This window comes from Halapricum desulfuricans, from assembly GCF_017094465.1.
Classification (GTDB): Archaea; Halobacteriota; Halobacteria; order Halobacteriales; family Haloarculaceae; genus Halapricum.
Window position 1 is genome coordinate 615976 of record NZ_CP064791.1, and the last position, 54998, is coordinate 670973.

Annotated in this window: 60 protein-coding genes, 1 tRNA gene and 1 pseudogene (2 of these 62 only partly in view); 33 read left to right on the forward strand and 29 right to left on the reverse strand. The window is 63.7% G+C overall.

What is annotated here, in order from left to right; translation table 11 throughout:
* The 3 genes from HSEST_RS03170 to HSEST_RS03180 all read left to right on the forward strand — a co-directional run.
* On the forward strand, positions 1–1511 hold the 3' portion of the coding sequence (locus HSEST_RS03170) for a hypothetical protein (protein ID WP_229122123.1). 46 nt of this gene lie to the left of the window's left edge; the window shows 1511 of its 1557 coding nt (coding positions 47–1557); its start codon lies beyond the left edge, outside the window; its stop codon occupies positions 1509–1511.
* A complete protein-coding gene (locus HSEST_RS03175; protein ID WP_229122124.1) occupies positions 1508–2122 on the forward strand; it encodes a hypothetical protein in 615 nt (204 codons plus the stop codon). The genes HSEST_RS03170 and HSEST_RS03175 overlap by 4 nt, the downstream gene beginning before the upstream one ends.
* 115 nt (positions 2123–2237) lie before the next feature.
* Positions 2238–2732 carry a DUF7321 family protein gene (locus HSEST_RS03180; protein ID WP_229122125.1) on the forward strand — a complete coding sequence of 165 codons (495 nt, stop codon included), beginning with the start codon at positions 2238–2240 and terminating at the stop codon, positions 2730–2732.
* Positions 2733–2758: 26 nt separating this feature from the next.
* Here HSEST_RS03180 and HSEST_RS03185 read toward each other — a convergent pair whose 3' ends face one another.
* Genes HSEST_RS03185 through HSEST_RS03205 form a run of 5 tightly spaced genes read right to left on the reverse strand, consistent with a single transcriptional unit; the run spans position 2759 to position 7037 of the window.
* Entirely contained in the window at positions 2759–2923 is a 165-nt protein-coding gene (locus HSEST_RS03185; RefSeq protein WP_229122126.1) for a hypothetical protein, read from the reverse strand.
* On the reverse strand, positions 2920–3411 hold the full coding sequence (locus tag HSEST_RS03190; protein WP_229122127.1) for a hydrogenase maturation protease: 492 nt from the start codon (positions 3409–3411) through the stop codon (positions 2920–2922). Before HSEST_RS03190 ends, HSEST_RS03185 begins: the two co-directional genes overlap by 4 nt.
* Positions 3404–4378, reverse strand: coding sequence for a cytochrome b/b6 domain-containing protein (locus HSEST_RS03195; RefSeq protein ID WP_229122128.1), 975 nt, complete (start codon positions 4376–4378; stop codon positions 3404–3406). The genes HSEST_RS03190 and HSEST_RS03195 overlap by 8 nt, the downstream gene beginning before the upstream one ends.
* Entirely contained in the window at positions 4362–5897 is a 1536-nt protein-coding gene (locus tag HSEST_RS03200) for a nickel-dependent hydrogenase large subunit (RefSeq protein ID WP_229122129.1), read from the reverse strand. The genes HSEST_RS03195 and HSEST_RS03200 overlap by 17 nt, the downstream gene beginning before the upstream one ends.
* Before the next feature lie 6 nt (positions 5898–5903).
* Entirely contained in the window at positions 5904–7037 is a 1134-nt protein-coding gene (locus HSEST_RS03205) for a hydrogenase small subunit (RefSeq protein ID WP_229122130.1), read from the reverse strand.
* Positions 7038–7684: 647 nt separating this feature from the next.
* Here HSEST_RS03205 and HSEST_RS03210 point away from each other — a divergent pair.
* The 4 genes from HSEST_RS03210 to glmS all read left to right on the forward strand — a co-directional run bounded on the left by HSEST_RS03210 (position 7685) and on the right by glmS (position 14203).
* Positions 7685–10438: a DUF7282 domain-containing protein gene (locus tag HSEST_RS03210; RefSeq protein ID WP_229122131.1), complete on the forward strand. Its 2754-nt coding sequence runs from the start codon at positions 7685–7687 to the stop codon at positions 10436–10438.
* Between the two features lie 442 nt (positions 10439–10880).
* A tRNA-Asp gene (locus HSEST_RS03215) sits at positions 10881–10953 on the forward strand.
* Positions 10954–11222: 269 nt separating this feature from the next.
* Entirely contained in the window at positions 11223–12413 is a 1191-nt protein-coding gene (gene glmU, locus HSEST_RS03220; RefSeq protein WP_229122132.1) for a bifunctional sugar-1-phosphate nucleotidylyltransferase/acetyltransferase, read from the forward strand.
* Positions 12413–14203 carry a glutamine--fructose-6-phosphate transaminase (isomerizing) gene (gene glmS / locus HSEST_RS03225; protein ID WP_229122133.1) on the forward strand — a complete coding sequence of 597 codons (1791 nt, stop codon included), beginning with the start codon at positions 12413–12415 and terminating at the stop codon, positions 14201–14203. The genes glmU and glmS overlap by 1 nt, the downstream gene beginning before the upstream one ends.
* Positions 14204–14541: 338 nt before the next feature.
* Here the strand turns inward: glmS and HSEST_RS03230 are convergent, their stop codons facing one another.
* From HSEST_RS03230 to HSEST_RS03240, 3 genes are all read right to left on the reverse strand, one after another.
* Complete coding sequence (locus tag HSEST_RS03230) at positions 14542–14937, reverse strand: TRAM domain-containing protein (protein WP_229122134.1); 396 nt, start codon at positions 14935–14937, stop codon at positions 14542–14544.
* A gap of 61 nt (positions 14938–14998) precedes the next feature.
* On the reverse strand, positions 14999–15673 hold the full coding sequence (locus HSEST_RS03235; RefSeq protein WP_229122135.1) for a YkgJ family cysteine cluster protein: 675 nt from the start codon (positions 15671–15673) through the stop codon (positions 14999–15001).
* Positions 15674–15728: 55 nt separating this feature from the next.
* The gene (locus HSEST_RS03240) at positions 15729–16007 is read right to left on the reverse strand and encodes a MarR family transcriptional regulator (RefSeq protein WP_229122136.1); all 279 of its coding nucleotides are present in this window, start codon (positions 16005–16007) and stop codon (positions 15729–15731) included.
* Positions 16008–16276: 269 nt separating this feature from the next.
* On the opposite strand from HSEST_RS03240, the gene HSEST_RS03245 reads away from it, so the two are divergent.
* The gene (locus tag HSEST_RS03245) at positions 16277–16981 is read left to right on the forward strand and encodes a class I SAM-dependent methyltransferase (RefSeq protein WP_229122137.1); all 705 of its coding nucleotides are present in this window, start codon (positions 16277–16279) and stop codon (positions 16979–16981) included.
* 92 nt (positions 16982–17073) lie between these two features.
* A complete protein-coding gene (locus HSEST_RS03250; RefSeq protein ID WP_229122138.1) occupies positions 17074–18642 on the forward strand; it encodes a hypothetical protein in 1569 nt (522 codons plus the stop codon).
* A gap of 23 nt (positions 18643–18665) precedes the next feature.
* Here HSEST_RS03250 and HSEST_RS03255 read toward each other — a convergent pair whose 3' ends face one another.
* The 3 genes from HSEST_RS03255 to HSEST_RS03265 all read right to left on the reverse strand — a co-directional run bounded on the left by HSEST_RS03255 (position 18666) and on the right by HSEST_RS03265 (position 21516).
* Complete coding sequence (locus tag HSEST_RS03255) at positions 18666–20081, reverse strand: ATP-binding protein (protein ID WP_229122139.1); 1416 nt, start codon at positions 20079–20081, stop codon at positions 18666–18668.
* Positions 20082–20234: 153 nt separating this feature from the next.
* Positions 20235–21131 (reverse strand): Vms1/Ankzf1 family peptidyl-tRNA hydrolase, encoded by an 897-nt coding sequence (locus HSEST_RS03260; RefSeq protein ID WP_229122140.1) that lies wholly within the window; start codon positions 21129–21131, stop codon positions 20235–20237.
* A 25-nt stretch (positions 21132–21156) separates the two neighbouring features.
* Positions 21157–21516: a DUF5802 family protein gene (locus HSEST_RS03265; protein WP_229122141.1), complete on the reverse strand. Its 360-nt coding sequence runs from the start codon at positions 21514–21516 to the stop codon at positions 21157–21159.
* A 204-nt stretch (positions 21517–21720) separates the two neighbouring features.
* Here HSEST_RS03265 and HSEST_RS03270 point away from each other — a divergent pair, with 204 nt between their 5' ends.
* Both HSEST_RS03270 and HSEST_RS03275 read left to right on the forward strand, forming a co-directional pair.
* A complete protein-coding gene (locus tag HSEST_RS03270; protein WP_229122142.1) occupies positions 21721–22569 on the forward strand; it encodes a hypothetical protein in 849 nt (282 codons plus the stop codon).
* A gap of 75 nt (positions 22570–22644) precedes the next feature.
* Complete coding sequence (locus tag HSEST_RS03275; RefSeq protein WP_229122143.1) at positions 22645–23295, forward strand: ArsR/SmtB family transcription factor; 651 nt, start codon at positions 22645–22647, stop codon at positions 23293–23295.
* Positions 23296–23297: 2 nt separating this feature from the next.
* Here HSEST_RS03275 and HSEST_RS03280 read toward each other — a convergent pair whose 3' ends face one another.
* Complete coding sequence (locus HSEST_RS03280) at positions 23298–23798, reverse strand: hypothetical protein (RefSeq protein ID WP_229122144.1); 501 nt, start codon at positions 23796–23798, stop codon at positions 23298–23300.
* 104 nt (positions 23799–23902) lie between these two features.
* Between HSEST_RS03280 and gatD the strand changes: the two genes are divergently transcribed.
* A complete protein-coding gene (gene gatD, locus HSEST_RS03285) occupies positions 23903–25147 on the forward strand; it encodes a Glu-tRNA(Gln) amidotransferase subunit GatD (protein WP_229122145.1) in 1245 nt (414 codons plus the stop codon).
* Between the two features lie 42 nt (positions 25148–25189).
* Here the strand turns inward: gatD and hpt are convergent, their stop codons facing one another.
* Positions 25190–25759 carry a hypoxanthine/guanine phosphoribosyltransferase gene (gene hpt / locus HSEST_RS03290; protein ID WP_229122146.1) on the reverse strand — a complete coding sequence of 190 codons (570 nt, stop codon included), beginning with the start codon at positions 25757–25759 and terminating at the stop codon, positions 25190–25192.
* A 327-nt stretch (positions 25760–26086) separates the two neighbouring features.
* On the opposite strand from hpt, the gene HSEST_RS03295 reads away from it, so the two are divergent.
* Together HSEST_RS03295 and HSEST_RS03300 are read left to right on the forward strand one after the other, a co-directional pair.
* Positions 26087–26506: a hypothetical protein gene (locus HSEST_RS03295; RefSeq protein WP_229122147.1), complete on the forward strand. Its 420-nt coding sequence runs from the start codon at positions 26087–26089 to the stop codon at positions 26504–26506.
* A 207-nt stretch (positions 26507–26713) separates the two neighbouring features.
* On the forward strand, positions 26714–27280 hold the full coding sequence (locus HSEST_RS03300) for a hypothetical protein (protein WP_229122148.1): 567 nt from the start codon (positions 26714–26716) through the stop codon (positions 27278–27280).
* Here the strand turns inward: HSEST_RS03300 and HSEST_RS03305 are convergent.
* The 5 genes from HSEST_RS03305 to HSEST_RS03325 are packed head-to-tail and all read right to left on the reverse strand — an operon-like array spanning position 27266 to position 30517.
* Complete coding sequence (locus HSEST_RS03305) at positions 27266–27400, reverse strand: twitching motility protein PilT (protein ID WP_229122149.1); 135 nt, start codon at positions 27398–27400, stop codon at positions 27266–27268. The genes HSEST_RS03300 and HSEST_RS03305 overlap by 15 nt on opposite strands.
* Complete coding sequence (locus tag HSEST_RS03310) at positions 27397–27621, reverse strand: antitoxin VapB family protein (protein WP_229122150.1); 225 nt, start codon at positions 27619–27621, stop codon at positions 27397–27399. The genes HSEST_RS03305 and HSEST_RS03310 overlap by 4 nt, the downstream gene beginning before the upstream one ends.
* A gap of 58 nt (positions 27622–27679) precedes the next feature.
* Positions 27680–28702, reverse strand: a complete 1023-nt coding sequence (locus HSEST_RS03315) for an amidohydrolase family protein (protein ID WP_229122151.1) — start codon at positions 28700–28702, stop codon at positions 27680–27682.
* 31 nt (positions 28703–28733) lie between these two features.
* Positions 28734–29957 carry an HD domain-containing protein gene (locus HSEST_RS03320; RefSeq protein WP_229122152.1) on the reverse strand — a complete coding sequence of 408 codons (1224 nt, stop codon included), beginning with the start codon at positions 29955–29957 and terminating at the stop codon, positions 28734–28736.
* Positions 29958–29998: 41 nt separating this feature from the next.
* Positions 29999–30517: a protein-tyrosine phosphatase family protein gene (locus tag HSEST_RS03325; RefSeq protein ID WP_229122153.1), complete on the reverse strand. Its 519-nt coding sequence runs from the start codon at positions 30515–30517 to the stop codon at positions 29999–30001.
* An 82-nt stretch (positions 30518–30599) separates the two neighbouring features.
* Between HSEST_RS03325 and cofD the strand changes: the two genes are divergently transcribed.
* From cofD to HSEST_RS03345, 4 genes are all read left to right on the forward strand, one after another.
* On the forward strand, positions 30600–31598 hold the full coding sequence (cofD, locus tag HSEST_RS03330; RefSeq protein WP_229122154.1) for a 2-phospho-L-lactate transferase: 999 nt from the start codon (positions 30600–30602) through the stop codon (positions 31596–31598).
* Complete coding sequence (locus HSEST_RS03335) at positions 31595–32434, forward strand: triphosphoribosyl-dephospho-CoA synthase (RefSeq protein WP_229122155.1); 840 nt, start codon at positions 31595–31597, stop codon at positions 32432–32434. Before cofD ends, HSEST_RS03335 begins: the two co-directional genes overlap by 4 nt.
* A complete protein-coding gene (locus tag HSEST_RS03340; RefSeq protein WP_229122156.1) occupies positions 32431–33015 on the forward strand; it encodes a DUF447 domain-containing protein in 585 nt (194 codons plus the stop codon). The genes HSEST_RS03335 and HSEST_RS03340 overlap by 4 nt, the downstream gene beginning before the upstream one ends.
* 73 nt (positions 33016–33088) lie before the next feature.
* On the forward strand, positions 33089–33280 hold the full coding sequence (locus tag HSEST_RS03345) for a 30S ribosomal protein S17e (protein WP_229122157.1): 192 nt from the start codon (positions 33089–33091) through the stop codon (positions 33278–33280).
* 29 nt (positions 33281–33309) lie between these two features.
* Here HSEST_RS03345 and HSEST_RS03350 read toward each other — a convergent pair whose 3' ends face one another.
* From HSEST_RS03350 to HSEST_RS03385, 8 genes are all read right to left on the reverse strand, one after another.
* Positions 33310–33993, reverse strand: a complete 684-nt coding sequence (locus tag HSEST_RS03350) for an ABC transporter ATP-binding protein (RefSeq protein WP_229122158.1) — start codon at positions 33991–33993, stop codon at positions 33310–33312.
* A gap of 2 nt (positions 33994–33995) precedes the next feature.
* The gene (locus HSEST_RS03355) at positions 33996–35063 is read right to left on the reverse strand and encodes an ABC transporter permease (RefSeq protein WP_229122159.1); all 1068 of its coding nucleotides are present in this window, start codon (positions 35061–35063) and stop codon (positions 33996–33998) included.
* Between the two features lie 70 nt (positions 35064–35133).
* Entirely contained in the window at positions 35134–35466 is a 333-nt protein-coding gene (locus tag HSEST_RS03360) for a rhodanese-like domain-containing protein (protein WP_229122160.1), read from the reverse strand.
* A 71-nt stretch (positions 35467–35537) separates the two neighbouring features.
* Positions 35538–36077, reverse strand: a complete 540-nt coding sequence (locus HSEST_RS03365) for an NUDIX hydrolase (protein WP_229122161.1) — start codon at positions 36075–36077, stop codon at positions 35538–35540.
* A complete protein-coding gene (locus HSEST_RS03370) occupies positions 36074–36505 on the reverse strand; it encodes a hypothetical protein (protein ID WP_229122162.1) in 432 nt (143 codons plus the stop codon). Before HSEST_RS03370 ends, HSEST_RS03365 begins: the two co-directional genes overlap by 4 nt.
* A gap of 1 nt (position 36506) precedes the next feature.
* Entirely contained in the window at positions 36507–36932 is a 426-nt protein-coding gene (locus HSEST_RS03375; protein WP_229122163.1) for a DUF5809 family protein, read from the reverse strand.
* A 24-nt stretch (positions 36933–36956) separates the two neighbouring features.
* The gene (locus HSEST_RS03380; RefSeq protein WP_229122164.1) at positions 36957–37331 is read right to left on the reverse strand and encodes a DUF5810 domain-containing protein; all 375 of its coding nucleotides are present in this window, start codon (positions 37329–37331) and stop codon (positions 36957–36959) included.
* Between the two features lie 114 nt (positions 37332–37445).
* Positions 37446–38732, reverse strand: a complete 1287-nt coding sequence (locus tag HSEST_RS03385) for a tRNA pseudouridine(54/55) synthase Pus10 (protein ID WP_229122165.1) — start codon at positions 38730–38732, stop codon at positions 37446–37448.
* Positions 38733–38972: 240 nt separating this feature from the next.
* On the opposite strand from HSEST_RS03385, the gene HSEST_RS03390 reads away from it, so the two are divergent.
* The 12 genes from HSEST_RS03390 (at position 38973) to HSEST_RS03445 (ending at position 51109) form a co-directional block, all read left to right on the forward strand.
* On the forward strand, positions 38973–39986 hold the full coding sequence (locus HSEST_RS03390) for an ABC transporter substrate-binding protein (RefSeq protein WP_229122166.1): 1014 nt from the start codon (positions 38973–38975) through the stop codon (positions 39984–39986).
* A gap of 2 nt (positions 39987–39988) precedes the next feature.
* Complete coding sequence (locus HSEST_RS03395) at positions 39989–40792, forward strand: ABC transporter permease (RefSeq protein WP_229122167.1); 804 nt, start codon at positions 39989–39991, stop codon at positions 40790–40792.
* The gene (locus HSEST_RS03400) at positions 40783–41541 is read left to right on the forward strand and encodes an ABC transporter ATP-binding protein (RefSeq protein ID WP_229122168.1); all 759 of its coding nucleotides are present in this window, start codon (positions 40783–40785) and stop codon (positions 41539–41541) included. Before HSEST_RS03395 ends, HSEST_RS03400 begins: the two co-directional genes overlap by 10 nt.
* A gap of 188 nt (positions 41542–41729) precedes the next feature.
* A complete protein-coding gene (locus HSEST_RS03405; protein WP_229122169.1) occupies positions 41730–42419 on the forward strand; it encodes a nucleotidyltransferase domain-containing protein in 690 nt (229 codons plus the stop codon).
* Positions 42412–42900: a hypothetical protein gene (locus HSEST_RS03410; protein ID WP_229122170.1), complete on the forward strand. Its 489-nt coding sequence runs from the start codon at positions 42412–42414 to the stop codon at positions 42898–42900. The genes HSEST_RS03405 and HSEST_RS03410 overlap by 8 nt, the downstream gene beginning before the upstream one ends.
* A gap of 170 nt (positions 42901–43070) precedes the next feature.
* Positions 43071–43628 (forward strand): hypothetical protein, encoded by a 558-nt coding sequence (locus HSEST_RS03415; protein ID WP_229122171.1) that lies wholly within the window; start codon positions 43071–43073, stop codon positions 43626–43628.
* A gap of 80 nt (positions 43629–43708) precedes the next feature.
* Complete coding sequence (locus HSEST_RS03420) at positions 43709–44119, forward strand: NifB/NifX family molybdenum-iron cluster-binding protein (protein ID WP_229122172.1); 411 nt, start codon at positions 43709–43711, stop codon at positions 44117–44119.
* The gene (locus HSEST_RS03425) at positions 44116–44898 is read left to right on the forward strand and encodes an MBL fold metallo-hydrolase (RefSeq protein WP_229122173.1); all 783 of its coding nucleotides are present in this window, start codon (positions 44116–44118) and stop codon (positions 44896–44898) included. Before HSEST_RS03420 ends, HSEST_RS03425 begins: the two co-directional genes overlap by 4 nt.
* A gap of 66 nt (positions 44899–44964) precedes the next feature.
* Entirely contained in the window at positions 44965–45297 is a 333-nt protein-coding gene (locus tag HSEST_RS03430; protein ID WP_229122174.1) for a FaeA/PapI family transcriptional regulator, read from the forward strand.
* Between the two features lie 16 nt (positions 45298–45313).
* Positions 45314–45766, forward strand: a complete 453-nt coding sequence (locus tag HSEST_RS03435) for a metal-dependent transcriptional regulator (RefSeq protein ID WP_229122175.1) — start codon at positions 45314–45316, stop codon at positions 45764–45766.
* 567 nt (positions 45767–46333) lie between these two features.
* Positions 46334–48052, forward strand: coding sequence for an L-lactate permease (locus HSEST_RS03440; protein ID WP_229122176.1), 1719 nt, complete (start codon positions 46334–46336; stop codon positions 48050–48052).
* Between the two features lie 27 nt (positions 48053–48079).
* Entirely contained in the window at positions 48080–51109 is a 3030-nt protein-coding gene (locus tag HSEST_RS03445; RefSeq protein ID WP_229122177.1) for an FAD-binding and (Fe-S)-binding domain-containing protein, read from the forward strand.
* 33 nt (positions 51110–51142) lie between these two features.
* On the opposite strand, the pseudogene HSEST_RS14640 reads toward HSEST_RS03445, so the two are convergent.
* Both HSEST_RS14640 and HSEST_RS03450 read right to left on the reverse strand, forming a co-directional pair.
* Positions 51143–51800 (reverse strand): annotated as a pseudogene (locus HSEST_RS14640) (hypothetical protein); the annotation flags it as partial.
* Positions 51801–51850: 50 nt separating this feature from the next.
* Positions 51851–52255 carry a helix-turn-helix domain-containing protein gene (locus tag HSEST_RS03450; RefSeq protein ID WP_229122178.1) on the reverse strand — a complete coding sequence of 135 codons (405 nt, stop codon included), beginning with the start codon at positions 52253–52255 and terminating at the stop codon, positions 51851–51853.
* 105 nt (positions 52256–52360) lie between these two features.
* Here HSEST_RS03450 and HSEST_RS03455 point away from each other — a divergent pair, with 105 nt between their 5' ends.
* From HSEST_RS03455 to HSEST_RS03465, 3 genes are all read left to right on the forward strand, one after another.
* Positions 52361–52696, forward strand: coding sequence for an ArsR/SmtB family transcription factor (locus HSEST_RS03455; protein ID WP_229122179.1), 336 nt, complete (start codon positions 52361–52363; stop codon positions 52694–52696).
* A gap of 101 nt (positions 52697–52797) precedes the next feature.
* Positions 52798–53550 carry a hypothetical protein gene (locus tag HSEST_RS03460; protein ID WP_229122180.1) on the forward strand — a complete coding sequence of 251 codons (753 nt, stop codon included), beginning with the start codon at positions 52798–52800 and terminating at the stop codon, positions 53548–53550.
* 50 nt (positions 53551–53600) lie between these two features.
* A complete protein-coding gene (locus tag HSEST_RS03465; protein WP_229122181.1) occupies positions 53601–54422 on the forward strand; it encodes an MBL fold metallo-hydrolase in 822 nt (273 codons plus the stop codon).
* Positions 54423–54461: 39 nt separating this feature from the next.
* Here HSEST_RS03465 and HSEST_RS03470 read toward each other — a convergent pair whose 3' ends face one another.
* Positions 54462–54998 carry the 3' portion of a DUF5787 family protein gene (locus tag HSEST_RS03470; protein ID WP_229122182.1) on the reverse strand. The gene runs 432 nt beyond the window's last position, so the window shows 537 of its 969 coding nt (coding positions 433–969); the start codon falls outside the window, past its right edge; it ends in the stop codon at positions 54462–54464.

Consider the following 54998-nt stretch of genomic DNA (forward strand, 5'->3'; position numbering starts at 1 on the left):
AGCGCGACCGTGTCAATCCACCTGTCAGTCTGCTAGAACGGTTGACGTCAGCGAACGGCGACAGGTCGCTGGCACTGGCGTCGGGGTATCCCCAGACGGACCTGTTCGTTGCGCTGAGCCGCCTCCCTCCGCTGTCTCAGGGGGACGAGGCCCATCAGGATAACGTCACGACCCAGCGGTTCAGCGTCGAGGGGTTGCCGGAAAACGGAACCGTGCAGCTCGAAGGGGACTGGAGTGCGACGGAGATCGATCAGGCCCTCCAGGACGACGAGATCGCATACGTCGAGCACGAATACGACATCGTCGACTTCCCCAGCGATCAGCTTCCCGTCGTCATCAGAGCGGATCTGCACCGCGATGCTCGGAAGTACATCGAAAACAAACTGAGCGTCAAGGACGTGACGATCAACAGAGACATCGAGGAACTCGCACGAAGATTCGAGGGGCAGGGTGTGTTGTCGATCGAGATCGAATTCCCGAGCGACGCGCCCGAGGCCGAACGTGCAGGGGGTGCGGGACAGCTCACGATCAATAACTTCCGCCTCGATATGGACTCGACGTTCAACGACATCTCGTTTCTGGCCGACCAGAAGGAAGCGGCCGACTACACGTACAATCCCGAAAAGAAGCGCGTCGAGTGGCGTGGCCGCTCGATCACCAAAGGCGATACGCTCCGGTACGACGTCCTCGGCCCGGTCAAGGAACTGCTGGGCCTCGGCGACGTTTCGGCGACGTTCCGGGGCCAGATCGAGAACCACACGCTCACTGGAACGATGATTCGTGGACTCTACGATCGGACCGGCACGCCGTTCTGGACCCCCGACAGCAGCACGAACGGCAATCTCAGTGTCTCCCACCAGGTGCGGATCCGTGGCAAGCTCCAGGTCGATCCTGCGGCGCTCGCCGGGGACACTCGCGAAGTCACTACCGGCAAGGTGACGGTGAACGATCGCCCCTCGGAGGCGTTCGACCGGGTCGAAACCGTCTGTCGCCGGGAGGCGATGACGATCCTGAGCATCGACCCGCCGGCACATCCGGAACCGGCGCCGAACAGAGACGGCGTCTTCCAGATCACCGGCTCGGAAAACGAGAAGGGAGACGACCAGCCCGGGCAGCTGGAGGTGAAACGCGAATACGGGGACGAAGGTGTAGTCTACGCCGAAATCGAAGTGACGGGGGAGTTCACGTCGATGACCGAACAGTCCGAAGTCTCCTCGTTCGACGAGTCGAAAGACCGCCTGGTGCGATCCGACGAGGGTGGCCTCGAAACTCGCGGTAAATCGGACGTCGAAGTACGGGCACGCTCGGCCTCGTCGGAGCTCAATAGCGATCTCATCAGTAAGATCAAAGAGGGCCTGACTGGCGTCGGCGGCGGCCGACGCACCCGCCCGAACGAACCTGCGTTCGAGGAACAGGCAAACAAAACGGCGGACGCTCCGGAACTCGACTCCGAACCCGCGGAGCGGCTTGAGGACAGCAGTGAATCTTTCGATGGGGGTGACGACCGATGAGCGATCGCGTCAAGAAAACGTCCCGGCACCTGACCTGCGAACACGACGGTGATCCGGCCACGGCTGTCTGTGGTGAATGTGGAAAACCACTCTGTGAGGACCACGAGCGGACGCTCACCGATCCGCTGTTCAGCCAGTACAAAAACGATTACACGCACCTACTGCTGGGCATTGTTGGCTTCGTCGTCGTTCCCGCCGTTCTCCTTGGCGTGGTCGACGCCTCGCTGTTCGCCGATGTCGAACGACAGCTGTTCGATCAGACGATCGGTCTCCATACCGGCTTGCTCCTCACTGGGGTCCTAACCGGATTCGGCGGGCTACTGGCCACGTGGTTCCAGAGCGGCGATCAGAAGACGTCGGCCCGGGTCCTCACCCGCAATCCGCCCGAACGGGCGCTGTGCGAGGAGTGCTACCAGAGTACGAGCCTCCGCCGACTGCTCTCGGTCGCGCTGGTCGGGCTCGGTGCGCTGTTGATCCTCGCCGGTCCGATCCTGGTTGTACAGGCCGGAAACGGGGGCCTTCTCGCACTCAGCGGGCTCGGTGCCATCGTGTACTACCTCCGCCACGACGCTGTCCTATACACCCTTGGTCCGTCGAACTCCGATACGTAGCTCCCTGTGATCGCGCGTCCGCCACGTACCGACTTGGGCAGCCAGCCCGGTCTGTCGTTCCTCTGATCGGATGTCCTTCGGGTACTCTTTAACGATCCCGTCCGTACGACCGGTAATGCTCGGGCTGGCCGACGGGACGGTGGCGACGCTGGTCGTCGTCGCGGTGACGATAAGCTTCCCCTGCTTTCTGTACGGGGCCTGGATCGTGATCGAGAACGATCCCGTCACCTGGAGCGTGCTCGTCCGCCATCTCTCCATCGTGTTCACCGGGCTCGCGCTGACGACGATCCCGATGGTCGTGTGGATGCTCCCGAACCTCCTCGAGCAATTCTACGGGTTCAGCGTCCTGCACGCCGTCGTCGGTTTGCACGCGTACGCGTTTCTCGCGTTCGCGCTGACGGGTATCGTTCGGATCTTCCGCGCGAAGTGGGAGCACGACCTCTATCACGATTACGACGAAGACCTCCTGCTCTCGGAGATCGGTGGCGATCGGATGGATCACTGGCGCTCCCGGCTGCGGATCGGCGTCGCCGGCTACGTCACCCTGTGGATCGTCGCCTACCTCAGCGGCCTCGCCCAGTACGTCACCAAGTACGGATTCCCGCCGTAACCCCCGACGGCGAACGGGGACTGAGATCACCGATCGTCGTCGGCTTCGTTCCCGAACGTCCAGGGGTCGTTCGAGAGCAGCCGCTCGGGTCTGAGCACGCCCCGGACGTGATGGCCATCCGACTCGTGGTCGTCGATCTCTTCTCGGTCGATCTCGGTCTCGCAGTCCGTGCAGTACCAGCGGGTGTTCATAACTCGACCTCCGATCGGGTACGCGCCGCGATCGTTTCACGGACGAGATCGATCACCTCGGGGATCCGCTCAGCCACGGTATCGCTCAACTCGGTACCTGGTTCGGTATCGGCCGGCTGGACGCCGATCACGAGCAACTCCTCCGGCAGGTCGTAGGGATCTTTTCCGGCCTGTAACGCGTCCGAGAACGAGAAGTCGTGCATCAGCACGTCGGGCGGTGAGCCGTCGAACGATCCCTCGCGGTAGCGATACCGGTGGATTGCTCCGGGAGACGCATCCTCGACCGCGACCGCGTCGACGACGATCGCGTAGTCGGCCCCGCTCATCGCCTCCAGCGCGAAAAACGCCGTCGTGCCGGCGTGAGTCGCGACGACGCCATCCGGGAGCCCCTCGTCACGAAGCTCCTCGATGACGTGCTCGCCGACGCCGTCGTCACCCATGATCGGATTGCCGACCCCGACGACGGCGACGTGCGAGTGCTCACTCATCGGTTCGCTCACCACCGCGTACCGAGTCGCGGTCGCCAGGGGACGCTCCCCCGGCCTTTCGTTCGGCCGTTGGCCCGCCGTCCGCGGCCGCCGGGCTCGGTCCGCCGTCGGACGACTGCTCGTCTGCTGGCTCCTCACGTTCGCTGTGGACGATGTACGCGTTCACGTCACCGAATACCATCGACCTGAGCACGTCCCAGTTGCTCGGCAGGACCGCGAAGTAGATGTGAAACATGACCATCACTGCGGTAATAAAGGCCAGCAGCAGGTGGATCTGCTTGAGCGTCTCCAGTGCCAGCCAGCCCGACATGAATCCGAGCGCGTCGATCCACCAGGTCGACTCGGTCGCCATCTCCCGATACATACCGAAGCCAGTAAGCGCGAGAATTCCGATGAAGATGGCGATCCACCAGAAGAAGGTCTTCTGCATCGGGTGGTGAGCGATCCAGTCGCCCTCGTCCTCGTCGTAGGCCCGGCGCGCGTCGTGGTAGTACGGCATGTACTTTTTGAGACCGACGAACGCCTCGGCGATATCGAAGCTGACCTGAATATCCGCCATCTCCAGCAGCTGGTGGTGTTTGTCGACCAACACGTAATAGTAGGGAAAGACGACGAACGTGATCGCCACGATCAGAATCCCGGTCCACATGTGGATCCCGAACGCGACGTAGTAGCCGCCCCAGATGCCCGATTCGAGCAAGAAGTAGTTGCCCGTCCAGATCGCCAGCCCGGTCCACAGTAACAGGAAAAACAGGATCGCCTGGATCCAGTGGCTCAGGCGGTTCCCTATCGAATGACGCTCGACCGACTGGCGCTCGGCCGTCTCAAGCTGTGCGACCCTGTCGTCGGTCTCGATGATGTCGGACCTGGCTGTCCGCCAGAGCTGTCGGCCCCTGTCGAGCAGACTCGAGGCGCCGTCGGAGCCGTCCGCCGGCGACTCGCCTCCGCCGTCAGTCGCTTCCGACATCGGTCATCCCCCCCGGCGACGCCGGTTTGAGTTCGGTTTCGTAGGACCCCTCCGGGCTGTCGACGTGGACCGAACAGGCCAGGCACGGGTCGAACGAGCGGATCGTCCGCATCACGTTGATCGGGTTCTCGATGTCCGCGACCTCGTCGCCGACGATGGCTCCCTCGATGATCGATGGGTTGCCCTCGCCGTCCCGCGGCCCGATGTTCCACAGCGTCGGCGTGATGATCTGGTAGCGTTCGATCTCCCCGTCCTCGACGTCCACGTAGTGAGAGAGCGTCCCCCGGGACGGTTCCCAGAGACCGACCCCCTTCCCGGTGTAATTGTCCGGGAAGTCGGCCATCAATGGCTCGTTCGGGTCGAACGCGTCCAGCAGATCGAGTACCCGGTCGCGGACGATCAGTACCTCCTGTGCGCGGGCGATGAGGCGGTTGAGCGTATTGCTCTCGTCGAAACCCCCGCCCAGGTTCGCCCGGAGGTCGAACGGGTCGTACCCCGAGATCGTGAGCCTGGCGAGCGGTCCGACCTCCATCGTCTCGCCGTCGAATCTGGGTGCTTTCCCCCACGAGTAGGCGCCGTCTTTCTCGGGTTCCGGCTCCGGTGGTTGGGCCTCGGTCGGCTTCCCGGCCGATTCTTCGGTGTAGTACGAGTACTCCGTGTCTTCGGAGATCGCAGCGACGATTTCGTCTTTCGTCATCGGTTCGAAGGACCCGTCGCGATACACGCCGCGCTTGAAGATCCGTTCGCCGGATTCGGGCTCCCTGAACAGTCCGTTGCTGTAGTAGCGGTTCGGCCCCGATCCGAGGTCGGCAGCGCCTTCTCTGGCCGCGGCCACGAGGATCGAAACCACGTCGTGGAGCCCTTCCCCCAGTTCGGGATCGAACTCCCCGTTCTGGACGTTCTCGAGGACGTCCGGAACCGCATCCGTCGGTCCGAGCCAGTTGCTGACCTCCCGGACGCGGGACTTGACGGTCTGTACCGTCGAGACGTCCGGATTCGTCGCGACCCCGCCGGGGACGAACGCGAGCGGGTGGGGAGCGCGCCCGCCGAACTCCGCCAGCGCTTGCATGAGTTTTCGCTGGTTTTCGAGTGCCCCCTGGTATCCATCGCCCTCGAGCGGATCGAGACGGTCGAATCCCGTGTCAGCGACTGCGTCGCTGTAGTCGGGACCGACGAGGGCGAACAGGTGAATCGCGTGGTTCCACAGGAAGAAGATGCCCTCGACCGCGTCCCGGAGAATCTTGGCGTGCTCCGGGATCCCGTCGAAGGCACCGGCGTTGATCGCCGCGTCTTCGGTCGCCCGCGACGAGCCGATCCGATGACAGATGAAACAGACGCCACAGACTTTTCCTGTGAGTTGTGCGGCGTCCCGTGGTGACCGACCGACGGTGATGATTTCGGCCCCTCGGAACATCTTCATCGTACTTTTGGCCTCCGCTATCTGTCCGTCCTCTACTTGCAGCTCCATCCCGTGGTGGCCTTCGATGCGTGTCGTCGGGTCGATTTTCACTTCTACCATAGTAGATCACACCGATTTGTCGTCTCCGGCTTCCGCGTCCGGCTGCTCGTCGACGTCCGCCGTGAGTTCCGCATCGGCGGCGTCCGATTGGCCGCCGTTGCCGCCCTGTTCGGACTTCCCGTACCCCATCGCTTTCCGGCCGGCGTGCGCACCGATACCGACCACACCGGCGCCGACCGCGGCTAGCCCGGCTGTCTCGACGTCGACGCCGAAGATGTTCTGTCGCTCGACTGATTTGTCCAGCGGCTGGAAGCGATCCCAGAACCCGGGCTCCATACAGCCGATACACGGCGCGCCCACGTTGAGACAGACGCTCGTCCCGTCGTTCCACAGCCGGGTCTGGTCGTCACAGTTCGTGTACGGTCCGGCACACCCCACCTGGTACAGACACCCCTCCTCGCCGGGTTTGTCCGCGAACTCGCCGCGGTCGAAATAGCCGCGCCACTTGCAGTTGTCGTGGACGAGCGGTTCGTAGAACGGCTTTGGTCGCTGATACCGGTCGAGATCCGGCTCGTGGCCGTTGAGGACCGTCGCGATCGTCAAGAGTATGTAATCGGGATGCGGGGGACACCCCCCGAGATTGATGACCGGAAGCCCCGATCCGGCGGTGAAATTCGGGCCGAGCACGCCGGGTTGATAACGTTGCTCGAACTGGAGCCCCTTCGCTCCCGTGACGTTCTCGCCGACGTCGTGGAGATGATTCTTGTTTTCCGCCGCCGGCCAGCCGCCGAAGGCTGCACAGTTGCCCACGCCGACCACGTACTCGGCCTCGGGGGCCAACTCGTCGATCCAGTCGACGAGCGGCTTGCTCGTCCCGTCCGGTGTCTCGCCAAGCGTCGCGGCGGACGGAATCTCGGTCGGCACCGATCCCTCGAGGACGAGTATGTCCGGCGACTTGCTCATCGACTCGATGGCTGCCTCGCCGTGTTCCGCCATGAGCGTGGGGTGGAACGTCAGTTCCATCCGGAACTCGCTCAAGGTCTCCTCCAGGGTCGGATACTGTCCCTGGAGGAGTGATATCGTGCAACCTGAACAGCTCTGTCCTTGTAGCCAGGCGACCTCGACAGGCCCGTCTGTCGCCTGCTGAAGCGCCTGCGCGATCTCGCCCGTGTGGCGCGAGATGACCGCCCCAGCTGACATTGTGCCAGCGAGCTTCAAGAAATTTCGCCTGGTCTGGCCGTTGTCGCTGCTGCGTATGGCCATACTGAGAAGAGAACTGCAAAGAACATTAAAAATAGATATAGATTCTTGCACTCTGAGAAGACCAGTTCAGTGTCGAGTCAAGGACTGTGTGAGAGTATCGGAGGAGTCCAGTGGTTTCGTCAGGAGAGTTGCGTTCCACCGTTCGGCAGAGGTCGGAACCCCCCGACTGGCGAAACTCCCGATGAGGAACCGTCGATGGGGTGACTAGATCGGACCTGGACCTCTACAGACCGAATCTGGCGGAGGCCTGCTCGGGAGAAAGACGTCCATATCAGAGAGTATCCCGTCCGAAAGACGACATACGTGAGTACTACTGACGGGAAGACACCGAAGCAGCACCCCGATTGGCGGCGACAGAGAGCCAAAGAGACGAGTGGTGTGGCCCGCATGCCCGAAAGCTGCCTGTACTAACGTTTCTACTTTTCGAGGTTTTCTCTACTGGTCGCTTACTGTGAGTACGCACCTGATTCGGCGTAATAACTGCTCTAAAGCGTCTCTACCCTTTACATACGCGGGGTTTGTGGGGTTCTGACGAGGTTGAGTAAATAGTGATAGAAGATAGAGTAAAACGCACATCAGCAGTCGTGATATTCCTTGCGATCGGGGTAGCGACACTGACGGGCACTGCGCTCGCGGCGGACGTCGCCGGCGAGCGGAACGCAGCCCAGACAGCATTGAATCAGACAGACGACTCGTTCAACGTTTCGAATATGAGCGTCGAGGACGGTGAGAACGTCACTGTCACCGCCGACATCACCAATCCCGGAGCAGCGCCTGCGATCCAGGCGGTCGAACTCCGCATCGATGGTGAACTGATCGAGTACCGGCCTTGGGCACTCAACCCGGGAGAGACGGAACAGATCAGTTTCGACGTCGGGTCTGATCAGGTGAGCGAGGATAGCATTATCAGCGTGCAGACGCGCATGCATGGCGAGGTAGCGATCTTCGGCGAGGCGACATCGCCTGAAGCATCGATCACCTTCGAGGATCAGACCAGCGACGGCGCGAACGTCACGATCGCAAACGCCTCGAACTCCGAAACGCCGTATTACGGAGCCGTCTGGACGGTGAACAACGAGACTGGCGAACCTGAGACGCTGCTCGGTGCCACGCAAGTTACCGAAAACGAGACGAGTAACCTCACAGTCGATTTCGAAGAGCCGATCGAGGAGAACCAGACGCTGGTCGCCGCCGTCCACCCTGACGAGGACGGTGACGCAGCGACGATCGACCCGGTTGCCGAGGAAATCCTCGCCAGTGACACCGCCAACGTGACTGTCGAGATGGTCGAGCAGCCGCCCGAAGCCTCGATCACGTTCGAGGATCAGACCAGCGACGGCGCGAACGTCACGATTGCAAACGCCTCGAACTCCGAAACGCCGTATTACGGAGCCGTCTGGACGGTGAACAACGAGACTGGCGAACCTGAGACGCTCCTCGGAGCGACACAGGTTACCGAAAACGAAACGAGTAATCTCACGGTCTCCTTCGAGGAGCCGATCGAAGAGAACCAGACGCTCGTGGCCGCCGTCCACCCTGACGAGGACGGTAACGCCAGCACGGTCGACCCGGTTGCCGAGGAAATCCTCGCCAGTGACACCGCCAACGTGACTGTCGAGATGGTCGAGCAGCCGCCCGAAGCGTCGGTAACCTTCGAGGATCAGACCAGTGACGGTACCAGCGTCACGATCGCAAACATCTCGAACGACGAGACACCGTACTACGGAGCCGTCTGGACGGTGAACAACGAGACCGGTGAACCCGAGACGCTGCTCGGTGCCGCGCAGGTCAGCGACAACGAAACGAGTAATCTCACGGTCTCCTTCGAGGAGCCGATCGAAGAGAACCAGACGCTCGTGGCCGCCGTCCACCCTGACGAGGACGGTAACGCCAGCACGGTCGACCCGGTTGCCGACGAAATCCTCGCCAGTGACACCGCCAACGTGACTGTCGAGATGGTCGAACAGCCGCCCGAAGCGTCGGTAACCTTCGAGGATCAGACCAGTGACGGTACCAGCGTCACGATCGCAAACATCTCGAACGACGAGACACCGTACTACGGAGCCGTCTGGACGGTGAACAACGAGATCGGTGAACCCGAGACGCTGCTCGGTGCCGCGCAGGTCAGCGACAACGAAACGAGTAATCTCACGGTCTCCTTCGAGGAGCCGATCGAAGAGAACCAGACGCTCGTGGCTGCTGTCCATCCTGACGAAGACGGCAACGCCAGCACGGTCGACCCGGTTGCCGACGAAATCCTCGCCAGTGACACCGCCAACGTGACTGTCGAGATGGTCGAGCAGCCACCCGAAGCGTCGGTAACCCTCGAGGATCAGACCAGTGACGGCACCAGCGTCACGATCGCCGCCATCTCGAACGACGAGACGCCCTACTATGGGGCTGTCTGGACGGTAAATAACGAAACTGGCGAACCTGAGACGCTGCTCGGTGCCGCGCAAGTTACCGAAAACGAGACGAGTAACCTCACAGTCGATTTCGAGGAACCGATCGAGGAGAACCAGACGCTCGTGGCCGCCGTCCACCCTGATGAGGACGGCAACGCCAGCACAGTCGACCCGATCACCGAGGCAATCCTCGCCAGTGACACCGCCAACGTGACTGTCGAAACGGTCGAGCAGCCACCCGAAGCGTCGATCACCTTCGAAGATCAGACCAGTGACGGTGCGAACGTCACGATCGCGAACGCCTCGAACGACGAAACACCGTACTACGGAGCCGTCTGGACGGTGAACAACTCGACCGGCGAGCCAGAGACGCTGCTCGGTGCGGCTCAGGTCAGCGATAACGAGACGAGTAACCTCACGGTCTCTTTCGAAGAACCGATCGAAGAGAACCAGACGCTGGTCGCCGCCGTCCACCCTGATGAGGACGGCAACGCCAGCACGGTCGACCCGATCACCGAGGCGATTCTCGCCAGTGACACCGCCAACGTGACTGTCGAAGCGGTCGAGCAACAGCCTGCGGCTTCGATCACCTTCGAAGACCAGACCAGTAATGGATCGACCGTCGCTATCGCGAACGCGCTCTACGAACAACCACCGTTCTACGTCGCCGTATACGGCACCAACGCCACCGGCGACATGGTGCTGATCGGCCTCGAGCAAGTTATCGAATCCGAATCGAACGGGCTGACGGTGACACTCGATGAGCCACTCGCCGAAACCGGGACGCTCGTCTCCGGGATCCACCCGGACGCCGACGGTGAGTCCGGGACGATCAATCCGGTGACAGACAACTACCTGGCTATCGATATGGGCAACGTGACTGTCGATATCGACGATGCGAACGCGACGAGCGTTATCCAGGCTCCCCTGTAGCGATCGGCGGTACTTCCCAATCACTCGTTTTTTCGTCACGCCTACCATCCGCCGCTCGCCGGATCGATCTCTCTGTCCAGCTTCGGGGACCGAACGTACGTCTTCGAGCACGCAGACGTCTCATACTGGTGGCTATCCCATTTCGAAATGATTCGACACGCCGTCGTGCCGGATATCTGTACGAACGTATAGCCACCAGTGTCAGTCGGAACTGCGTGCCATGCAGACCACGGCTGTGTGGGTGATCGCAGGGTTCTTTTTGCTCGTCTTCGACGCTGTGCTGGCCGTTGTGACAGTTTCTGTCGATATAGTCCTAGGAACCTGTCCCGTGCTTGTTCGTGTCGGGGGCAGCGCCTCTCACGTGACGTGCGTCAACGCCACGCACTGCGGCTCCGTTTGGAAAGCCTTAATACTAGGACCCCGGTACGAAGGAGTGCAGCAAGCCCGGATGGTGTAGTGGCCCATCATACGACCCTGTCACGGTCGTGACGCGGGTTCAAATCCCGCTCCGGGCGTACTTTTTCGGCGAGCAAACTGCGAGCCGTAAATGCGTTATAGACGGATTTGAACCCTGGCAGTCGCGCGCAGCGAACGAACGTGAGCGAGCACGTCTGCATCCGGTTCAAATCCCGCTCCGGGCGCTTCTCTGCATTCAAATCCGTGAGCGACTGCGTTGGCGTGTCGCGCGCCACAGTTCTCGGGGCTTGCCGGCGGGACGCCCCCGACGAGTGCAGCACGTGTCGGAGTCCAGAACGTTAAGGGTACTCGTCACCGTTGGGTCAGTATGGTCGATACTGCCGTCGTCCTGGCCGCTGGCGAGGGAACGCGATTGCGGCCGCTCACGCGCAACCGTCCCAAACCGATGCTCCCTGCGGCGAACCGTCCGATACTCGAACACGTACTTGATGCGCTCGTCGACGCGGGTGCCGAGGATCTCGTTGTCGTCGTCGGCTACAAGCACGACCGCGTGCAGAACCACTTCGGGCCGACATACCGTGACGTTCCGATCACGTACGTCCGCCAGAACAAACAGCTCGGAACCGGTCACGCGCTGTTGCAGGCCCGCGAGCACGTCGAGGGGTCGATGCTCGTGGTTAACGGCGACTGTCTCATCGACAGCACACTTGTCGAGGACGTCTGCCGAGCGTTCGATCGGGGCGACGGCGAGCCGACGCTGGCGGTTCTCGAAGGTCCGGACGCCCGCCAGTACGGCGCGGTCACACTGCGAGACGGGCTTGTCCAGGAACTCATCGAGAAACCCCGGACCGACGAATACCGCCTGATCAACGCCGGGATCTACGCGTTCGACGACGACATCTTCGGGGCGATCGACGACACGCCGCGCGAGGCGGGCGAACTCGCGCTGACGACGACGCTGTCGCGCGAACTCGACGACGGACGGGTTCGCGGCGTCGAGACCGACGGCCTGTGGGTTGATGCCTCCTATCCCTGGGATCTGCTCGTCGTCGCAGCGGAGATCCTCGATTATGGGCTGGCCGACGAGCCCGAGCGCGACGATCGCGTCTGGGTCGACGAGACGGCGATCGTCCACGACGACGCGACGCTACAGCCGCCGGTCGTGATCGGCCCGGACTGCGAGATCGGCCCCAGTGCAGTGGTTGGCCCGCATAGCGCGCTCGGGCGCAACGTCACGGTCGGTGCCAACGCGACCGTCGCGAACAGCGTGCTGGACGTGGACGCCCGCGTCGGGGCCGGATCGACGCTGCTGGATACAGTGACGGGCCAGCACGTCCGACTCGGTCCGAACAGCGTCGTCTCGGGCGGCCCCGCCGACGTCCGGGTCGGAAACGAGATATTCGAGGACGAGGATCTCGGGGCCGTGATCGCGGACCGCGTTCGCGCGGACGGAAACGTCGGGTTCGCACCCGGCTCGCTCGTCGGCCCGAACGCCCACCTCGACACCGGCGTGACGGTCGACGGACAGGTTCGTGAGGGCACGGAGGTGCGTCGCTGATGTGTGGGATCATCGGCGCTGTCGGCCGCGGCGTGGAGACGCTGGACGTACTCGTCCACGGGCTCTCGAAGCTCGAATATCGAGGCTACGACTCGGCGGGAGTTGCGCTGGCCGACGAATCGGTCGATATCTGCAAGAAAGCGGGCGAGATCGACGAACTACGGGGCGCGCTGGAGGGGCGGTCGATCGACGGCAGCGTCGGGATCGGACACACGCGCTGGAGCACGCACGGGCCGCCGACCGACGAGAACGCTCACCCGCATCAGGACTGCTCGAGTGACGTTGCCGTCGTCCACAACGGGATCATCGAGAACTACCAGGAGCTCCGTGACGAACTGGCCGCTGCGGGCCACACGTTCCGCTCGGATACGGACACGGAAGTCGTTCCGCACCTCGTCGAGGATGCACTCCGTGGCGGTGCCGATCCGGAGGCCGCCGTCCGGTCGGCTGTCGGCCGACTCGAAGGCAGCTACGCAGTCGCGGTCGTGATCGCCGGCGTCGATCGAATCTTCGCCGCACGCAACGATTCGCCGCTGGTGTTGGGCATTGACGATGATGCGTACTATCTCGCGAGTGACGTCCCCGCGTTTCGCGATCACACGGATCGCGTCGTCTACCTGGACGACGGCGAGTTCACCGTGCTCGGTCCCGACGGCTGGCGGGTCACGACGCTCGCGGGCGAGCCCGTCGAGAAGACGGTCGACACCGTCGACTGGGATCCCGAAGAGACCGGCAAGAGCGGCTACGATCACTACATGCTCAAGGAGATCCACGAACAGCCCCGATCGCTCCGCCAGAGTCTCTCGGAGCGAGTCGACGAACTCGGCGGGTCGGTGGACATCGGCGAACTGGCGGATCTCAACCCGCGTGGCGTCCAGTTTGTCGCCGCCGGGACCTCCTATCACGCGGCACTGTACGGGGCCGAGCTGTTCCGACAGGCTGGGATCCCCGCCCAGGCGTTCCGGAGCAGCGAATTCGCCACCTCGCCGCCACCGATCGGCGACGCGCTCGTGATCGGCGTCACACAGAGCGGAGAGACTGCTGACACGCTCTCGGCGCTTCGGGAGGCACAGCGCCGCGGTGCGCGCACGCTCGGCGTGACGAACGTCGTCGGCTCGACGGTCGCCCGGGAGTCCGATCACGTCTTCTACATCCGGGCCGGTCCGGAGATCGGCGTCGCCGCGACCAAGACCTTCGCCTCGCAACTGGCCTCGTTGAACCTGCTGGCACTCGGGATGACCAGCACCGACGGCACTCGCGAAATCATCAGCTCGCTCCGTGATCTCCCCGGACAAGTCCAGGAAGTGCTCGACGGATCGGCCGCTCGCGAGGTCGCCGACACGTACGCGGCGTCCGATGCGTACTTCTTCATCGGCCGTGGATTGAACTATCCGGTCGCGCTCGAAGGCGCGCTGAAGATGAAGGAGATTACGTACAAACACGCGGAGGGCTTCGCCGCCGGTGGGCTGAAACACGGCCCGCTGGCGCTGGTGACCGACCAGACGCCCGTGTTCGCGGTCGTCACCGGCGACGACGAACTGGCGCAAAAGACCATCGGCAACGTCAAAGAGGTCGAAGCCCGCGACGCACCGGTGATTGCCGTCACTGACGGCAAAAGCGACGTCGAGCGATACGCCGACCACGTGCTCCGAATTCCCGAAGCGCATCCCCGCACTGCGGCCGTCCTCGCGAACGTCCAGCTCCAGCTCGTCTCCTATCACACCGCTTCGATTCTCGGTCGGTCGATCGACAAGCCACGCAACCTGGCGAAGAGCGTCACGGTCGAGTAACGGCCGCGACACCACTGCTGTTGCCAGCGTCACTCCATTTTCGCCGGACGCGCGTCGTGCCTCCACAGGCGAGCGGATCGAGTGCCTCGGAACCGTCCGGAAACCGTTGTGTTTCTTGTGCGTTCCTGTTCGATGGTCGGACGATGCCCGAACCAGTCATGTGTCCCGAATGTGGATGGACAGGTACGAGATCGGACCCCGACCGATCCGAGGACGTCCAGCAGTGTCCGGTCTGCGATACGAACGTCGAGTTCGTCGACTAGAGGCGGCGTTTTCGCCGACACGCAGCTGACGGCGCTCTGTCCGCCGGCCGCAGAATGAGAGTGCGATCGACCGGGTCAGATATCCTCTTCGATGATTTCGCCCACCGCGAAGTTGGACTTGACTTCCGAGATCTCGACCTTGACGCGGTCGCCGACTTCGGCACCGGGGACGATGATGACGTAGCCGCGCTCGACGCGCGCGATCCCGTCGCCCTGCTTGCCGATGTCCTCGATTTCGACGTAGCGGATCTCCCCGTTCTCGACCGGCGGCTGTGGCTCCGAGGGGGTCCCGGTTTCCGTCGTTTTCGCGTCGTCGTCCTCATCGCCTGCGATCAACGCGACGCGATAGGTCTCGTCCGGATCGATCGATCCGGTCTCGATCTCGCGGCGCGGCACCTCGATCACGTAGCGATCGTCTTCGGCTGATACGTCCGCACTGAACAGACACAGGAGTTTATCTGAGATCTCCAAGGGTAAACCACCGTTCGGTTGATTGTACCCCTCTATTATGAAAGTGCCGCCGAGCGCGGTCTCACTCACGCGGTTCCCACGGCGTCCCGTCGACCTGTTTTGGTCCCTCGGAGTCATAGACGACGATGCCGTCGCCGTCGACCGGGGTGTACTGCTCGCGAACCGCGATTGCCTCCTCGAGCTCTCGGATTGCCCGTTCTTTGAGCGTTGCCGCGAGTGCCTCGGCGTCGGGCCTGGAGATATCCCGCCCCAACCCTTCGCATTCGTGGGCCCGGACGAGTCCCGCACTATCGACCGCCTCGCCCATCGGCTGGCTCGTGCCACCGAGAGCGAGGCTAAACGGATAGGTCTGACAGATCAGCGGTCGGTTCTGGTGGACCGTACACGCACCGACTCCGTCCTTTTCGCGGTAGAACGTACAGTCACCACAGTCGTCGGTCTGGAGCGCCCACTCGAAGGTCTCGCCTTCGGGCCCGTCGTCCCCCTCAGTCAGGCCGTACGGCATCGGTCTGGCGACGTCACGGAAGTCGTAGTCCTCGCTGTCCTGCAGCGTCCGGATCTCGTCGGGGAAGATGGTTGCCGTGTGTGGCTCGACTGCATCGCCGTCGTCCGGTGTTTCGGCCGTACAGCAGCCGCCACAGCGAGTACACTCGAAACCGATCGATTCGATGGCGTCGGCCAGTGCGCTCACGTCTAACTCGCGTGCACGGGCCAACTCGGCTTCGAGATCGTCCATATAGCCATCGAGCGGACCAGAACACAAAAGCGCCGCGTCCGCCGGCCGTTCCGGACTATCGTTGATCGGCCAGAAAGTACACCTGCTTGCGTGCGTCCCGGAAGCTGTACCGCGAGCCGACCAGGTCGGCCTCGTCCAGGCGGTTCAGGGCGTATCGGACCGTCCGGTCGGGAAGCAGCGACGCCTCCGCGAGTTCTCCCTGTGACAGCGGCGGGCTGTCTTCTAGTACCTTCGCTACGAGCTTCGCGCTCGGCGGCAGCTCCTTGAGTCGGTCGCGAACGGTGCTGTCAGTGAAGCTAACCTCCGGGCGCACGCCTTCGGTAGTCGTACTCATACACCCAACTCGATCACCGTCACTGGTAAAACTTGTCTATATTCATATGCAAAGAATACTATCTATATAAGGTCTATTGAGACTCCTGTGTGAGTTGCACCTTCATACCATACTGCCGAACGCACGCGAGGCCGTCCGCTCGCTGGTCCGTTTCGGATGGATCGCTGTGACGATTTTCCGCCCTGATCGCAGGCGGCCGACACGGAAGGGTCTTACAGCAATCCGTATCAGTATCGTTTTATTCCTACGCTGAGGACATTCCTGACACCGTGAAAGGACAGGAGTGGTACCAGGCCGACGACATCGCCGAGGAGTACGAGGAGAAGCGCTTCTCGCGTGGTGGCCGCCTGATCGACCGGCGGGAGAAACAGGCTGTGTTAGATGCGATCGGACCGGTCGAGGATACCGATGTGCTGGAGATCGCCTGCGGGACGGGTCGGTTTACCGTGATGCTGGCTGAACGCGGTGCGGACGTCGTCGGACTGGACATTTCGGGCCCGATGCTCAAGCAGGGCCGTCAGAAGGCTCAGGCTGCCGGCGTCAGTGATCACCTCGAGCTCATGCGCGGCGACGCGGGCCGTCTGCCGTTCCCCGACGATCACTTCGACGCCGTGATCGCGATGCGGTTCTTCCATCTCGCCGATACGCCCGCGTCGTTCCTGAGTGAAATGCGTCGGGTCTCGCGTGAGGTCGTCTTCTTCGATACGTTCAATCGCTTCTCGACGCGTTCGATCTACAACTGGGCGCTGCCGATGGGGTCGCGGCTGTACTCGCGGTGGGAGGTCAACCGACTGCTCGACGACGTCGGACTACAACTGGTCAACGGCGAACACGATTTCGTCCTGCCGTACGGGTTCTACCGGCAGATTCCCAATAGCACGGCCTCGACGTTTCGGAAAATCGATACGACACTCGGATCGCTACCCTTTGGCGATCGACTCGCGTCGGTCTCTTACTGGGCCTGCGAAGTCTGACCCACCGGCTCGTCAGCTGACTGTCCTGCACCTTCGAGCCACCGGACAGTGATGGACGTACTACTATCATCGTGGGCCGCATATGGCCGGCAATGACGGATCTGGCCGATCTGGTGGCGCGCTCGCTCGATCCTGCCACGCGCGAGACGTTCGACAGCCGCGTCCGAGAGCAGACGGACTTCCTCTACCAGCAATTCGAGACGGGAGCACTGGATAACGACGGCTTCGCGATCGGGCTCGAGATGGAGGTGTACGCGGTCGCCGGAGAACCCGGGAGCGGTGGCGGCCCCGTTCTCCCGACCGAACAGAGTCGGCTCCACCAGATCCCGGGGAGCATCTTCGAGGATACTGACGCGGTCAGCAAGGAGCTGGGCCTGCACAACGCCGAGATCAACACCGATCCGAATACGTTTGATTCGGCCGGCCTGGACGCGCAATCGACCGCGATCGAGATGGAAACCGCGAAGGCTCGTGCGGCCGCGGGCGAGGAGAACTGTGCGCTCGTTCTCGATGCGATGTGGACGATCCCGCCGGACCCTGCAACCGTCGAGTATCTCTCGGCGACGACGGACATCGACGGCGTCAGGCTGGCGACGAACATGCGGACCGACCCGCGATACGTAGCGATCGACAACGATCTGCTCGAACGCGCCGACGGTTCGATCGAGCTGTCGGTCCCGGGGGTCGAGCAGTCGTTCCCTTCGATCCTCGTCGAATCGCTGGCCACGTCGATCCAACCGCACCTGCAGATCCCGCAGTCGGCGGCCTTCCCCGAGTATTACAACGTCGCGATCCGGACGATGGGGCCGCTCGTGGCGCTTGCGAGCAACTCCCCGTTTCTCCCTGCGGACCTCTACACCGACGTGGACGACCCCTTCGAACTGATCGAGCGGACCCATCACGAACTCCGGATCGCCGTTTTCGAGCAGTCAGTCAACGTCACGGAAAACCCGAAGGTGCGGGTCCCCGAGGATCTCGATACCGTGACCGAGGTCGTCGACCGGGTGCGCGAGGACGACGTCGTCGCGCCGTTTCTCAGCGACTGGCTCGATACCGGCGGCGGGGCCGAGTACACGGACAACTACTGGGAGTTCGAACACAAGCGCGGCACCTACTGGCGGTGGGTACGGTGTGTCATCGGTGGCGATCCCGTCGAGGGAGCCGGCGACGAACGCTCGGTTCGCATCGAGTACCGCCCGCTCCCCACACAGCCGACAGTCCCCGACGTCGTCGGCCTGCAGGCGCTGACAGCCGGGTTGATACGGGGGCTGGTCGCCGCCGAGCACCCGCTTGCTGACCTGCCGTGGCACGCCGCAGAATCGTCGTTCTACGCGGCCGCCCGGGACGGGCTCGACGCCGATCTGGCCTGGCTGACCGCCGACGGCGAGCGGACGACCGACCCGGACGAGATATTCGCCGAGATATTCGAGTACGCCGAGTACGGACTCGACGTCCAGGGGATCGACGAGCGGACGGCCGCGTCGTATCTCGACCCGATCCGAACGCGGTGGCGCACGGGGAGGACGCCTAGTGGCTGGAAGAAAGCCCGCGTTCGCGAGCACCTCCACGACGGAATCGATCTACCGACCGCGATCGAGCGGATGCAACGGGAGTACATCCGGCGGAGTCGCGAAACCGAGTCATTCGCCGAGTGGATCTGACCGCCTCGAAACGACTTCCGTCCCTATCCGCCCGTTTCGGCGCGAGCGCTATCACTACTGACGATATCGACGTCGGTGATCTCGAACCGTGCGCCGCCGTGCTCGCTGTCCGTGATCTTGATCTCCCAGTCGTGTGCCTCGACGATCTGTCGGACGATCGCCAGCCCGAAGCCCGTCCCGTCGCGCTCCGTCGAGTAGCCCGTCTCGAAGACGGCTTCCCGGTCATCCGCGGGGATCCCGACGCCGTCGTCGGCGACGTACAAGCCGTCGTCCAGCCTGCCGACCGTGACCGTCACGTCGGTGCCGCCGTGCTGGTCGGCGTTCCTGAACAGGTTCTCCAGCAGCGTCGTCAGGCGCTTCGGATCGGCCCGTACTGTCGGTGTCTCGTCGACGACGAGGGCGGCATTGCGCGTTTCGACGCTGTTCCAGCACTGCGTGACGACCTCCCGTAGCTGTACCGGCTCGATTTCACCGACGACCGCTCCCTGTTGGGCCAGCGACAGCAGATCCGTGATGAGATCGTCCATGCGTTCTAGTTCCACCTCGATATCTTCGAGATGAGGGCTGTCACAGTCGTCTCTGACCAATTCCAGCCGACCGCTCGCCACGTTCAGCGGGTTCCGGAGGTCGTGCGAGACGAACCCGGCGAACTCCTCGAGGCGATCGCGCTTCTGTCTCAACTCCCGCTCCGTTTCTTTCAACTCGGACACGTCCCGACAGATCGCGATCGTGCCGTCCACGCGTCCGTTCTCGTCGTAGTGTGGATACCGAAGCGTCGAGAACCATCGCTCGTCTCGTTTCGGGAACGCCGGCCGGATCTCGTACTGTAGTGCCGTCTCCTCTTCGATGACTCGCCTCTTGTTCGACTCGATCGTTTCGGCGGCGTGCTCGTCCATAAACGCGTACTCGTCAGTACCGATCAGGTCCGATTTCGACATGTCCGCGTAGTCCGCGACGGCCTCGTTGACGATCTCGAACTCGCCGTCCCGGTTCTGAAACATCACCGGATCGTCGAGTTCTTTGATGATGTCACCGAGCAATAGATTTCGCTTTTCGACGTGATACCGCTCGACCTCCGTTTTCACGGCGTCGGCCAGTTCCGTTACCTGTGTGTCCTGTTTCCGCAGATATCGATTAGCACCGCGGTTCAGAGCCGAGATCGCAGCGTCTTCGCTGCTCTCCGAGGTGAACACGATAAACGGGATCTCGCTTGCTCGTTCCTCTCTGATGGTCTCCAGGAGTGACAGTCCGTCCCCTTCCGGGAGTCGGTATTCGGAGACGACAGCGTCGTATTCCCGCTCGGCCAACCGATCGAGCGCCTCACTCGCCGACGGTACCGTCTCAGCCGCCAGTCGATCGTCCGCCCGTGATAGGGTCTCCCCGATCGCCGTCGCAGCTTCGGGATCGTCGACGATAATCACTTCGAGCGACGGACTCATCTCCCCCATCTACACACTATCACTCTTTAAACGCCCGTATTCCGATACCAGGTTTGATATTATCCGGCAACATGTCACCCCTCCGTCCTCTCTGACTGATCTCTTGACCACGACTATGGCGCTGTCTATCATCGGCAATATCGCGAATTGCCGCTAGATCCCATATACCGTCACAGTCCAGAAACTCTCGAAGGCCTGATCCAGTGCCGGTTCGGGGTCACCGGTGGCATCAACGGTAGCGGTCGCATCGGCAGCGTCGGCCACCGCACCGAGGACGCTTCGCTCACCGACGACGAAAAGCGGCGCGTCCGCCGGCCGTTCCTTGAGTGCTTCCTGACACCGTTCGAGGTGCGTGTCGATCTGTCCGTCGCGGATCCGCTCGAACCGCGACTGCGAGAACCCGCCCTTGGAGTGGTTGCTCTTGAGTTCGCTGTCGAACCCGTGAAAGGCCGTCCGTTTGCGCCCCTCGTAGACGCCCATCGCGAACAGGTCGGACCGGACGAGCGCGAGCGTGAACTCCCCCGTCGGCTCGAACCACGATCGATCGATGTCGACGCTGTCGTCCCATTTCGCGAACGGCTCGGGCGGGTTCGGTACGTCGAAGGCGACGCTTACCATGCCGGCGTCATCGGTCACGGCCAGACAGGGCGCGGCACGCGAGACCAGCGCCGCACGCTCGCCGAACCCGTCTCTGAGAGCCCGCGGGGTCCCGTGGTCGTCCGTAAGGACGGCCGTGAGGATGCTCTGTTCGTCCCCCTCGATCGAGAGCAGCCGGTCGAGGATCGCTTCGACTCGGGTCGGTGAGAATTGCTCACGCCGCCGATACTCGATCGAGCGCTCGCCCGCTTCGAGACGCTCGATTCGGTCCCGCAACTGCGTGATCTTGTCTTCGAGTTCGTTGACGCGTCGTTCGGCAGCCTGTCTGTCGGTGACGGCGTCCTTGCGACGCTTTCGCTCGGCATCGAGTTGTTCCGAAAGCTGGGACTTCTCGTCTTCGAGCGCTTCGATGCGCTCTTTGAGTTCGGCACGACCGAACAACTCGTCGAACATACCCGGGGTCGGGGCGCGAAGGCGCTTAAATCCCGGTCTGATCGGGCAGGGACTGTTCCATCTCGAGTAGCTGTGCGGCCCGATCGGCCTTCGCCAGGAAGACCTCCTTGAGTGCGGGCGGGTTCCGGACCCGCGTGCTGTCGTCGAGCACTTCCGGGGGGACGGCGAGCGTGTCCGCCGGAACGCCACTCCCGCCGTGGACCTGGAAGTGCCGGGTCCCGAGTTTCATCACGAGTGGCTTCCCCGATGCAATGGCTCTCTCGCCATCGTATAGTTGCGTGGCGATTTGCTCGTACTGCTCGCGGCACAGCGCTGCCGACTGCTGGTCCTGGGGCTCGACGTACAGCCGTCCGAGATAATACCCCCGGGAGAACTGTTCGAACATTCTATGCGTGTCTATCTCACACATGGATACGAATAAGTCTTCCGCGGCGTACGGTCGACCACGCTGAGCCACGCTTTGCCTAGTTGTAATCTATGTATAGCACATATTGAACTCTCTAAGCGATTTTGTGGGCGTCTCATTCGGTATTGAACAGTCCGAACGAACGTCCGGGTTTTTAGGCGATCCAGCCGAAGCATCGTCGTAATGGCACCCCGCTGGACCGTCGTGATCGTCGTCCTGCTGGCGGTTGCGGGAGTAGTGACACCGGCGATCGCGACGTCGGCTATCGATACCCGGGCCGAGCAACGCGACCCCTTCGATCCGCTACCGAGCAACGAAACCGTCGAGGCGAACGCCACGATGGGTAGTCAGATCAGCGCGTTCATGGAATCGTCCGCCGTCGCGGTCAGCAACAGCGTCGAGACAGGCATCTGGGTCCATCAGTTCAACGCCTCGGAGAACCGGACCGATATGGTCGACCGGCGGGCCACAGTCCTGGAGCGCCGGCTCGAAGCGCTCCGGGCGGAACTGAACGAGACCGGGTCGGGGAACGTCACTGATCCGTCCGATGCGAGGCGCCTCGCCGCGCTGCAGGCGCGGATCGACGCCCTCAATTCGACGCTGCAGCGGACCCAACAGGTCGCCAGTGAGGCCGGCGTGAACACGACTCGACTCGAACGCCTTCGGAACAACGCGTCCCGACTACACGGACAGGACGTCGCCCGGATGGCCCGAAACTTGACCACTGTCGGTCCGCCTGTCGACCGTGGCCCGCCGGCTAATCACGGACCTCCTGGAGAGGGCCCGCCAAATCAAAGCGGGAACGGCACGCACGGTCCGCCCGGTCACGATGACACGCACGGACAACCGACTGACCCCGAAAACGCCACGCAGAGAACGCCTTCCGAACGCCCCGGCCGCACGAACGAAACGAACGGATCGGACTCCCACGCTCCGAAATCGAGCGACGATACCTCGGACGATCCTCCGGAAGGCCAGCCCGCCAGTCCGTCCACCGCTGACGAACGGGCGTCCGAGCGATCGAACGAGTAGTTCGGCCATGGTGACCAGTCTCGGGATCCGGATTTAGGGAAAGCCTTTTATAGAAGAACTGGTTACATCAGGTGAATGGACTCCGCCGAACTGCTCGATCTTCTGGGGAACGCGAACCGTCGGCGCATCCTCCGGCTGCTCGCGCGCAAACCCTGTTACGTGACGGAGATCAGTGAGTACATCGGCGTCAGTCCGAAGGCGGTTATCGATCACTTGCGAAAGCTCGAATCGGCCGGACTGATCGAGAGCCGGGTCGACGAACAGCGCCGCAAGTACTTTTATATTGCCAGGGGGTTCCGCCTGGAGGTATCCGTCTCGCCGTACGAATACGGTGCCAAGAGCGCGTACCCGGCCAGTTCAGGGCTTGATCTCACCTCCTGTGAGCACCTCTCCGTGGATCTGGAGCCGAACGGTGAGTCGGATCTCGACTCGCTCGCGACCGATCTGCGCGAACTCGAGCGGCTCCGAAACGAACTGTCGCTCGCCCAGCGGTGGGTTCAGGGACGACTGACCGACGTCATGGAGCGAATCGGCGATCAGATCGACGGCGACGACCGCCTCACCGTCGAGGTGCTGTTGGCCCTCACCGACGGGGCGGCGACCCCACATCAACTCAGTCGTCGCGTGGACGCGCCGCCGGGGATCGTGCTCGACGTGTTACGATTGCTCGAAGTCGAGGACGTCGTCGAACGCGACGGCGAACAGTGGCTGTTGGCAGACACGTGATATCACTCGATGTCCCGGGTCAGTCCGGCACGGAGGTCACGACCGACGTAGTGGCCCAGCAGGCCGGCGATTCCGCTGGAACTGGCACCGACCGCGACGAGCGGTGCGCCGGGCCCGAACACCGCGATGGTGAAGTTGCTGAGTAGTATCGTCAGTGCCCCCGTCATCAGCGCCGCCGCGCCGACTTCGAGGTAGCGCCGGCTGTCGGATCCGACGCCGATCGCCCCGCCAGCGAGGAAGATGCCCACCAGCCCAGTGACGTTGTCCGGAATGAACGGTACGACGGCTCCGGAAGCGAACGCCAGTGCGACAGACAGCACCAGCGCGAGCGCGAACGTCTGTACCGAGAAGACACTCCCGATCCGATCCCCGATACGTCCCCGTATCCCGCCGCTGGTCTCGGTGTGTGTCTCGGTCGCGTCCGGCTGTTCGTCCATGATGGCGTCGAGATCGACCTCGCCGACCTCGTCCTCGCGGCTCAGCTGGTCGGTGCGCTCGGCCATGGCTCGTGGTTGACGGGCCAGGTTGATAGGAATTTGCTCTCCGGCGTTTCGGATGCCCGTCGCCAAGAGATGGTTTCAAGTCCGCGCGAGCGGTAACCCGATCCATGCAACCAGGCGACCGGGTTCACGTCGACCGCGGCGAGCAGTCCTACGACGGGGTGTTGTTGCCCTCCTCGACGGACGACAATCTCGTGATCAAACTCGACAGCGGCTACAACGTCGGGATCGACCGTGAGGCCGCCGACGTCGATGTCCAGGAAGCGGGCGTCTACGACATCGAGGGTGCACAGGCCGAGGAGAGCGCATCCGAGATCTCCTTCGACGAGGATCTCCCGACGATCTCGCTCATCTCGACCGGCGGGACGATCGCCTCGACGGTCGACTACCGCACCGGCGCTGTGACCGCACAGTTCGACGCCGAAGACGTGCTCCGTGCCGTACCCGAACTCGCGGGGCTGGCCAACTACCGCGGGCGGGTGGTCGCGAACATCCTCTCGGAGAACATGACGCCCGACGTCTGGCAGGACCTGGCCGAGGCCATCCACGAGGAGATCCAGGCGGGCGCGGACGGCGTCGTCGTCATGCACGGTACCGACACGATGCAGTTCTCCGCGAGCGCGATGGCGTTCATGCTGGAGACGCCGGTCCCGATCGTCTTCACCGGCAGCCAGCGCTCGGCCGACCGTCCCTCCTCGGACAACGTGATGAACGCCGTCTGCGCGGTCGAGGCCGCGAAAAGCGACGCCGCGGAGGTCATGATCTGCATGCACGCGGACGCGTCCGACGAGGTCTGCGCGCTCCACCGTGGGACGCGCGCCCGCAAGAACCACACCTCGCGTCGAGACGCCTTCGGAACCGTCGGCGCGGAACCGCTCGGCGAAGTCGTCTACGAGGACCGCCAGGTCTCGTTCCGCCGCGAGTACCGCGAGCGCGGCGAGGCCAATCTCGAACTGGCCGCTGATCTCGAAACCGAGGTCGAACTGGTGAAGTTCACGCCCGGGACCGATCCGGCCGTGCTCGAAGCCTACGACGACAAGGCCGGAATCGTCCTGGAGGGGACCGGACTCGGCCACGTCAACACAGACTGGATCGAGTACGTCGACGATCTCATCGACGACGGGACGCACGTCGTCATGACAAGTCAGTGTCTGGACGGACGAGTCTGTGATCGCGTCTACGATACGGGCCGCGACCTGCTCGATGCCGGCGTGATCGAAGGCGAAGACATGCTACCTGGAACGGCAAAGGTCAAACTCATGTGGGCGCTTGCCAACGCCGAAGACATCGAGGAGACGATGGGGACCGAACTCGCGGGCGAGATCCAGGACCGATCCGTTCCCTGGACGTAACTTTCCGTCTCGACGCGTTCGCGAGAATGGCCGTCTAGCGCTCTATCCGTCGCCCTGCGGGTCCTCGACGACGACTTCGCCGTCGACGACGTCGACGTTGATCAGCGTCTTGACGTCGTAGTCGGTGTCGTCGAGGTTGTTCTCGCCGCCGACCTTCTTGATCACGGCGACGATGTCGACGATTTCGGCGCCGATCTCCTCGAGCGCGCCGGTGATGCCGGCGAGCGTCCCGCCGGTCGAGAGCACGTCGTCGAGCACGAGCACCTTGTCGCCCTCGTAGACGTCGTTGACGTACATCTCGCTCTCTGAGTAGCCGGTCACCTGCTGGAGCGAGACCTCCCCTTCGAGGCCGTACTTGCGCTTGCGGATGACGACCAGGGGGATGTCGGTCATCAGCGAGAGCGCCGTCGAGATGTGGATCCCCATCGCGGCGGGCGTGACGATCTTGTCGACGTCTTCCAGTTCCGCCTTGCGGATGATCCTGATGACGATCTCGCGCAGCAGTTCCGGTTCGAGCATCGGGACGCCGTCGCTGATCGGGTGGACGAAGTAATGGTAGCCGTCCTTTTCGATGATCGGCGCGTCGAGCATCGACTGCCTGAGGCGGTCCATGTCCGCGCTACTCCCCCAGCCGTTAAAAACTGCCCGTCACGAGGCGACCGTGTTTATGCCTCCCACCTATCGAATAGTAGTCATATTTTTAAGACGTGCAAGATAGAAGGCGCGTATACAGCAATCAGTCAATTCGTGCTCTCGGTTGCGATCGGCGAGTTCGACGCCCAACTCGAGAGAACGGCCGCGAGCGGGACGCTGGTTCGAAACGTGGACGGGGAACGGACGAGGCGATCTCCGAGTAAGAGGCCACAGTTGACTCGCTGGTCCGTATTCCTCAGACAACGCGGTTTGAGATCGAAGTCATCTCCCTCTGAGATTTCTTTGATGATATCGTACACGAACTGGAAATGCTACGCCTCGGGGAAGAACCCCGGTGGCTTCGGCGTCTTCTGGTTCGAGAAGGTCGATCTGGCGAACGAAGAGATAGCCATCTGCAACGGGAGCGACTTCGACACGCCCGAAATCTGGGACTACCTCAACGACGAGGGCCGGACCGCTGGCGTGATGAACATGCTCTCGACGTACCCATCCCAGCCGATCGAGGGGTTCATGATCTTCGGTGGACCGGACGCCGTCGAGGGCGAGTACCGCTCGCTGCCAGTTCTTCTCACGGACGAGGGACTTCCCGCAGGCTCTGATGTAGGCGTCGCGATCTTCGAGGGCCTCGTGGGGCAACAGAGGGATCCCCGTCGATCGTCGGCCCGTCGCGTTCGATGCTCAGGACATCAAGTAGGGTGGGCATGATGTCGACCTGGCGGATCTGCGTGTCGATTTTAGGCATCTAAACACGACTGAGTCAAAGTATTCGAAGCGGCTTCTGTCCGAGAGCGACCGCCGCACCGGAGCGAACTGGCACGAAGCTATCGCTGTCTCACGGAAAAGGTTCCAAGAATGATATGATTGGAATTTAGCTACGATAATTTTTAGTGATTGGACGAAAAATAACACAATATGGAACCCTCCCGGAGACAATGCCTCGGTATGGTGTCGACAGCTGTAGGAGCCTCTCTAGCCGGCTGTGAGTCTATCTCTCTCATGAATAGTAAATCGTCAGGCGGGGATCGGTGCCCAGAATCGATACTACAATGGTGGCCTCTGGAGGTCCACGAAAGCCCGTATCACGGTTTCAGCTTGCAAGTTGAACCGAGAGAAGTTGGGGCAAACGAAGACTTCGTTGTCGAACTCGAAAACACATCTGGAGATCCGAAGACCGTTGGTCGGAGATTTAAATTCGATATTCAGACGGAGGTAGATGGGGTGTGGCGTTCGATATACGAGAAGACGTCCGAGTTCAGCTACGCGAAGTTCGCTCTCGGACTGGAAGCCGGAGAATCGATGCGTTGGTCGTTCAATTCATCGAGTATGAATCATCAGAAGCCTGTCATTTTTTCAAATTGTGCAGAGATTGTGGACGGGAAGTATCGGTTCGTGTTTTCTGGGACGCTTGCCCATAATGAAGATCAAGATCAAAACGGAGACGCTATAGCGACAACCTTCTCCATTTCAACCAATCAATAATAGTAATAGGGCCAGCGACGGCGCGAACAGCGGTTCGGTTTTGTGCTCGTCAAGAAACTCAGCAGTCACGTCCACGCCGTCGAGGTAGTCCAGCAAGAACGACGTATCGAGAACGATCATCGCTCCGCTCGCTCCCGAAGATCACCGTCCAGTTCTCCCCGGACCCGTTCGACTTCCTCGCGAAAGCCCTCGACGTCGCTCATCGCGCCGAACCCCTTCATCACGTCACGCTCGTCGCCGGTAATCCGCAGTATCGTGTCAGTAAAACTCTCGTCGTCGCGCTTGTGGGCCCTGAGGCGCTCGTAGGCCTCTTCGGTGATGGTCAGCGTCTTCGTCCCCATACGTGTACGTTTAGACATACACGTACTTAGTTGTCCGGCGAGGGGCCGCAAGTATGCCCTACTCCGCAGCGAGCACGACCTCGCGCACGTCATCGACGCCGGCCCGTCGGACGACCGCCCGAACGACATCCTGCGCGCCGGCGAGGTTGTCCGAGTCGCCGTCGAGCACGAGCAGGCGGGCGTCCTTGCCCTCGTTGATCTCGCCCGCGTTCAGGCCGACGATGTCGGCACCCGCCCAGGTCGCCATACCGAGCACGTCGCGAGCGGAGACGTCCGCGAGCTTGTTGGCGAACTCCATCTCGCGGAACATCGACGGACTGTTGAGAAAGACGTTGTCGGTCCCCAGCGCGACGGTCGTCCGGTCGAGCAACTCGCGGATCGGCGGGACGCCGACCCCGGTGACGAGATTCGAGCGCGGGCAGACGACGACCGGGGTTGCCTCGTCGTCGAGTCGCTGGTAGTGAATGGGCTCGGGATGGACCATGTGCACGAGGAAATCCGGGTCGAGGTCCATCGCGGGGTTGATGTCGGCGCTGTCGCGCTCGCCCGCGTGGATGCCGAACAGCTTGTCGGCCCGCCGGGTCGCGTTTCGCTCGGCGTCGAAATCCGCGTCACGAGCGCCGCTCGCGCCGAACCCGTCGCTCGCGTGCATCGCATCGACGGTTTCGCGGCCGAGGACGACGCTCTCGATTGCGAGCCCCTCAAGCGCGTCTTCGAGCATCTCGACGCCCTCGACGCCGCCCTCGCGGAACTCGATGAACGCGCCAGTGCCCGACTGTTCCATGAACTGCAGCGAACGCCGCATGGCCGAGACGGTCTCCTCGCGTGAGGCTTCCCGCAGGAGTCGGTGTTTCAGCCCGTCCGGGGGCGCGACGAGTTCGTCCAGCGAGAGTCCCGCCCCTGCCTCCTTGGCGATCGAGTCGCCGATGTGGGTGTGGGCGTTGACGAACGCCGGCAGCACGATCGCATCGCTGTCGGTGGCGGTCTCCTCGACGGCCGCGATCTCGCCGTCCTCGATTACCACTCGGCCCTCGATCGGCTCGAACGCCCGCCCCGTCAGAATCGTTCCTTCGATGTCCATACGGGTCAGTGGGTCGGCCCGGCCTTGAACCCTACTGGAACTCGTCCAGTGTCGCGTGGATCCCGGACCGGACGTCGCTGACCAGCGTCTCCTCGACGTCGAGGCCGAGCACCCGCACGGCGGCGTCACCGACCCGATCCTGCGCGTCCCGGGGTGCGTAGACGCCGAGTCGCCACTGGTCGTACTGGGCGGCCCGCAGCGCCTGCACCAGCGTCGACTGCTCTTCGAGTCGGCGGACCTCCCCGCCGACGATCACCCGACTGGAGGTCTCTTTCAGCTCCGGTTTCTCTGGCACGTCGAGGATCACGTGCCCGGGATCGATGTCGGCCTCCGTGGCGATATCGTCCTCCAGCCGGCGGATCTCGTCGTGATCTGCATCGAGCAGATCGTCGGGCACGGCGTCCATCTCCGCCCAGACCGCGCGCTTGAACAGGTCGCGGTAGCTCAGCCGCTCGCCGTAGCCCTCGGTCGCGTCGTTCGACCGCAGCGCGACCAGCAGGTCCTTGTCGTCCATCCGGCGGAGTCGCTCCGGATCGACGGCCGTCTCCGCGAGCAGGCGCTCGGCCCCGCGTCGCAACATCGCCTTCGCGATCCGGGCGACGTGGTGGTTGTACACCGTCGGCGTCATCAGCGCGCGAGCGAGCAGGAGACTCTCGGCGGTCTGAACGTTGCCCGCCGCCAGCACGAGGTCACCGTCGACGAATCGCAACTCCCGGACCAGCCGGCCGTGGTCGATCGTCCCGTAGGGAACGCCGGTGTGGTGGGCGTCCCGCGCGAGGTAGTCCATCCGGTCGACGTCCAGTTCGCCGGAGACGAGTTGCCCGAGTTCCCCTTCGCCGGCCACCATATCCGCCACTCGATCGGGATTGAGACCGTGTTCGGAGAGGATCCGGGCGACCGCACCTCCACCGAGCAGGTCGTGGACCTCGTCGTGGTACTTGCCGGTGTGGCGATGGATGAGGTCCTCGACGTTGTGGCTATACGGGCCGTGACCCACGTCGTGGAGCAGAGCCGCCGCGCGGACCCGTTCGGCCTGCTGGCCCTCGATGCCGAGATGCGAGAGCGCGCGGCTGGCCAGGTGGTAGACCCCCAGCGAGTGCTCGAAGCGGGTGTGGTTCGCGGAGGGGTAGACGAGCGTCACAGTCCCCAACTGAGAGATGTGTCGGAGTCGCTGGAGCGGCGCGGTGTCGAGCAGGTCCAGCGCGACGCCCTCGACCTCGATGTAGTCGTGGACGCTGTCCTTGATCGTCTTCATCGTCCGGACGTACGGTCGCTCCCGACAAAAGGCTCGGCCAGCTACGCGACCGACTGCAACAGCCCGAGCAATCCCTCGCGGGTCGCGTTACCGGCTTTGACGGCTTCGTCGGGCGTCCGCCCGCTCTTCGAGACGGTCGTGATCGCTTCGTCCGGTCCGTAGCCGCGGGCGGAGACGAGCCAGGCCGCCAGGACGTGCCCCGTCCGGCCGATGCCGGCCAGACAGTGGACGACGATCGATTCGCCGACACTGTCGGCCTGCTCCAGCACCGCAAGCGCTTCCCGGAGTGTGGCTTTGTCGGCGAGTTGGTGGTCAGTGATCGGAACGTGTGCGACGCGCCCGGGGCCGAAGACGTCCCGATACCGATCGAGGTCGATGCCCGTTCGCTCTAGTTGGGCATCGGTCAGCAGACAGAGGACGCGCTCGACCTCGCGCTCGCGGACGAACTCCAGCCACTCACCGACCGGGTCCTCGCTATCGGCACGCCAGGTCGGGGCCGCGGAGCCGTAGACGATCGATTCCTCGGGGGCGGCGGGACCGAACCGATAGGGTGCGGCCATCGCTTTCCCGTAGGGGGTCCGGCCACCGCAACACTTCGACGGTGGCGAAAGCCTTTCTCACCCACCTCCCGTGTGGCCGACTATGGTGACGTTTCTCTCGGGCGGGACCGGCACGCCCAAGCTGCTCGCCGGGGCCGACGCCGTCTTCGCTCCCCAGGAGACGACCGTCGTGGCCAACACCGGCGACGACATCGAACTCGGGGGCCACCTCGTCTGTCCGGACGTCGATACGGTACTGTTTCTGGAGGGGGATCTCCTCGATCGCGACTCCTGGTGGGGGATCGAGGGGGACACGGCCGCGACCCACGAGCGACTCCAGGTACTGGCCGAGGCTGCCGGCCTCGATAGCGGCCCGCGCTACCTCCCCGACGACAAGCAGACTGCGGGTCGTGAGATCGCCCGCTGGCGTCGCTTCTCGGCGGTCGCGGAGTTCATGCACATCGGCGACGACGACCGAGCGATCCACCTGACGCGGACGGGATTGCTCGACGAGGGCCACACGCTCACGGACGCGACGGCGACGCTGGCGGCGGCGCTGGGCGCCGACCGGACGGTCCTGCCGATGAGCGACGACCCCGTCGCGAGTCTCGTCCACACGCCCGACGGGATCCAGCACTTCCAGGAGTGGTGGGTCGCCCACGACGGCGACCCGCCGGTCGAGGACGTCGAGTTCAGGGGTGCAACCGAGGCCGAGCCGACCGACGCCGTGCTCGACGCGCTCGGGGAACCAGTCGTGATCGGCCCCTCGAACCCCGTCACGAGCATCGGGCCGATGGTCGCAATGGATCGGTTCCGGGCGGCCCTGGAGTCGACGCCGGTCGTGGCAGTCTCGCCGTTCGTCGAGGACCGGGTGTTCTCCGGGCCGGCCGCGAAGCTGATGGCCGCTACCGGTCGCGACCCCTCGACAGCGGGGACCGCCGAGGCCTACCCCTTCGCGGACGCGTTCGTCCTCGACAGCGACGACGGGACGGAGCTCGATCGGCCAGTCGTTCGGACTGACACGGCGATGGAGACTGACGACGACGCCGAGCGTGTCGCCCGTGCCGTCGAGCGGGCCCTGTCGGAGGTGCGATCGGTATGAGAACCGCCGCACAGAACGCCGAACTGGCGCTCCTGCTGGAAGTCGCGGGGACGCCCAAGCCCGGCAACGTCGACCGCGAGCGGGAGTACGAAGACCTCCGGTTCGAGCACTTCCTGGCCGGCGCGGTCGGCGCACAGGAGGGCTTACGGATGGCCGGCCGGGTCGACGGTCCGCCGGTCGGCGAAGCCTTCGAGCAGGCCATCGCGGGTATGCGCGACCAGCGCGGCGGTAACACACAGTTCGGGGCGCTGCTGTTGCTCGCCCCGCTGGTCCGGGCCGCAGCGGACGGGAACCTCACGCGGTCGGGCGCGAGCGACGTCGCCGAGTCGACGACCGTCACCGACGCGGCGGGGTTCTATCGCGCCTTCGAGCACGTGGCGGTCTCCGTCGAGGACCCGCCCGCCGATATGGACGATCTCGACGTTCGCCGCGGCAGCGATGCCGTGCCGGCGCTGCACGCCCGTGACCTGTCACTCTACGATGTGATGGACCGCTCGGCCGATCGCGACGGCGTCGCCCGCGAGTGGACCGGCGGGTTTGAACGGAGCTTCGGTGCGGCAGCACGGATGGAAGCGCTCGCCGGCCCGATGACCGAGCGGGTGGCGAGGGTCTTCCTCGAACTGCTGGCCGACGAACCCGACACGTTCGTCGCGATCAACCACGACGAGGCGACGGCCGAGCGCGTCAGCGAACGAGCGCGAGCCGCGCTTGAGGGCGACGAGGATCCGGACGCGCTGGCCGAGGAGCTGGTCGATCGCGGCATCAATCCGGGCACGACGGCCGATATCACGGCCGCGGGATTGTTCGTCGCACTCGAAGGGGGGCTGGCGATATGAGCAACGAGCACGGCGAGACCGCGGCGTGGCCGGTCGAACTCCGCGGGGTCACCGAGTCGATCGTCACCACGCGCGGTCCGAACGACCGCTGGAACGTCGCCGCGCTCGGACTGCACGCCGGCGACCCGGTCACGGCCCGGACCTGGGGGCGGACGCGCACGCGGCGGAACGTCGAGGCACGCGGACGGGGGTACGTCCAGTTCGCGCCGGACCCGGTCGCCTTCGCCGAGGCGGCGCTGACGATCCGCGAGGAGTCCGAGCCGATCCTCGACAGTGCCGACGCCTGGGCCGAAGTCGAATTCGATCGGCGCGAGAGCGGAACCGAAGGCGACACTGAGTGGGTCGACTGGGCGCTCCGTCCGGTCGAGAGTCGGGTCGAGCGCCGCGGCGTCCGGACGACCAACCGCGGCTATTACGCCGTCGTCGAGGCGACCGTCGCGGCCTCGCGGCTCGGCGTCGAGGCCTACGACCAGCAACGGCTCCGCCAGCGGCTCGACTATTTCGAGGGCGTCGTCGAGACCTGCGGCGGCCCACCGGAGCGCGAGGCCTTCGAGATCGTTCGCGCGAATGCCGAATGGTAGCACGTATGTCAATCCCGGCAGATCAGTGTCGCTTCGAATCCTTTTTGAGCACTGTCCGGTTACGTGGGGTCACATGGCGATCAAACCGGCCTACGTCAAGAAGACGGCAACGATCCTGATGGAGAAATACCCCGACGCGTTCGGCTCGGACTTCGAGCACAACAAGGACGTCGTCAGCGAACTCACCAACATCGAGTCCAAGGGCGTCCGCAACCGGATCGCGGGCTACGTCACGCGCAAGCAGAACCGCCCCGTCGAAGCCTGAGTCGGCTTGCTGTCGGCCTGTTCTGTGTTCTATTCTCGCTCTTCGATCGCGTCGCGGTAGACGCGCTTGATCGTCTCGGTCCCGTCGATATTCTCGCGTCGCTCGTCGAGGACGATCTTTCCTTCGTGCATGACCGTCAGCCGATCCAGTACCGACGCGAACGCGTCGATCCGGTGGCTCGAGACGACCACCGCGTTGCCCGCCGCGGCGTAGGCTTCCAGGAACGCGAGCAGCGACTCGCGGGTCACGTCGTCGAGATCCGCGAGCGGTTCGTCGAGTACCAGGAAATCCGGCTCTTTCAGCAGCGACAGCGCCAGATCCAGTTGCTTGCTGTAGCCGCCGGACAGCTCTGACGCCCGCCGGTGGAGCACCTGCGGTAGCTTGAACACCTCGATCACCTCCTTGACCCACTCGAAGTCCGGATCGCCGGCGATCGCGCGGAACACGTCGAGGTTCTCTCGCACGGTGAGCCCGTCGTAGAACGCCGGTTCCTGGAAGCCTGCACCGATTCGGTCGCTGTCCGGCCGGCTGACGGAGCCCTCGGTGGGCCGGGTCAGGCCGAGCAGGACGCGAATCAGCGTCGATTTGCCCGAACCGTTCGGGCCGGCCAGACAGTGAACGTCGCCGGGCTCGATCGACAGGTCGACCCCCTTGACGGCCACGACCGGGCCGTAGTCTTTCGTCAGGTTCTCGACGGCAAATCGGTCCGCCACAGTCAATCACCCCTCCGATAGAGCACGATCGTGGCCTCCAGGACGACCAGCGAGGCGAGCGCGGTCACGCCGAGTATCGCGAAGTAATCCGCGTACAGCCCCAGTGGTACGTCCTTGAGCATCTCGCTGCGGACGATGATCGTCGTGTAGTGTAGCGGCACGGCCCGGACGATCTCCTTTCGGATCGGCGAGAAGAAGCCGGCCGGGTAGATCAGCCCGCCGAACGCGACCAGCCCGAACAGGACGATCACCGAGAGAAACCGGCCGACAGTCCTGAAGCGGGTCAGAAACATGATCGCCATCGCGACGGCCGCCATCGCGAGAAACGACACCAGGAGCGCGGCGACGAGCCCGACCGAGATCGGCGTGACGGCATAGCCCAGCTCCCACGTGACCAGTCCGAACATCGCGATGGGCACGAGCATGAGCAGTGTGAAATACAGCAGTTTCGCCGCCACGAGCGATTCCAGCGAGGAATCGGTCCGGATACGCTGGATCGCGCGCGACTCGCTGGCCAGGTTGTAGGGGACGTAGGTGAACGCAAACAGCGTGAGCGTCGCGACCAGCAGGATCGGGATCAGATACTCCGACAGCGAGCGCGACTGGCCGATCACGTGGCGCTCGACCGTGATCGACGTCGAGGCGCCCGACTGCAACCGGTAGTTGAGCACGCTCACCATCGCGTTCGAGGGCTGGTCGAACAGGACCATGCTCCCCTCGACTGTGAGGTTCAGTTGTGACTCCTGAGAGTCGTTCAACACGCCGGGCGGCACAGTGACGACGGCGTAGACCTCCTCGCGATGGAGCGCGTCCATCGCCGCGGCCTCCGAGTCGTATCGGACCGGCTGGGCGAACGTGACGGTCGCGGCATCGACGAGTTCGAGACTCCCGTCGTCAGTCGCCTCCGACTCCGGCACGACCGCGACAGGCGCCTCCTGGGGGATGACGTGTTGAAACGTGACGCTCGCGTACCCGGCGGTCGCAGGCAACACCAGCAACAGCACGACCAGTGCAGCCACATTGTGCTTGCTCCAGCGCAGTTCTTTGCGCAACAGGGCTCGCAGGCTCACGGCGACTCGTCTGCGAGTGACAGGAGCAGGGTGAAAAGCGTTGCCGGTTCGACGTGATCTTCTATGCCAGTCAGCGATCTCGTTCGCCGCGCTTGATCGGGCCGTCCCATCCTTCCAGGCCGCCGGCGAGGCTCGCGACTGGCGTGTCTGTGACCCCTTCGTAGGAGGTGATCAAACGGGCGGCCTGCACGCTGGATTCGCCGTGGGGACAGACGGTGACGATCCGGTCGGCGTCGGCGTCTAGTTCGTCGATACGGTCGATGAGTCGGCTAAAGGGCAGGTTCCTGCTACCCGGGATGTGTCCGCGCTCGAAGGCAACGGGCTGTCGGATATCGACGATCTCGACGTCAACGTCGGAATCGAGCAGATCCGAGAGTTCCGACGCGCTGATTTCGCCATCCATACGTCCGTTCAGCACCCACTGCGGGAAATCCGCTACGGAAGCGGATTCGGCCGGACGACTCGCAATCGCGACTACAGCACCCCTTCCTCTTTCGCGAGCAGCAACCCTTCGATGGTCGCGTCGTTGGCGGGCGATTCCCGGGCTCGCTCCAGCGCTTCTTCGATCGGGACGGGGCGCACTTCGAGGAACTCGTTGTCGTCGTAGCTGGGTTCGACCGGTTCCAGCCCCTCGGCGAAGACGATCCCGCGTTTGTGCCGGAGGACGCCCGTCGCCGTCCAGAACGTCTCCAGCAGTGCGGTGCCGGACGGATCGAACCCGGTCTCCTCGCGGAGTTCGCGCGCGCCGGCGGTCGTGAACGACTCGCCGTCCTCGACGATACCGGCGGGGAGTTCCAGACAGTGCTCGCCGATCGCGGGTCGGTACTGTTCGACCATCACGACGGTGTCGTCGGTCACGGGCACGACGACCGCGGCGGCGGGCAACTCCGCCCAGTAGTAGCGCTTCCGCGAGCCGTCGGGCTGTTCGACCAGGTCGTAGCCGCCGGTGTACCAGCCGGTCTCGTACTCGGTCCGTGATTCGACGACCGGCCAGTCGTGGCGTTCGTCGCTCATGGTCGTTGTGTCACGCTCAACCGGTAAAACGTGACGTTCTCGCCGGTCGCGTTCGTTCGGACGTAGACCGCGTCCCCGTCGGCCGCGTCGGGATAGTTCGAGCGGAGCGCGTCGAGTTCGTCGAACGGCGAGTGGGTGAACGCCCCTTTGATCCCGAGCGGTCCCGTCCAGTACGGATCAGCGGCACCCGTTCCGTTCCCGGCGTCGGACAGTGCGGCCGTGGTGTACTCGTAGCGCCGCTCCGAGAGGGTCGCCGCCTCGACTGCCGCGTTTCGCTGGTCGATCGACAGCTCGTCCGACTCGACCTGCGTGGCCGTCAGATAGTAGGGATCGCCGCTCTTGAGCAGGCCAGGCAGCGCTCCCAGTGCCAACAGCAGGACGACCACCACGAGCACGCCGATCAGGAAGTTCCGGGCGATCGGACGCACGTCAGTCCTCCCGGAGCATCGTCCGATATATCTCGCCGAACGCCTGTCTGCGGAGCGTTCCGACGGCGGCCTCGCGCTGACTCTGGAAGGTCGCCGCGACCGCAGTCCCCGCGAACGGGGCGGCGTGCCAGACGACCCGGTCGACGTTGGCGTTGCCGATCTCCCGGATCTCGTAGTCGGGATGGGCGTCACACCACGCCTCGAACTCCTCGCGAGTGCCGACCGTGACCGCCAGCGACTCGGCGAAGAGGGCGTCACGCGCGGTCTCGACCACCTCGCTCGTCACGCGCTCGCGGTACTCTTCCTGGCCCATCTCCATCGCCTTTGCGACCTCTTTGACGACGACCTGTGCGGTCGATCCCAGCGTCTCGTAGCGTTCGCGTGCCGCCGCGGCCGTCTCGGGCTCGAACGACCCCTCTGTCTCCATACCTGCCTCTGGGGGTTGGAGTCCCTACTCGGTTTCGCCGTCCGACTCGTCCATCCGACGGGTCAGTTCCCGCGCGTCTTCGAGGATCGCCCGCGCCTCGTCGTCGAGTGTCTCGCCGTCCCCGACTGCCCGCCTGTCGATTCCGGGATTCTGGCGGTTTGCGTGGCCGCGATCACCGGTGTCAACCTCGTCGATCGGGTGGTCGGTCTCCTCGACGGCATCGATATCGCGCAGCCGTGCTGCCAGCGCCTCGTCGTCGTCCTCGCCCCAGTTCGGCGTGTGCTCGTCCAGCCACTCCTCGTGGTCGGTCCCGCGGATGAGGGCGGTAAACGCCATGTGGTTCGCCAGGTGCTCAGCGTCGGCCTGCGGCTCCGCACAGACGGGACAAAGGTAGGCCATGTACGAGCCGACGGTATCCAGCGCCAAAGGAGTTCACACGGTCGGTTGTCCGTCTGTTCCGGATCGGTCGACCGTCTCGAGCGATCGGATCGCAAATCGTCACAACAGACCGTGTCAGTCGTCGGAGGTCTGCAGGAACTGTTCGATCGCGAACGGCTCGTTCTCGCCCTCGACGGCCAGCACGTCCAGGGCGGTCACGACCGCATCGACGCCGAGCAGCCCCGAGAGACTCGGCTCGGTCCGCCCGTCGTCGCCCGAGACGAGTTCCTTCACGTAGAGGCCGCCCTCGCCGTCGAGTTCGACTGTCGCGTGGGCCTCGTCGTCCAGTTCGCCCTCGATCTCGTAGACTTCGCGGGTCCGGTCGATGTCGGCCCGTCGGTGATCCACTCGCTGGGGGGTCCGCTGGGTGATCGTCGCACCTCGCAGGGCGTCCAGCGCCTCGTGCAACTCCTCTTCGCTCACGGGCTCGTCGAACTCCACGGCCATCCGGTAGGTCTTGGCGGCGTCGTGTTGCTTGACGCGCTCGACCATCTCGTAGGTCGGGATCGCCAGGTCGGTGACCTCGACTTTGCCGTCGGCGAACTCGTTGATCTCCGCCTCCAACTGTGCGGGATCGACCTCTCTGGCGTGGGGATCTTCGACCTCGATGACGAACGGACGCCCGGTCCCGAGCATGAGTGCGTCGACGTCTTCGCGGCCGGCACCGTGGAACGTCGCCGACTCGCCCTCGTAGGCCTCGACGACCGGCGGCGCGGTCAGTTGCTCGACGCTCTCGTCGTAGCGAAAGCCCGTCCCGTCACAGCCGGGACACTCCGCGCCGCGTTTCAGGCCCGTGCCGCCACACTCATTACAGGGCCACTTCGTCTGGGGGATATCGCGTTCGAGTTTCCTGTAGCGGCCGTAGACGAACGCGGAGTTGACCTGCAACTCGACCTCGTCGGTGCCGAGATCGAGCAACAACTGGATGTCCGGGCGACCGAAGTCCACCTCGGCGCCGACCTCCTGGCCGAAGCGCTTGCCGACTTCCCTGTTGAGTTCGGATTTCAGTTGCTCGCCGGCGTCTTCCGCCAGGCTCACGTCCTCCCGCAGCAGCCGGTCGTTCTCCTCCAGCATCGGCGGGACGCGCGTCCCGACCTGGTAGGTGTCGAACTCGTAGTCGGTGACGGCCTGTACTGCGCGATCAGTCCAGATATCGATGCGATCGGATTCGCCCTCACAGACCCAACACTCCTCCGGGGGTTCGTACGGTTCGTCGGCTTCGAGGGCGACAGTCGTTCGCAAGGCACGGCCCCGCTCGGCGTTGCTGAGGCCGAAGCTCCGATCGGCGACCAGGCGGCCGAGACACGCGTCACAGACCGGGCCGGTCGCGATCGCGTCCCGAGCGATATCGAGGACAGTCATTGCCCTGTCTTCGCCCGCCTGGACGTAATTCGCTTTCGAGTCACAAGCGTCGGTCGTCTCCCGTCCCCGATAGGAGTAACATATTCCGATACCGGAGACGATAGCTCGACCGCGGTTCGGCCGGTAACACGTTCTCCAGCCACGAAATGGGGATGTATCGGCCGAAATCTGCGTACAGAGACGCCGCAGCGGTTGCCAGCAACTGTCCCCATAAACGAATCAATCCCGTTAGGTTCGGTAATGACGCCACGAGAGACTCGGATATCGCGACGGGCGTATCTCGCGGGAGCGACGACGGCGACTGTGGGGCTCGCTGGCTGCTCCGTCCTCGGCAGTGACAGCGGCGATCTGACCGTCGCACATATGCCGATATTCCCCGACTTGCAGTACTTCGTGATGGACGATCAGGGGTATTTCGACGACATCGACCGGACGGTCAACGGCGAGGAGTTCACCGACGGCCCGTCGATCATCAAGGCCTACAGCGGCGGCGACATCGACATCGCGATGTTCGGTATCGTCCCGGCGATGATTCTCATCGACCGGGGGCTGCCTGCGAAGGTGACGGCGACGAACATCAAGGAGCCGATGGCGATTCTCACCCACGAGGAGTTCGGCCCGCTGTGGGACGAACACGGTAGCGACGCCTTCGACGTCTGGCGCGAGCAGCGTGGCGAGCCGTTCCAGTTCGGCACGTTCCCGCAGGGGTCGGTGCCCGACATCCTACTGCGCTACTGGCTCGACCAAGAGGGCGTCGATCCCGAGAGCGACGTCCAGATCACCGAGATAAACGGCGCGAACGCCGTCTGGCAGGCGATCGCCAACGACGAAATCGACGGCACGTCGATCATGGAGCCGGTACCGACCCGCGTCGCCGAGGAGTCGGTCCCCTACGAGACCTTCAGGACGGCCGCCCAGATCATGCCCGGCCAGCCCGCGGCCGTGACGCTGATGAGCGACGAGATCCGCGACACCGACGTCGCGACGCAGTTCCTCGACGCCCACGTCCGGGCGACTGAGTACATTCAGGACAACCCCGAGCCGACGGCCGACATCGTCGAGAGCGGGATCGGATTAGACTCCGATCGGGCGCTGTCGGCCCTGCAGGGGCCGCTGTCGAACTTCGTCACCGACCCGCGCGAGATCGAGAACGGGACGGAGATCTTCTCTGAGTTCGCCGCTCGCACGGGCAAACTCGACCAGCAACTGTCCCTCGAGGAGATCTTCGATTACAGCGTCTACGAGGCGCTCTAACGATGGCAACCGACGTCAGCAACGAACTCGAACGGACCGACAATCTCGGACCGATCGTCGAGGCTATCGATCCCAGGCGGCTGCTGTTGGGGCTACTCGGACTCGCCGGGTTCGTCGGTCTCTGGTGGTTCGGATCGACGCTCCAGCCCGCGTACATTCTCCCGTCGCCGCTGGCGGTCGCCGTGACTGTCCAGTCGGAGATCGCGTCCGGGACGATGCAGACCGCGCTGCTCGACAGCGTCGTCCACTGGCTCCCGGGGACGGTCGTGGGCACCACGCTCGGCGTCGCTGCCGGCGTCGCCCTCGGCTGGAGTCGGGTGCTGGACGAGGCGCTGACGCCAGTCGTCCGGGTGCTCCGGCCGGTCCCACCGCTGGCGCTGATCGGCTTCGCGATCGCGTGGTTCGGGATCGGGCACGCCGGCGCGGCGTTCATCATCGCGATCGGCGCGTTCTGGATCAACTTCTACGCTGCCTACGGCGGCGTCGAGGGCGTCTCCGACGACCTGCTCGACGTCGCTCGCAGTCTGGGCGTCGAGCGTCAGATCGGTCTCGTTCGGGCGGTCGTCCTGCCGGCGTCGCTGCCCGAGATCATGACCGGGATTCGGACGGGTATCGGTCGCTGCTGGATGCTCGTCGTCGCGGCGGAGATCTTCGGCGCGCCGGGGATCGGCCGCCAGATATTCCGGTCGGCCAACTCCCTGCAGGTCGATCGCGTGATCGCGTACATCCTCGTGTTGAGCGTGATGTTCCTGCTGGTCGATACCGCGTTCCGACTGCTCCAGCGGAGGGTCCTGTCATGGCGGTAGGTGCCGACGCGAATCGCGTCACTGTCGAGGACGTCTCGATGGTCTACGACGGCTCGAACGGTCCCGTCGAAGCACTGCGGAAGGTGTCCTTTGACGTCGAGCCCGGCGAGTTCGTGACGATCGTCGGCCCCTCCGGCTGTGGGAAGACGACGCTCTTTCGGATCATCGCCGGGCTACAGACGCCCACCGAGGGTGCAGTTCGGCTGGACGGCGACCCCATCGACGGCCCTGGCCCGGAACTGGGGATCGTCTTCCAGGAGTACCACCTCTTCCCGTGGCGGACGGTCGCCGGCAACGTCGGGTTCGGGCTCGAACAGACCGGCATGCCGACGGACCAGCGGCGCGAGCGGGTGGGAGAACTACTGGAACTGGTCGGGCTCGAGGGGTTCGCCGACAGCTACCCGAAGGACCTCTCCGGCGGGATGAAACAGCGCGTCGCGCTCGCTCGCGCGCTGGCTCCCGATCCCGACCTGCTGCTCATGGACGAGCCGTTCGGCGCCGTCGACGCCCAGACCCGGACGATGCTACAGGCGGAACTGCTCGACATCTGGGAAGCAACCGGCAAGACCGTACTCTTTGTCACCCACGATATCGAGGAAGCGGTCAAACTCGGTGACAGAGTCGTCGTGATGGACAGAGAACCGGGTCGTGTCCAAGAGGTCCTCGATATCGATCTCGAACGGCCGCGTTCGCGCTCCGATCGCGCCTTCGGTCGCTACTACGAGGAGATCCTCGACCGAATCGGGTAGCTGCTCGATCGAATTAGGACGAGTTCGAGAGACGGTGGCTCGGTGTAAACGCTTCGTCACACGGGGCTCAGTGGGGGTAACTGCTCGTCATCGCCACCATACTTCGATAATACTTCGTAGCTCAAAAGGAATCCGTTCTGGTTCGAACTACCACAACTATTTTACATCTCGTTGCACAGAATCAGACAGTGTCCGAAGAAGCGAAACAACAACTGGCGGTCTGCATCGACGTTCATCCCTCAGGCGACACCGATATCTTCCGGATCAGAGCGGCTGATGAGGTACTCCATTTCCTCGCCGATGCCCACGAGACGGAGTTCACCATTCCCGAACTCGTGGACGCGACGGCAGCCGCTCGCTCGACAGTTTGGCGGGCCGTCGACCTGCTCGATGCGCTCGGCGTGGTTCGAATCCGCGAGACGCCACAGCGCAACTACGTCTCGATCGATCCCGGGCGACTGCAGAAGGACGATCCAGTCCTCGCGGTCGAGCAGATCGAGTTCCACGACCCGATCAGAGCGTTCGTCGATCGTGTCCGCGACAGTATCGACGACAGCGACGAGATCTCAGATCTAATCGGTATCGTCGTCTTCGGGAGCGTTGCTCGGGGTGAGGCGGACAGACAGAGCGATATCGACCTATTCGTCGTCGTCGACGGCGACCGGACGAGCGCTCGCCGGCTCGTAACGGGGGTCGCAACCGATCTCGCTGGAGAGCGATTCGACGGCCACAGGTTTGCTTTCGAGCCGTACGTTGAGTCGGTCGAAAGCGCGAAGCGCTCTGGACCGAAGCTCAGAGAGATATTCGAGGAGGGAATCACAGTGGTCAGTAGCAAGCAACTGCAGTCGATACGAAAGGAGGTGTTCGCGGGTGAGTAGTACTCGTATCGAACAACTTGTCGATGACGCACAGGCTGCGTTCGATCGCCGTCCGACGGATATCGAACCGGGACTGGACGTTTCGAGTGCTGCACTTCTCCAACTCCGGAAGGCGTGTCGGTTACTCGCTGGTGCAGACGCGCTTCAGGAGCAGGGATACTACACGCTCGTCATCGAGGCTTCTTTCGTCACGATGGAGAGAACAGTGGAGTTTCGCCTCCTCGAACGCGGGAAGATGGAGCCGACAGATCTCCCTGGGACACATCCGGGCGTGTACGGCGAAGCGGCATCGGCTGGTATCTTCTCGGAGACGATGGCGAACGACCTCGCGGATCTGTGGCGTGACCACCGTGCGAAGACGTACTATCAGGATGGACTTGCAGCGGCAGAACGCGCGGCAAGTATGTATGCACTCGCACAGGAGGTCCATGAGTTCGTCGTTGGCCGTTCCTCACAGGGCCACGAATGCCTCTGTATCTAAGGAAGTGTCTTGGGCGACGAACGTATTAATAGAAACTGTGCCTCAGTGGGGCAACTGCTCGTCATCACCACCACGAGACCGTAGATTATCGTGCCGGAAAAACTCGTCTATCGGGGCGAAGGTCGGACGCGGTCCGAAACCGACACTAGCAGGGAGACCGTATTGCCCGTATGGAGCGAACACCGGAGTCATTCGCCGGGGCGATTTCGTCCGGTGACGCCGATCGCGTCAACGACGCGATCGACGAGATCGAATCAGCCGATTCGGTCGATCGCGTATCGATCTATCCGGACCTGTTCGAGGCGTGTTACCCGGTATACGACAGCGACGACGGCTACGTTCGACAGTCCGTCGTTCGGTTCCTGCGTGATGCTTACCCGATGCTCGAAATCCGGATCGCCACGAGCGATACCGAGCAGGTCGGTGGATACACGATTGGCGACCTCGGCGCAGGCAGGGAGCGTCTCGTCGAAATCCTGCTCGAAGCACTCGAAGACGATGACGGACGGGTTCGTCGGGCTGCTGTCGACGGTTTCGAGACGCTCAGTGTCACATTCAACGTAGCGGAACTGGATGCCGAGAAGCGGGCGCTGCTTGCCACACTAGACGACCTCATCGAGGAGCTGCCCGAACAAAAGGCCGAACACGCCAAAAGCGCGAAACAGTCCGTCAAGCGGCTCGGACTCGTCGGCAGTCTGCTCACTGACCTCGATATTGATTCGTCGTGAGCGTACGGACTGGAGAGTCTTGCATGGACGGTGAGACCGGAAGAGGCATTTTTTGCTGACAACTACGACGAACGGATACGATGCAAGTCTGTGTGCCGACTCGCGGCGACGGGGGGCTCGACGCTGACGTGTCACACCACTTCGGTCGGGCGCCGACCTACACGGTCTACGATACCGAGACCGGATCCGTCGAAGTGCACGACAACGATAGCGACCATCGCGGCGGAAGCGGCTCACCGCCGGAGACAGTCGCCGATACCGGCGCCGACGCGCTCGTCTGTGTCCACGTCGGCGCGCGAGCGAGCGACCAGTTCCACGCGATGGACTTTCCCATTTACTGTGGTGCTGACGGAACTGTCCGAGAGGCAGTGCAGCGTTTCCAGGACGACGACCTGGAGCGGGAACTTCCAGGGGAGGACAACTGCAGAGACGACCACGATCACGACGGCCACGGCCACAATCACGAACACGATGGTGGTGACAAGCAATGACGCGGGTGACGATCCTCTCCGATAACGAGGTGGGCGGTTCCCGCCCCAAGGGACTGCGAGCCGAGTGGGGCTTTGCCGCCGATGTCGGTGGCGTCCTCTTCGATACCGGACAGACTGGTATCGCGGCCGACAACGCCGACAAACTCGGGTTGGGGCCATACGAAACGCTCGTCCTCAGTCACGGCCACTACGACCACACGAAGGGGCTGCCGGCGTTCGTCGACGACGCAGAGGAGATCTACGTCCACCCGGACGCGTTCGAGCCGAAATATCACGGCGTGGAGTCCATCGGGCTGCCGTACACCCGCGAATGGATCGAGTCCCACGCGACAGTCAACACGCACCGCGATCCGGTCGAAATAACCGATAGGATTTATGCCCTCGGCGAGATCCCGCGGCGCTATCCCGACAGTTCGACGGGCGAGATCCGCGATACCGATGGGACATCTCGGCCAGACCCGGTCCACGACGATCAGCCACTAGTCGTGACAGGTGAGGGGGGGCTTGGTCTGGTCCTCGGGTGTTGTCACGCCGGACTCCGGAACACGATCGAGCACGCCGAAGACGTGTTCGACCGTCCCGTGCAGACTGTCCTCGGAGGGACGCACCTCCGTTCGCCCGACCCCGACGAACTCGACGAAATCGTCGCGTGGGTCGCCGAACGCGTCGAACGGATCGCACCCACGCACTGTACCGGCCACGACGCCCGCCGAAAGCTCGAAGACGCCTTTGGCGAGGACTACGAGCGCGTCGGCGTCGGCTCGACGGTCGAGCTGTGACGTACCTCGAATACCAATTTGGTACTAGCAAAAGGATTATGCTTACGGACGACAAACGGTCGGGTGATGGCACCCAGACACGGAAACGGCGGCAAGGCGGGCACTGGACAGTCGAACCGACGTGGCGGCTGCGGCGGTGGAGCCGGCGGAAAGCACCGCGAGCGACGACGCGATCGTGTCCGCGACGAGGACGGACAGTTCGTCGAGACGGTCGACGGGGAGACCGTGCTGAGCGTCTTCGAGGCCGTCGCCGGACCGGTCGTCACGACGACGGACGTCTCGGACGTGCTCGGCGTGAGCACCGAGTCGGCCCGCCAGAAGCTCAACGACCTCGTCGGGGGCGGAAAACTCCGGCGGCGCAAGACCGGCCGGACGGTCGTCTACTGGCGGGTCGAATGACCGAACGGGGGCAACGATGACCGAGTATCCGCCGGCGATCGACACGGAACTGCCGGTCAGTCCCGGTGAAGGCCGGTATCTCTGCGGACTGCTGTACCGGACACTGCTGGACGAACCGCCGATCGGCAACGGGGAACTCGCGGAGTACCTCGGCGTGAGCGGCGCCAGCGTCTCCGAGATGATCGACGCGTTCGACGAGGCCGGCCTCGTCGAGTACGAGCCCTACCGAGGTGCCACGCTGACCGACGACGGCGAGCGACTCGCCCGGGAGATTCTCTGGCGACGCTGTGTCGTCAGTCGGTTCTTCGAGCGCATCAGCGGTGTCGAGCTGGCGGACGACCAGGCGTACAAGATCGGCTGTCTCCTGGACGAAGCGGATGTCGAAGCCCTTGCTCGACAGGCCGACCAGCCCTGCCGAATCCGGTGTCGGGCCGACAGTGCCGAGGACTGCGCGGAGCTGGCTGTGTGACTACGGGGGCGTTTCCCGACGGGATGTTTCTCGTGTCGAGCCAACCACCCCATCCGCCGGCTGTCCGTTCGTGAAGACATTCGACCCATCGAGCGGTCAATTCGCTCGAAATATGACGGAATTATTATACTAGCGTGCGGATAGCCGTCCGGTTTCCGGCATTTATATACTCATGACGACCGCCAATAGCGGATATTTTTGTCTGTTCTCGCGACTATTGATGCCTCAAACGGTATAATAACATGAATAGGATGTATTCTATTTGTGTGAATCCGGCAGTCCCCAAGCTATCACTTATACGATGATCTACAGTAGATACAAGTAGTTTCGGTTGGACCTACGATCAATGCCAGACATAAACAGGCATGAAACGCGCTTGAGCGCTCGTCCCGGGAATGTCGCTCACGCCACAACCGACGTATCCGACGCCACCGTAGCTGATACCGCCCGCTGCGCCGTTTCGATCGGACCCGACCACTCGATGAGTCGAACGTCCGCACGAACGGACAGCCGGCACCACGAGACACGGGATTCGCGCGACCCGGGCCAGAGAGCGGTGGGGTACTGATGGTCGGGACGCTCACGCTGGCAGCGCTGGCGGCGACTCCGATCGCGGCGGCCTTCGCGCTGCTTGTGGTGTTCCGGTGGTCGGCAGCACGGGCGATGGGCGTCGGCTGGATCATCGTGACGGTTCTCGGGCTTGCGTACTGGCAGATGGACCCGTCGTGGTGGCTCGCGTCCGCGGTCTACGGCGGACTGTCGGCCATCGACATCATCCTGATCGTCTTCGGGGCGATCCTGCTGATGAACTACCTGGACATCAGCGGTGCGATCTCGACGATCCGGTGGCACTTCAGCGGCATCGCGACCGACAGGCGGATCCAGTTGCTGTTGATCGGGCTCGGGTTCATCACGATCATCGAGGGCGTGGCCGGTTTCGGGACGCCGGGAGCGCTGGCCGCACCGCTGTTGATCGGGCTGGGGTTCCCGCCGCTGGGCGCGGCCGTGTTCGCGCTGTTTTTCAACGCCCCGAACCCGCAGTTCGGTGCCGCGGGGACGCCGATCCTCGGCGGCGTCAACGCGGTCATCGGCGAAGGGAAGCTCGCGGAAGCGACCGAACCGATCACGCAGGCCGAGTTTCAGGCCCTGGTCTCGGGGTACTCGGGCGTCGTCACCGGTCTGACCTTCTCGTTTTGGGGCGTGCTGGGGATCTTCCTGCTCGTGTACTGGTTCGGAGACGAACACGAGCGGTCGCTGCGGGGCGCGGCCCGCGCGACCGCGCCGGTTGCGCCGTTCGCGGTCGTGCTCGGTGTCGTTGCCGGACTGACCCAGTGGTCGATCGCGTGGTTTGTCGGTACCGAACTCCCGTCGATCGTCGCTGGCTTCGTCGTCTTCGGGCTCGGGCTCGCCATGGCCGATCGGGGGATATTCGTTCCTGACGAGCCCTGGACGTTCCCCGAGCGCGAGAGCTGGTCGGACGAGTGGCTCGGCGGGCTGAGTCTCGACAGTATCTCCGGCGACGAACCGAAAAAGGAGATGCCCGTGCTCCTGGCCTGGACGCCGTACCTGCTCGTCGGCGTGATCCTGCTGATCACCCGCTGGCCGACGCTCGATCTCGTTGCTACCCTGCAAGAGTTTACGGTCGGCATCCCGGCCGTGCTCGGGTACAGCGATCTCTCGTGGAACCTGCAGTATCTCTACCTGCCCGGAACGATGCCGTTCATCCCGGTCGCGATTCTGACGGGCTTTCTCTACCGGATGGACAGCTCGGACACGGTCGAGGCCTGGCGCGAATCGGTCCGGCAGATCGCCCCGGCCGCGGTGACACTGGTAATCGTCGTCTCGCTGACCCAGATCCTGATCCAGTCGGGTGCCGACCCCGCCAGTGCCCGTTTCGACGCGGGGATGATGGACGCGCTCTCGCAAGCCGTCGCGTTCGGTGCTGGAGCGGCACTGCCGGCGGTCGCTCCCTGGATCGGTGCGCTCGGCGGCTTCGTCACGGGATCGAACACCGTCTCGGACATCCTGTTCGCCGCGCTCCAGTACGACGCGGCCGAGCAAGTCGGCGTTTCCCGGTCGATCGTCGTCGCGCTCCAGAACGTCGGCGGCGGCATCGGGAACATGATCTCCGTCCAGAACATTGCTGCCATCTCCGGCGTGGTCGGGATGACCGGCCGCGAGGGCGATATCCTACGCAAGACGGTTGTCCCGACGATCCTCTTCGCGCTGTTCGCCGGCGCAGTCGGGATGGTGCTAGTGTATGTCGTCGCGCCCGGGGCGTTCTAACTCGAACAGACAACCGCATCCAACACAATGTCACAGAAAACACATTCCGACGGCGTCACGGATCCGGCAGTCGATCCCCGCGCCGATTACGATTACCAGAGTACAGCAGTCGACCAGGAACGTCTCGTCGCGGACCTCCGGGCGCGCGTCAACGGCGACGTCCGGTTTGACACCTATAGCCGACAGCTGTTCGCGACGGACGCGAGCGCCTACGAGCAACTGCCGATCGGTGTCGTCTCGCCGACGTCGACGGGAGACGTCGTCACAGTGATGGAGTACTGTGCCGAGGAGGGGATTCCCGTGCTCCCGCGCGGCGGCGGGACGAGTCTCGCCGGCCAGGCGGTCAACGAGGCCGTCGTCCTGGATTTCAAACACTACATGGACGAGTTGCTCGAGATCGATCCCGATGCGGCGACGGCGCGTGCCCAGCCAGGTGTCACGATCGCCCATCTCGACCAGGCGCTCGAACCGCACGACCTCAAGTTCGCCCCCGATCCTGCGTGGGGCGAAAAGAGCGTTCTCGGCGGTGCGATCGGCAACAACACGACCGGTGCACACTCGCTGAAGTACGGCAAGACCGACGCCTACATCGAGGAATGTGAGGTCGTGCTCGCCGACGGCACCAGGACGACGCTCGGCTGGGTCGACGTCGACTCGCTGTCTGACCGTGCGCGGGCGGCCGAAGAAGACGGCTCCCCGATCGAGGCCCGGCTGTACGCCGAGGTCGATCGGATCCTCACCGAGGACGCCGAGGAAATCGAGCAACGGTACCCCGACCTGAAGCGAAACGTCTCGGGGTACAATCTCGACATGCTGATAGAAAACGCTCGCGAGCGAGGCGAGGTCAACCTCGCACGGTTGCTGGCCGGCAGCGAGGGGACGCTCGCGATCGTCACCGAGGCGACCGTCTCGCTGGAACCGATTCCGAACGAGACGGCGGTTGTACTGTTGACCTACGACGGCGTGATCCCCGCAATGCGCGACGTCGCTCCGATTCTCGAACACGATCCGTCCGCCGTCGAGGTGATGGACGATGTCTTCCTGGACCTGGCGCGGGACACGTCCGAGTTCTCGGACCTCGTCGCGACGCTGCCCGAGGGAACCGACTCGACGCTGCTGGTCGAGTTCTACGCCGAGACCCCCGAGCAAGCCAGAGAGAAAGTCGCCGACCTGCTCGCCGACCGGCTTCCCGGCCACGACGGGGCGGCTGATCCGCCCGCTGACGTCAGCGACTCCGACGACGTCTACGCCAGCGACGCGCTGGAAGCCTACGACGACGAGCGACAGGCGAAGTTCTGGAAGATGCGAAAGGCCGGGCTACCGATCCTGCTCTCGCGCACGACCGACGAGAAACACTGGCCGTTCGTCGAGGACACGGCGGTCCCGCCCGAGAACCTGCCGGAGTACGTCACCGGCATGCGAGAGATCTTCGACGAGCACGACACCTTCGCCGCGTACTACGCCCACGCCGGCCCCGGCGTGTTGCACATTCGGCCCCTGCTGAACCTCAAGGCCGAGGACGGCGTCGAAACGATGCGGGAGATGGCCGATCAGATCACCGATCTGGTCATCGAACACGGCGGCTCGGTCTCCGGCGAGCACGGCGACGGCCGGGCCCGCACGAAGTGGAACCGGAAACTCTACGGCGAGGACCTCTGGGAGACGTTCCGGGACCTCAAGTCGGCGTTCGATCCCGACTGGTTGCTCAATCCCGGGAGCGTCTGCGGGGACTTCGACCCCGGTGAGAACCTCCGGTACGACGCCTCCTCCACCTTCGATGCCGACTTCGAGCCCGTCCTGAACTGGGACAACGACAACGGGTTCCAGGGGATGGTCGAACTCTGTCACGGCTGTGGCGGGTGTACCGGCCACCAGGACACCACCGGCGGCGTGATGTGTCCGACGTATCGCGCGGCTGACGAGGAGATCACGAGTACGCGCGGACGGGCGAACATGCTCCGGTCGGCGATGAACGGGAACCTGCCCGAGGATCCCTTCGACGACGAGTTCGTCCACGAGGTGATGGGTCTCTGTATCGGCTGCAAGGGCTGCAAGAACGACTGTCCCAGCGGCGTCGACATGGCCAAGCTCAAAGCCGAAGTGGTCCACGAGTATCATCAGCGCGAGGGGACGAGTCTACGTGACAACCTGTTCGCGAACGTCGAGACGGTCCTCTGGCTCGGGAGCACCTTCGCACCGCTCTCGAACTGGGCGATGCAGGTTCCCGGCAGCGGACTGGTGATGGAGAAGGTCCTGGGGATCGCCCAGGAGCGTGATCTCCCGTCGTTCCACCGGACGACGTTCAGAGACTGGATGGACGGACGCGGCGGAACGCGCGTGCCCGAGTCCGAGGCGACGCGAAAGGCACTGCTGATAGCCGACCCGTACACGAACTACAGCCACCCGTACGTCGGGAAGGCCGCCGTCCGTGTTCTCGAAGCCGCCGGCGTCCACGTCACGGTGCCCGACGACATCTCTGACAGCGGCCGACCGGCGTTCTCCAAGAGCATGCTCGATCACGCTCGGACAACTGCCGAGGAGAACGTCCGGGCACTGGAGCCGTACGTTGAGGACGGCTGGGATATAGTCACGGTCGAGCCGTCCGACGCCGTGATGTACCAGTCAGATTACCTGGATCTGGTGCCGTCCGACGCGACTGCGCGCGTCGCGGCCAACGCGTACGGTGTCTCTGAGTATATCGATATCTACGAACTTGGTGAGCGAATCGACTTCGACGCGCCAGCGGAGTCGCTGGCCTATCACGGCCACTGCCAGCAGAAGGCGACGAAAAAAGACAACCACGCGGCGGCAGTTCTGCGACAGGCCGGCTACGAGGTCGATGCCGTCGACTCGGCGTGCTGTGGCATGGCTGGCTCGTTCGGGTACGAAGCCGAACACGTCTCGATGAGCAAGGCGATCGGATCGATACTGTTCGACCAGCTCGACGACTCGCCGGCCAACCAGCCCGTCGCCCCCGGTGCGTCGTGTCGCTCCCAGCTCGAAGATTACGATGGTGAGCCGCCCCACCCGATCGAAAAGCTCGCCGACGCCCTCTAGAGCGGGGCTTTGATGATCGACAAAAAAGCGCTGCTTTCCGAGAAAGTGCCAGATATGGCCGCGTTCTTCGGGCGGGTCGATACAGGGTAGCTCCGCCAGCGCCGGCTGCAGTGCATTCCACCATCCCTCAGCAGTCTCAAACTCGGCCGGATGGTCCGGATAGACGTCGGTGAGAAAGTCAGATTTCTTCGCTGCCGGGTGTTTGCGGAGATACTCGTATGCGGCGACGAGCGCCTGCTGGCACGCCTCGAGTGTTGTGCCCGCCCCGGGCAGATCGACCTGTGTCACCAGTTCTTTGACCCGTGATTCCACGGGCTTGTGGTCTGGTGTGGTTTCAATCGGAATCCACCAGACGCGGCCTCTGGAGCCCACTTTCGCGTCCGGAGTATGTCCCGATCAACGAGTTCGTTGAGTTTGTTGTGCGTGGTCCGGCGAGAACAGTCAACGAAGTTAGTGTTTGAGAACGGTGGAATATCCGGCCCTATCGGTGTCGACAGAACGTGGCACTGAGTGACGGCGCGTATTCACAGCCTGAAGGCCGTGGTATTGCGCCTGCTCCGCCTATAATGTCGTCCGCGGTCAGTGGACGGGCCCGGTCATCCCGCCGCTCGAACACATCGAGAACCTCGCTGAGCGGGATCCGCCCGCTGTCTGTCGCAAGCTGCTCACGCTCGGGACCATACACAAACATCCCCTAAGAAGGCCCAAAAGCGCTTCTCTGCCCGAATAATAAGATGGTTATCACTTCCTGTCGCCGCTCTCGAACAGTCCACAGTCGGCAACCGGATCTGTCGCGAACGTCTCGACGGCGTTCCGACAGTCAGTGTACGCCTGATCGACCTGCGCCTCCATCCGCTCGGCGACGACGGCCGGATCGGCGGCCTCGTAGACCGATCGTTGACAGGTGCTATCTCTGATGATCTTCGATTCGACCAGCCGGTGTGCCTCCAGTGTATCGACGATGCGGTAGGCTGTCGTCAGTGCACAGTCGAGCTCGTCCGCGAGCTCCTGGACGCTCATCGGCTCGTCGCTCTCACAGAGGGCGGCGTAGGCAGTCCGCTCGGAACCGTTGAGCCCGAACACGATTGCCAGCGCCTGATCCGGGTCTGGCTCGGCGGCGGCCACCTCCTGAAAGGACTGCGGCATTGTCTGCACTTGCTCGGTGTCGACTTTGTATCTGTCTATCCGGATATCCGAATCAATCTCCGAGTAGCAACACGTATTGGTCCCTCGGCGATAGTACAGCCAACCATGGCCGATCTCCGTGACGATTTGGTCTACGAGCGCCAGGCTGATCTCTGCCAGGTGTTCTCGAATCCGAAACGCCTCAAGCTCCTCGAACTGCTCCAGAGTGGCGACGAGTATAGCGTCTCACAGCTCCAGGGCGCGACGGATCTGCCGCAGTCGACGGTCTCGCGTCATCTGCAGCTCATGCGCGATCGTGGCGTCGTCCACAAGCGCGACGACGGCGTACACAGTTACTACGCGCTCGCTGACGACCGGATCGCGACGAGTATGGGTCTCATGCGCGAAATCCTGGCCGATCAACTCGAACGCGAGCCCGGCGCTCCGTCAGTCCAGCCGTAGCGGCCTCGTTCGTCGAGAACCCTGACTGTTCCTGTGATCGCCACAAGGCCGTGGAATCGCGCGACAGGTTCAAGCGCACGACTCCGGTACAGTGCGTGCAAATGGCTGAGACGTTTGCCCTCGATCAAGAGTGGTTACGTGACGTATTGCCGGATGGACTCCCGATCGGTGAAACGACCGTCGTGTCCGGGCCCGGCGGTTCGGGCAAGCCACTTGTCGGATTCGCTGTTGTCAAGTCCTGGCTCGAATCCGGCGGTAGCGTGGTCTTCCTGCTGACAAATTCCGGCCGAGAGTTCGTCGCCGAGACGATGGCCGAGCTGTACAACTTCGATGTCGATGCGTACCCGGACCGGCTCCGATTCGTGAATTTCGATCCAGAGGTGGAGGCCAGCGTCGGCGGGATGGACGCCGACAGCCGGCCGATCACGGCGAACCTGCTCGAACCCGCTGTCTGGGAGCGAGCACTTTCGACAGCGATCGACAGCGTCGCCGACGACCGCGTGCTCGTGTTCGGAAGCGCGCTGAACCTGTTTTTGTTCTCGCCGACCTATGCCGACGACAGCATCGAAGCGTTCGTCGAGACCGTCGAACGCGACGACGACCACACGTACCTGTTTACCGTCAGTACGTCCGCGTTCGAAGCGGAGATCGCTCGCGTCGAGGACGCCTCGGATACGGTACTGATGACGGAGATGCCAGACGATCAGCTGTACTTGCGCGGCGAACGATCCGATTCGGTCACGGTCTCGACTGACGACGTTCCGGTCCCGTTCACCCCGGAGCAACTCGCGACGATCAAATCCGTCTCCGAACAGACTCGGACGAGCCTCATCCCGACGCTGAAAGAGCTATAGGGGTCCCGCGACCGTCACTGTGAAAGGTCCCGCCCTCGTTTCGATCAGCGATGGAAGTCACGCTGCTGGGGACCGGTGACACGACGGGGACACCGACCGTCGGCTGTGACTGCGACACCTGCGAGCGTGCCCGTTCGATGGGTGTCGAGCGCACCCGCTTCTCGGTGCACGTCGAGTCGGCGTCCGGAGGGACGCTGTTGATCGATTTCAGCCCCGATTTCCGGTATCAATTCCTGCGCGAGGACTGTGATCCGCCGGACGCTGCGGTCGTCACGCACATTCATTTCGATCACCTCGACGGACTGGGGAACGTCTACCGGCTCGTCGACGAGTTACCGGTGTACGCGACCGACGAGACCGATCCGACGACCGGCGAGAGCGTCGCTCAGACCGTTCGGGGGCGCTACGACTATCTCGATGCGGTGTCCGTCGAACCGACAGCGCCCTTCGAGACGGTCGAGACGGCTGGCCTGGAACTGACGCTCGTCCCCGTCGATCACCCGCCGCTTCTGTGTTACGGCCTGCTCGTCGAGGATTCCGAGACTGGCAGCCGACTCGCGCTCTCGGGCGATACCAGCTACGCGATTCCCGACCGATCGCTTGACGTCCTTTCGGGGGCGGATCTCCTGCTGGCTGACGGCATCGTCCCCGCGGAAAACTGCGAGTATCACCCGATGGGCGGTCGCCACCACGACGACGCGGGCGTCCCCCGGACCTTCGGCGACAAGCACATGACCATCGAAGGGGCCCGCCAGCTCGGTGACCGACTCGACGCGACCGAGACGCGGCTCGTCCACCTCTCGCATTACATTCCTGCCGACCGAGCGTTCGCCGAGGATATGGCCGTCGACGGGGCGCGCTTCGAGTTGTGATCGTGGGACGGTCGTCGGGATTTGGATGGACGGGCCGGCCTACCCGAACCGGTCCAGCCCCGCCTGTCGCCGCTGGTGTCCCTTCGGGTCGCGCACCCAGGCGCTGTGTTCCGCCCGCTCGGTCATGCGGTCGAACGCGGGCGGCTCAGCGGAGCCGTGTCCCGGACACTCCGGGCCGCACTCGGCGGCCGGTTCCACGATCCGATCGTGATAGGTACAGTACGGCACGGTCGCGTCCCGCGAGTCGTCGTCGGGATCGCAGTTCGCACACGCCGGCAGTTCCGCTGGCCGCCAGCCTTTGCCGTAGGCCCGCTCGGCCAGCCGCCGCCGAGCCCGTCGTTTCGCCTCCGGATCGACCGTCCGGATCTCCGTCCGCCCGGGGCGTTCCGCGATGATATCGATCCCGCCCGCCGAGGGATCGAGCGGTGTCGGTTCCCTGATCACCTCACGCTCGTTGCGCTCGGGATCGAACCGCCAGATCCCCACCGGATCGGGGATCCGGTTGCGGTGCGCGCCAGTCACGTAGGAGGCTGTCGCCAGGATCACCTCGTCAAACAGCCCCAGCGCCACGTCCTG

Excerpts from the sequence above, each read along its gene's own strand:
- HSEST_RS03175 (WP_229122124.1), top strand. The coding sequence starts at position 1,508 with ATGAGCGATCGCGTCAAGAAAACGTCCCGGCACCTGACCTGCGAACAC.
- HSEST_RS03180 (WP_229122125.1), top strand. The coding sequence starts at position 2,238 with ATGCTCGGGCTGGCCGACGGGACGGTGGCGACGCTGGTCGTCGTCGCG.
- HSEST_RS03185 (WP_229122126.1), bottom strand. The coding sequence starts at position 2,923 with ATGAACACCCGCTGGTACTGCACGGACTGCGAGACCGAGATCGACCGA.
- HSEST_RS03190 (WP_229122127.1), bottom strand. The coding sequence starts at position 3,411 with ATGAGTGAGCACTCGCACGTCGCCGTCGTCGGGGTCGGCAATCCGATC.
- HSEST_RS03195 (WP_229122128.1), bottom strand. The coding sequence starts at position 4,378 with ATGTCGGAAGCGACTGACGGCGGAGGCGAGTCGCCGGCGGACGGCTCC.
- HSEST_RS03200 (WP_229122129.1), bottom strand. The coding sequence starts at position 5,897 with ATGGTAGAAGTGAAAATCGACCCGACGACACGCATCGAAGGCCACCAC.
- HSEST_RS03205 (WP_229122130.1), bottom strand. The coding sequence starts at position 7,037 with ATGTCAGCTGGGGCGGTCATCTCGCGCCACACGGGCGAGATCGCGCAG.
- glmU (WP_229122132.1), top strand. The coding sequence starts at position 11,223 with ATGGTCGATACTGCCGTCGTCCTGGCCGCTGGCGAGGGAACGCGATTG.
- glmS (WP_229122133.1), top strand. The coding sequence starts at position 12,413 with ATGTGTGGGATCATCGGCGCTGTCGGCCGCGGCGTGGAGACGCTGGAC.
- HSEST_RS03235 (WP_229122135.1), bottom strand. The coding sequence starts at position 15,673 with ATGGACGATCTCGAAGCCGAGTTGGCCCGTGCACGCGAGTTAGACGTG.
- HSEST_RS03240 (WP_229122136.1), bottom strand. The coding sequence starts at position 16,007 with ATGAGTACGACTACCGAAGGCGTGCGCCCGGAGGTTAGCTTCACTGAC.
- HSEST_RS03250 (WP_229122138.1), top strand. The coding sequence starts at position 17,074 with ATGACGGATCTGGCCGATCTGGTGGCGCGCTCGCTCGATCCTGCCACG.
- HSEST_RS03255 (WP_229122139.1), bottom strand. The coding sequence starts at position 20,081 with ATGAGTCCGTCGCTCGAAGTGATTATCGTCGACGATCCCGAAGCTGCG.
- HSEST_RS03260 (WP_229122140.1), bottom strand. The coding sequence starts at position 21,131 with ATGTTCGACGAGTTGTTCGGTCGTGCCGAACTCAAAGAGCGCATCGAA.
- HSEST_RS03265 (WP_229122141.1), bottom strand. The coding sequence starts at position 21,516 with ATGTTCGAACAGTTCTCCCGGGGGTATTATCTCGGACGGCTGTACGTC.
- HSEST_RS03270 (WP_229122142.1), top strand. The coding sequence starts at position 21,721 with ATGGCACCCCGCTGGACCGTCGTGATCGTCGTCCTGCTGGCGGTTGCG.
- HSEST_RS03275 (WP_229122143.1), top strand. The coding sequence starts at position 22,645 with ATGGACTCCGCCGAACTGCTCGATCTTCTGGGGAACGCGAACCGTCGG.
- HSEST_RS03280 (WP_229122144.1), bottom strand. The coding sequence starts at position 23,798 with ATGGCCGAGCGCACCGACCAGCTGAGCCGCGAGGACGAGGTCGGCGAG.
- gatD (WP_229122145.1), top strand. The coding sequence starts at position 23,903 with ATGCAACCAGGCGACCGGGTTCACGTCGACCGCGGCGAGCAGTCCTAC.
- hpt (WP_229122146.1), bottom strand. The coding sequence starts at position 25,759 with ATGGACCGCCTCAGGCAGTCGATGCTCGACGCGCCGATCATCGAAAAG.
- HSEST_RS03295 (WP_229122147.1), top strand. The coding sequence starts at position 26,087 with ATGATATCGTACACGAACTGGAAATGCTACGCCTCGGGGAAGAACCCC.
- HSEST_RS03300 (WP_229122148.1), top strand. The coding sequence starts at position 26,714 with ATGGAACCCTCCCGGAGACAATGCCTCGGTATGGTGTCGACAGCTGTA.
- HSEST_RS03305 (WP_229122149.1), bottom strand. The coding sequence starts at position 27,400 with ATGATCGTTCTCGATACGTCGTTCTTGCTGGACTACCTCGACGGCGTG.
- HSEST_RS03310 (WP_229122150.1), bottom strand. The coding sequence starts at position 27,621 with ATGGGGACGAAGACGCTGACCATCACCGAAGAGGCCTACGAGCGCCTC.
- HSEST_RS03315 (WP_229122151.1), bottom strand. The coding sequence starts at position 28,702 with ATGGACATCGAAGGAACGATTCTGACGGGGCGGGCGTTCGAGCCGATC.
- HSEST_RS03320 (WP_229122152.1), bottom strand. The coding sequence starts at position 29,957 with ATGAAGACGATCAAGGACAGCGTCCACGACTACATCGAGGTCGAGGGC.
- HSEST_RS03325 (WP_229122153.1), bottom strand. The coding sequence starts at position 30,517 with ATGGCCGCACCCTATCGGTTCGGTCCCGCCGCCCCCGAGGAATCGATC.
- cofD (WP_229122154.1), top strand. The coding sequence starts at position 30,600 with ATGGTGACGTTTCTCTCGGGCGGGACCGGCACGCCCAAGCTGCTCGCC.
- HSEST_RS03335 (WP_229122155.1), top strand. The coding sequence starts at position 31,595 with ATGAGAACCGCCGCACAGAACGCCGAACTGGCGCTCCTGCTGGAAGTC.
- HSEST_RS03340 (WP_229122156.1), top strand. The coding sequence starts at position 32,431 with ATGAGCAACGAGCACGGCGAGACCGCGGCGTGGCCGGTCGAACTCCGC.
- HSEST_RS03345 (WP_229122157.1), top strand. The coding sequence starts at position 33,089 with ATGGCGATCAAACCGGCCTACGTCAAGAAGACGGCAACGATCCTGATG.
- HSEST_RS03360 (WP_229122160.1), bottom strand. The coding sequence starts at position 35,466 with ATGGATGGCGAAATCAGCGCGTCGGAACTCTCGGATCTGCTCGATTCC.
- HSEST_RS03365 (WP_229122161.1), bottom strand. The coding sequence starts at position 36,077 with ATGAGCGACGAACGCCACGACTGGCCGGTCGTCGAATCACGGACCGAG.
- HSEST_RS03375 (WP_229122163.1), bottom strand. The coding sequence starts at position 36,932 with ATGGAGACAGAGGGGTCGTTCGAGCCCGAGACGGCCGCGGCGGCACGC.
- HSEST_RS03380 (WP_229122164.1), bottom strand. The coding sequence starts at position 37,331 with ATGGCCTACCTTTGTCCCGTCTGTGCGGAGCCGCAGGCCGACGCTGAG.
- HSEST_RS03385 (WP_229122165.1), bottom strand. The coding sequence starts at position 38,732 with ATGACTGTCCTCGATATCGCTCGGGACGCGATCGCGACCGGCCCGGTC.
- HSEST_RS03390 (WP_229122166.1), top strand. The coding sequence starts at position 38,973 with ATGACGCCACGAGAGACTCGGATATCGCGACGGGCGTATCTCGCGGGA.
- HSEST_RS03395 (WP_229122167.1), top strand. The coding sequence starts at position 39,989 with ATGGCAACCGACGTCAGCAACGAACTCGAACGGACCGACAATCTCGGA.
- HSEST_RS03400 (WP_229122168.1), top strand. The coding sequence starts at position 40,783 with ATGGCGGTAGGTGCCGACGCGAATCGCGTCACTGTCGAGGACGTCTCG.
- HSEST_RS03415 (WP_229122171.1), top strand. The coding sequence starts at position 43,071 with ATGGAGCGAACACCGGAGTCATTCGCCGGGGCGATTTCGTCCGGTGAC.
- HSEST_RS03420 (WP_229122172.1), top strand. The coding sequence starts at position 43,709 with ATGCAAGTCTGTGTGCCGACTCGCGGCGACGGGGGGCTCGACGCTGAC.
- HSEST_RS03425 (WP_229122173.1), top strand. The coding sequence starts at position 44,116 with ATGACGCGGGTGACGATCCTCTCCGATAACGAGGTGGGCGGTTCCCGC.
- HSEST_RS03430 (WP_229122174.1), top strand. The coding sequence starts at position 44,965 with ATGGCACCCAGACACGGAAACGGCGGCAAGGCGGGCACTGGACAGTCG.
- HSEST_RS03435 (WP_229122175.1), top strand. The coding sequence starts at position 45,314 with ATGACCGAGTATCCGCCGGCGATCGACACGGAACTGCCGGTCAGTCCC.
- HSEST_RS03440 (WP_229122176.1), top strand. The coding sequence starts at position 46,334 with ATGGTCGGGACGCTCACGCTGGCAGCGCTGGCGGCGACTCCGATCGCG.
- HSEST_RS03445 (WP_229122177.1), top strand. The coding sequence starts at position 48,080 with ATGTCACAGAAAACACATTCCGACGGCGTCACGGATCCGGCAGTCGAT.
- HSEST_RS03450 (WP_229122178.1), bottom strand. The coding sequence starts at position 52,255 with ATGCCGCAGTCCTTTCAGGAGGTGGCCGCCGCCGAGCCAGACCCGGAT.
- HSEST_RS03455 (WP_229122179.1), top strand. The coding sequence starts at position 52,361 with ATGGCCGATCTCCGTGACGATTTGGTCTACGAGCGCCAGGCTGATCTC.
- HSEST_RS03460 (WP_229122180.1), top strand. The coding sequence starts at position 52,798 with ATGGCTGAGACGTTTGCCCTCGATCAAGAGTGGTTACGTGACGTATTG.
- HSEST_RS03465 (WP_229122181.1), top strand. The coding sequence starts at position 53,601 with ATGGAAGTCACGCTGCTGGGGACCGGTGACACGACGGGGACACCGACC.